Below are 57,671 nucleotides of genomic sequence, written 5' to 3' on the forward strand. Positions count from 1 at the left end.
GGCGTTAATCAGTGCGACGTAGAGACGCTGGCTGCGCTCGTGGATACCGGTCTCGATCCCAACGTAGATGCCAACGAAGACGACGGCAATGACGCCGTGGAGCAGAGTCAGTTCAGTCGGGGCTGTGACCATCGGAAGTCCGAATAGGAGTCCGGATATCGTCTCGTAGACGGCGGCGTAGACGACGATGGCTGGGAAGAAGACCAGGGGGACGGCTCCGTAACGGGCCGACCGCGAAAGTGAGGTGGTCTGGACCGCATTGCGGGCCGCGTGGAGCGTGGTGAACACGACGAAGAAGGTCAGCAGGAGTCCGGCGTCCATGTTCGTCCCTTTTCCGGTCAGCGCCGTGAACAGTATACCGCCGGCTAGTCCGGTCAGCAGCGTCACTGCGAAGGTGACGACGCTCGTCGGGTACCCCACCGTGTGCGGGGGCACCTCGCTCGGACTGGTATGTTCAATCTGCCCACCGGAGGAGAGGAATTGGTATGCCTTGTAGAAGCCGTGCAGGATGAGGTGGGTGATGGCGGCCCCGAAGAACCCGAGGCCAGCCTGCATGATCATGAATCCCATCTGGCCGACCGTTGAACAACCGAGTTTGCGCTTGACGTCCGTCTGGACCGACTTCAGGAGTTTCCCACCGATCGCGCTGGCCGCGCCGACGGCGACCACTGCCAGCATGAAGGTGGTATCGACGGTGACGACCGGGGCAAAGCGGACCAGCAAGATGCCACCCGCATTGACGAACCCGGCGTGCATCAGTGCCGATGCCGGTGTCGGAGCGGTCATCGAGGAGAGGAGCCAGCCGTGGAAGGGAACGAGCGCCGACTGGATTATCGCCGCGAGGACGAGGCTCCCAGCAGCCACGAGCCACATCGCCCCGTCGAGCGAATCAGACGCCGCGGCGATCCCGGAGATCGTCGTCGCACCGGTCGTCCACCACAATACGGTCAGCGCGACCCCGAGTAGCGCGCTGCTGGCGAGGAAGTACCGGCGGGCGACCGTCGCGGCCGCCCGTGACTGGCGCCAACCGTCGACAAGACCGACGAGTTTCGCCATCACAAGCCCCATCGCCAGCCATAGGAGCCAGAACAAGGCGATAAGGTCGGCGGCCACGAGCCCCATCACAGCAGCCGTGAAACCGAACACGGCGAGGAAGAAGTCGGTCTCATGGGCGCTACCAGCCATGTAGCGGCGAGAGTAACTGTGAACAATACCGCTAAAGAAGGTGACGACCACCCACATCAGAACGGTCAGGCCATCGATGACGACCACGCCGGGGATCTCCCACGACCCACCGAACCGGACTCGGGCGATGAGTACGGCGATACTCGCGGCGAACAACGACCACACGAGCCACGTTAGTACAACGGGCACGGACGGCGATTCCACCGTCGTGTCCGGGAGCGCTCCGATCGTCGGTTTCGAGCTACGTCCTGACATCGTTCATCCTATTGTCCGACCATCCCGTCTACCGAGACGAACTCGGAATCCGCTTCTGGTCGTATTCAACACGATAGAGAACAAAATGACTATTAAAACTATCTATATTCACAGAACGTTCGTAAATTGGCCATTATAGAACAGTATGGTTTTGTTGGTTCTGTATGTAAACACCCGGTATAGGAGGGTCAGGTCAGGAGATTTGTGACCTGTACCGACGAGTCATCGGGGAGGCGAGCCCGGATTGTGGTTGGTTCTGTCTCGCCGTCGAGGGAGACCAGATACTGCTTATCAGGAAACGAATTGTACGCCCCATCTTGGTCGTGTACGTAGCCAGCGACCGTGACCGACGACGGGAGTGCCTGCTTGAGAAACACAACCTGGCGACAGACGTTGTACTCGACAAGTCGATTCTGCCTCATCTGAGGTGGCATCGAGTCAGCCAGGAGCCCCTCCTCAAATGCATCTCCGACGAGCGAGCGGAGCGGCTTCAACCGCGCTTCGATACCTGCAGGTGACCCTGAATCGGGTGCAATCCACCGGTCGTACGCGTCTTCGAGAACCTGACACCTCGTGTGTCCGACGATGAGTACTGCTGTAATGTCGTGCTGCGTTTTGAGGAGTTCAATATCGCTGTCCAGTACCACCTGACCTTCGTACTGATCCCATGTCTGATTCCCGAGCGTCTGAACTCCGATGACGTTCCAGGTAGCATCGACCGGCCACAGCGGTTCCCAACTGCAGTCGCTCATCGAGCACGAGACGACGAGGGCCGTCTGGGTGGCCGAACCATCTTCCCGGTTTCTCCGAGAACCGGTCCATTCTTGAACTGACTCGATAGCAGATTTGAGATCGTCCCCGCTCATCGTAAACCAGGCCACCTCTTTTCAGACGCATTAGTGTCGGCCATTGGCTCTCTGTAACGGATTTGAACCTGAAATGAGATAATGTTACCGAAACGTTCGATATATTCGTCACGAAGAACAGTTCGTTATTGATGCGAGGTGGTATGGAAGAACGCTCAGGGACGCCCTCGTTGGGCAGTCGTTCGAACCGATCGGTGGACGTATCGTCGTTGAGGACGATGGGATCGAGAACATCGAGGGGACAGAAACGACATCGATTAACGTCATACTGCTGGCGTTCGACAACGTTCACACGCATCTGGGGATTCCCTTGCAGAGGAAGTGGTTCGACGTCACCATCCGGGGAGTGTTACGGATAGCTACCACGGCTTGAGCCGAAATCGACGAACTCAACTGCGGTGTCAGCTCCCGACCGAGGGGCAGCACTTGCTGTCCTTGCGGGATACTCGGATAATCTAGCTGACCCGATCGGTCCGGTACGGGCCGCCGTCCGTCGCGCGACCGAGCCAGAGGTCAAACACGTCGTCGTTTAGGAATCGTCCTCTGTATGAGTCTCGGAATCGAACTTACCGAAAGGTGTCGTCTCGTGGGTTCGAACGAGAACTTCATCGGCAACGGTGAGCCCCATATCGAGGAGTGCCTGTGCGACGGGTGTGATGTCGCTGTCCGACTCGCCGACAGCAGTCACGAGGAGATTTTGTTCTCCGGTGACCAGCTCCTGAACTGAGACGACACCATCGATTTCTAGAATATCGGGGATAAGGTCACCACGTTCGACTATCGAAGCGGTGCAGTAGAGCAACATTTGGAGCGGATAGCCCGATTTTTGATAATCGACGTTGGCACTGTATCCTTTAATTACCCCATCGGATTCGAGACGCTGGATGCGCTTGCGGACGGTACTGTCCGAGGTATCGGTTCGCTCTGTGATGTCTCCAGAAGACATGTTTCGAGCGTCTTCCTGGAGTGCATACAGAATTGCCCTGTCGACGTCGTCGATCTCTTCTTCAACCATACCCGTGTGTCCGCGACAAAGCCACTTTACCTTTGTATGTTGCTCGAGATCCTCACCGATATCTATATTTTCGTCTCCTCTCCTTGGACTATTTTCGAGGACAGAAAGACAACTACAATGACCAGACAGAGCGTGATCCCAAAAAGAAGCAAGAGCAGATGTGCCAGTTACACCCCATCACACAAACCCGACGTGAAGACGTCCTCACCGCCGACGGTGGTATCAACGAATCGATGCTGACTGACCCGACCGTGTATAAATCGGGTATCCACTTCCAATTCAAATACCATCTCTACCACGTCGGTCTGCTCACAAAGGGTGGAACAGACGACAAAGACGAGGTTCTCACCAATGACTGGGCGTTAGAAAATCCAGTCGGGACCCGCTAGTTCAGCTAATTCGCTGTATAGCCTCACACCCACTCAAGCGTCGCGTTGTGCTGCGCTACGTACTCTGAATTCAGACTCTCATTCGGAAGCGATATTCGCTCTCCTGCCCAGTCAAGAACCGTCCGCTGTAACAATTTACTTTCTGTCTCGAACGACGGATTCACCTGCAACCGGTACTCTCGGTCAATTGTGAATAACCCCGATCAAACGTTGCGTGATGCGTCTTACCCATACAGGATTGGACGAAGACAAAACCGAAGAGTAAGCCACTGAAGTCGTATGGTTATGCCCTGATCGATTTCCTTGATTTAGTCGAATGTACATCAAGCAGTAGGTGTCTACTTCCGGTCAATCAGATCGACTCACACGCAACCCCGTCGTCGTCAGCATCGAGCCGATACGGATCGCTCGGATCCTGGTCAAGGACGGCTTGTGCCTGCTCGTGTGAGTCGAAATCACTGCAATCGTAATCACCATCTGCTGGCGGTGGCGGAACGTTGACTCCATTCGCACTCGTCGGTGTTCCGACCGTCGGCGTCGGTGTTACAGTAGACCCTTCAAATTTCCATACAGCAACGTGGTTGCGTTGTGCTCGGGCTTCAGCCCGCTCGAACGCACCCCTTTTCGAGAACGAACTCTCATACAACCGTGCGTAGCCATCCGTCAACAGTTGTCGATTGAAGTTTGCACCATCCACGTAGACATAGACCAAGAGTCGGCCGAAACTCCCTCGACGATCTGCCTGAGGATCCGTCTCGATGCGAACCGTCTTCCCGTCTAATTTATTAATCGCAAATTGACTCGCACGCTTGCCCCACTCGTAGAGGTGATCTTTACCAGCCGTCGAATCCGGAATCCCTTCGAATTCGGATGGGGAGACTCGACTAAGGGTCGTCTCGGGTGTATCAACTCCCAAAAGGCGTATCGTATCCGTTTCACCGTTCGGGAATCGGACCTCCATCGTATCTCCATCGATTACTCTCGTGACAGTAACTGTCCACTTGGTTCCGCTCGCTGGCCCACGAGCGGATCGCGTACGAGCAGATTGTGTTGATGATTGAGCGGCAGTCGTTGTCATCACACTCGACGTTGCGGCCATCGTTTGAGTGTTCGTCATCTGCTCCGTTGCTGTCGTCATCTGTGTCGTTGCTGCCGATGTCGTGGTTGTTCCCATCGACGGTGTCGCAACCCCCTGATCACTCGTCTTCCCTTGTTGTGGTCCCGATGATTCGGCTTCTGGGAGCATCGCACCCGAGACGATTACCCCACTGAGCACGATGCCGATCACAACGAGAGTGGAAAACTCTCGCCCTGTGAGCGAGCTGACTTTTCGTCGAACGGGCGGGATTGCAAACAGCCCGACGGCAATCACGAGAAGCCCGCTACTAACCGATCGGGGAACGTCTGACTCAGGAACGAGAGTAAAGCCTAGTCCACTGAGAATGAGTAAAATTCCAAACGTCCATGGGATCACTGTCAGATACCGCTTCCAGCGCCCCCCTTGCCTGTCACTCATAGCTGGTAGCGACACTAGTTAGATACAAAACATAATAAAACAGATGGGTGGTTCTCACCTTCATGAAATAGTACAGTATCTCTCGTAAGGCAGGGTGAGAATGCACAATATCGGGACTCCGAGACCCAGAACGTTCGAGACACCCCCTCGAACCGCTGTGATGTCTCGATCAAGATAACTTCGAGTCCCATGCCGGGATAGGAGTAACGGTGGTGTGGCCCCGCCATCGGCCTGTCATGCCGACAGGTCATAAACCAGCAAATATCTCAAACCAGCAGTGCGGTGCCGTGGGAAGCCTCACCGTTTACGGCGAGGAGGAGGTCACCTCTGACGTCTAATCATCATCTGTCGCTGCATCCGTCGCTGGGTCGACATCGTCTTCGAATCCATCCTGATCCGTCTTGGGCGTACCGCGAACGTCCCCTTCACGCCACGTGCCTCTGCGGAACCAGAGCCACGCGATGAGTGCGCCTGCAACGTTCGAGACAAAGAACGCCAGCCAGATACCTCGGACATCAGGCTGCCCGAAGAACCACAGATTCGTGGGGAGAATGCCTTGTGAAGCGATGTACGCGATGGGAAGGCGAATTCCAGCCAGCGTGAGAATGGAAATGGCAGCCGCGACCAGCGTTTTGCCGGCGCCACGGAAGCCTCCTGTGAACGCCCGCATGATCCCGATGAACCCGAACGATAGCGCGACGTAGCGGAGGAATTCCGCGCCCACGTCCAGCACGGCTGCGTCGTCGGTGAACACGCTGACGATGGGCGTCGGCACGAGGAAGATAAGAACTCCAATCACCCGAGGACGAGGAACAACCCCTTGGCCGCGACGTAGTTTGCCTGCTCTGCGCGGTCGTACTTCCCGGCGCCGATGTTCTGGCCCGACATCGTCTCGACACCACGGGCAACCGCAATCGCAGGCAGGAAAATGACCGAAAAGACGCGCGTACCGATACCGAAGGCCGCAACGACAGACGTCGAGAACAGACCGACGATGAGTAACAGCGCATTGATCGACAGGGCACGACCAGTTCCCTCGATGCTCGCAGGCACACCGATTTGGAGGATTTTCCGTAGATATTGGAGATCCGGTTTCATGTCCGTGAGATGAATCTGGATGCCTCTCGTTCCGGACTCCATGATAACGAGTCCAACGAACATCGCCACTCCACGGGAGAAGACCGTCGCGATGGCGGCGCCCTGGATGCCGAGTTCGGGAAATGCGACCGGGCCGATAGCCCAGCCGTTGATGAGGAACGGATCGAGAATCACGTTGAGCACGACCGTCCCGAACATGACGACCATCGGTGTGATGGTGTCGCCCGCGCCGCGCATCAGCGAGATGAACACGAAGAACCCGAACATGAACGGCAGACCGAGAGCGACCACCTGCATATACGCGGTCGCGCCGGGGAGGACCTCCGGCGACGCTCCCAAGAATGCGAGGAACGGTCGCACGACTGGATAGCCGATTGCGCCGAGGAGAGCCGACGCGATCAACGCGAACGTCACGGTCTGTGAGGCCGCGTACTCGGCCTGTTCCGTTTCTTTGGCTCCGGTATGTTGGGCGACGAGAACACTCCCCGCGACCGAGAGGCCCATCCCGAGCGAGATGAGCAGGAACACCATCGGGAAGCCAAAGGAGATTGCCGCCAGAGCCTCTGTCGAGTACTGGCCCAGCCAGAACGTGTCCGCCAGATTGTAGGCGGTCTGCATCAGGTTCGTGATGACGATTGGGAGCGAGAGGAACAAGAGCGGCTTAACGATGCCGCCGTTAGTGAGGTCTAGTTCCTCCTGTCCCTTGAAGAAGCTCACGCGATTACCTCCGTAGCACGATTTATGGTCTCCGCATTCACTTTGCTCATGCGTCCACTCCCGAGTTCGGAGTCCATCCAAGTCGCAATTCGAGGACCCGTTCGACGAGTTGGCGAGTTCTAACAGGGTTCTCACCGAGCGCGACCGTCCGTGTGTGACCACCGTTGGCGAGCGTGGTGACGAGTCGTGCGATCTCCTCTGGATTAGCCTCCTCGAAGTGCTCGGCATCGACTCCATCTCGAACGATCGACGCGACGACAGACTGCATCATTTCGTCGAGTTCGAGGAATCGCTCCCGGACGCGATTGTGGTACGGAGCCTGTGCTTTTAGTTCCATGAGGCCGACGGGGAAGTCATCGTCACCCGTTTCCGACGGTGTGTACACGGCATCGAGAAACGAATCGAGGCGCTCGCGCGGATCGCAAGCCTCACACGCCAACTGCGCCTCGAATCGTTTGATTAGGTCGTCGAGGAACGCGTTCAAGAGGTCTTCTTTGGTATCGAAGTGATAGTGGATAGCAGCGGTCGTTATCGATGACTCTTCGGCGATTCGTTGCATCGTGAGGTTTGCATAGCCGTACTTCTGGAGTGCACGGCCTGTCGCCGTTATAATCTCATCAGTAGTCTCTGTATCCATTCGATACTAAAACTTACTAACCAATCAGTCAAAAGGCTTGTGACTAACTATTCATTGACCTTGACCACGCAGACAGTCTGGCCGCAGTCGTCGACCGTACAGACACGGGCGTGGGTTGATCGGCTTGAGCGGGAAGCGGTCGATCCGTATGAGTTGGTGATGGCGACCGGCAGCAGAAAATGATGTCAAAGCTCTCGGCAAGTTTTCCCTTAATAAGTTCATGTAATATCCCCGGATTCTATTTAGGAATTCATGAGCGACGATCCTACTGATAGTTCATTCGCTACTGACTCACTACACGCCGGTCAAGATCCCGATCCTGTGACTGGGGCACGAGCGCCACCGCTCTATCAAACCACTTCATACGTCTTTGAAGATGCCGACGATGCAGCAACCCAGTTTGCGCTCGAGAAGCCCGGCTATATCTATTCTCGGTTGATGAACCCGACTCTTGAAACACTCCAAGACCGGCTTGCCGCTCTTGAAGGCGGTGTCGGGGGCGTTGTTACTGCATCTGGGATGGCTGCGCTGAATCTCGCAACGTTCCTCTTGGCAGAAGCTGGCGACAATATCGTCACAGCCTCTTCATTATACGGAGGCACCTACACATACTTCTCCCATTCAATCGAACGCCGAGGTGTCACCGCCAAATTCGTTGACACACTCGACTATCAGGCATACGACGAAGCCATCGACGACAATACTGCCTACGTCCATCTTGAGACGATCGGGAATCCAGCCCTCGATACACCCGATATCCAGCAGATTGCCGACATCGCTCACGACCACGGCGTTCCCTTACTCGTCGATAATACCTTTGCGACACCCTACCTCTGTCGTCCACTCGAACATGGCGCGGATCTCGTCTGGAACTCGACCACAAAATGGCTTCACGGCTCCGGAACTACCATTGGTGGCGTGATTGTTGATGGTGGCTCGTTCCCTTGGAGCGATTACCCAGAGAAATATAGTGAGATTGCCCAAGATAATCCCGCCTATCACGGTGTCAACTTCGCGGAAACATTCGGCGACGAGGCGTTCACATACGCTGCGATTGCCCGCGGACTCCGCGATCTTGGAAACCAGCAAGCGCCCTTCGACGCTTGGCAAACCCTCCAGGGACTCGAAACGCTTTCCCTTCGGATGGACCGTCACTGCGAGAATGCAATGGCAGTCGCCGAGTATCTCCAGGACCACGAGGATGTTGCGTGGGTGAACTACCCGGGTCTCTCTTCCCACGAAACCCACGATACGGCTACCGAATACCTCGAAGGTGGCTACGGTGGTATGATCACTTTCGGTCTTGCAGATGGATACGATGCTGCGCGAAAAACTGTTGAATCGACAGAGTTGGCGAGCTTGCTCGCTAATGTTGGTGATGCAAAGACACTCATCATTCACCCAGCTAGTACAACCCATCAACAGCTTACAGACGCTGAGAAGGCTGCTTCCGGCGTCACTGATGATCTTGTTCGCCTTTCTGTGGGTATTGAAGATCCTGGACAGATCATTGCTGATCTTGAGAACGCTATCGACGCCGCCACATAGACGGCTCTTATCGTTCTGATACCGAGCCGGTATTGACCTCCTCCCGCGCCTAAAGTCGTCCCTAGAACGCAAAGCGTTCTGGTGTGCGAACGAGACGCAACGCGTCTCGTCAACGCGGGAATCCCACCCTTGGATTTCTGGCCGTTCGAGACGACCCTAAGGTTTCAAGACGCATACGTTCCAAGCGTCAATTGCTGGGTGTCAGCATCGACTTGGCTGTCTTGTGGAGCGGTCAAATGCTCCCCATCCTCGGCCGAGTCATTGCCATCCGTGTATTCTCTTGAACGGCTCTCTCTGCCGAGGTAGCGATATGCAATAGTGGGCGCGGCGTTAACGTCTGCTTGGTACTCTCCGACCCAACATCCATCGGAGGAACACTTGAACATCGCCTGACGAGGGCGGTAGCCAACTTCGTGGCATACGTGGCACTCCTTCGACGTATTTCGGGGATTCACCATCTCGACACGAATCCCTTTTTCAGCGCCTTTGTAGCAGAGTTGGGTGTGCATCTTCGCAAATCCCCACCCGTGCAACCGTTGATTCATGAACGCGCCGTAATCCATGCTCTCGCGGAGGTATGTTAGGTTTTCAAGAACCAGTACAGGATTCTCGAATTGATCGGCGTAAGCGACGGCCTCCGACGTAACTGTGTGGATGATATCGTCAATTTGTTTCCAGAGTTTGTCGCCGTAGGATTCTGCGATACGTTCGCTTCCACGTTGCTGAAGGCGTCGAGTCGCCGTGAAATACGTCTCTCGGAGTTGTCGAACTTTCCGTCCCTCGTCGTTCCAGAGGCTGGGTGCAGTTGGGGTGCCGCGCTCGTTACGGTGACACACCGTTACCAAAGAGGCTTCCCCGATATCTACCCCAATCGGCGTTTCTGCCGAACTGGATTCTGATTGTTTTTCGATTTCTCGCGTGAGGACGAAAACGATGCCGACCCCGAAGACTGTGACTGCGATGGCCTCAACGGGTTCCCGTGTTGGCCATGCGTGCGAACGGGACGGACAGAACTGCCGAACGAACCACTGCTTCACCCCTTTTTTTCCATATTATATCAAATGACTGCATCGACTGGCATCGAATAACGAGCACCCAGAGATGGTATTAACGTAATGACGAGCGGGATTCATCCGAATTTCTCCATTCACCGAAACTCCTGATTTCACACGCTTCAGTGCCTGAGAGTAGCATTCAGCCTATATTTATATAGTCATAACGCGTATAAATTGTATGGCTGCTATTGAGCTAAACAGTGTGACCAAACAATACGGAGAGGTAACCGCGCTCCACGACGTCGATCTCGTCGTCGAGGAAGGGGAGATATTCGGCTTTCTCGGGCCGAACGGAGCGGGGAAGTCCACGACCATCGACATCCTGCTCGACTTCGTCCGCCCGACCGCCGGGAGTGCCTCAGTGCTCGGATTCGACGTCCAACGCGATAGTCTCGAAGTTCGCGAGCGCGTCGGCGTCCTCCCGGACGCATATCACGTGTACGACCGACTGACCGGTCGCCAGCACATCGAGTTTGCTATCCGTTCGAAGCGTTCGGACGATGACCCGATGGCGATCCTCGAACGCGTCGGCATCGGTGACGCTGCTGACCGAAAAGCCGGTGGCTATTCGAAAGGGATGCGTCAGCGCCTCGTCCTTGGCATGGCGCTTGTCGGTGAGCCCGAATTACTCATCTTGGATGAACCCACGACGGGACTTGATCCGAAAGGAGCACGCGAGATGCGTGAGATAATCACCGAGGAACGCAACCGAGGTGCGACGGTGTTCTTCTCCAGTCACATCCTGGAACAGGTCGAGGTGGTCTGTGACCGTGTCGGTATCCTAATGGGTGGTGAACTAGTCACCGTCGACACCATCGACGGACTTCGGACCTCCGTCGGCACTGAGCAGACGCTCGCGATCACTACCAACCAACCCGTCGACGAAGCGGCGCTCGACGTAATCCGTGCGGTCGACGGCGTCTCGCAAGCCACTGCGAGCGGGACGTCCGTCGCCGTGACACTCGAGCCCCACTCTAAGGCCGCGGTGCTGAACGCACTCGAAGCACGAGACATCGGCGTCGAAGACTTCAGCACGGAAGAAACCTCGCTGGAAGAGCTGTTCATGGCCTACACCGACGGTCGCTCGATCGGCGGGACGACGGAGGTGACGGCATGAGCTTCGCCGTCGTCGCCCGTAAGGACTTCCAGGACGCTCGTCTCTCGAAAACACTCTGGGGGCTGTCGGCACTCTTTATCGTCTTGATGGCCGGGATGGCGTACCTCTACGCTGAACTGCCCGCACTCAGTGGCGACACCAACGAACTCTCGGCCCTCGGACTAATGTTCTTCCTTGCTGCACCCGCTACCCTGTTCGTCTCCATCACGGCGGTCATCATCGCCGCTAAATCAGTTGCTGGTGAACGCGAGAACGGAAGTATGAAGCTCATGCTCTCGTACCCCCACTCGCGCCGTGACGTGGTACTCGGGAAAGTCACCGGCAGAGCCGCGGTGCTTGTACTCCCCCTCGTGATTGGATTCGCCGTCGCAGCGATCGTGGTGCTGGCGAAGTATGCTACCTTCACGCCAATCGACTACGTGTTGTTCGTCCTACTGACGGTGCTCTACGCGTTCGCCTACATCAGCCTCGTCGTCGGTCTCTCGGCCACGACGGGGTCTGGCGCAAGAGCGACGGCGATGGCCATCGGGCTGTTCGTCGTCCTTGAACTCCTCTGGGACGTCGTACCGCTCGGAGTACTCTACCTGCTGGAGGGCCGGCTCGTCCCACCACAGGAGTACCCGAACTGGGCGTTGTTCCTCTCGGGACTCACGCCGAGCGCCGCCTACTCAACCGCGATGGGTGCCGTCCTGCCGGAGTCCCCCAACGCAGTCCTCGGTATCGGCTCAACTGGCGACGTACCGTTCTACCTCGCCGACTGGTTCGGACTCGTTCTTCTCGTCGCGTGGGCCGTCATCCCGGTCAGTTTGGGCTACTTGCGGTTCCAGGTCGCCGACCTCTGAACGCGGATTCGCGTTCTCCGCTTTCGATTCCTTCCTTCGCCGGATCGTAACGCTGGGACCCACCGTAGCCTCTTTTGCAACCATATGGTCACCGTAGAGAACGCGACCGATGACGGGACACTCGACGTCTTCTCATATTCTCGGTGATTTCCGACTAGCATATACTCATAGAGTTTTGGTACAGAGGATGATACTTCTACTGCTCATATTGAAAAATTCTGCTCAAAATCCTATACAAAAAGTAAATTTTATGCCTTTGTTCGTATATTTATGCTCTGACCCGGGGGCTTCATGACGAGTGAACGTCACACATCACAGACGCAGATTGAACCATGCGAGAACTGCAAGTGTGATACCACACATACGGTCTCGGTCGAGATTCGGACGGAAAGTACGAAACAAGAGAATACTGAATTCTCGCGTGAACCATATCGGATTACCACGTGCCAGAAGTGCGGTGAGACAACAAGCCAACGGATGAATAACGCGTAGCGCTCACAGATCTTTCAATCTTTCACGACACTTCATCCACTCTCACTTCTGTGATCGGTTTGGGTGCCCTTCGCTGCTGTCGCACTTGCTACTCTGTCGTGTTCACCAGCGTCGATGAAGAACAGCTCGAATCGTGGTGGCGTGAAACAGGCGACCTTGGAGATGCTGCTGCACATGCCCTCGAAACCCGTCCCTAGACCATGCTCGTTTCGACGACGCTCGAGACCTGCCACGTCTATGAATGATAGCAGCGCGTCCTTTTCGTTGTCATCAATCATACGGACCTTGCGTCGGTAGTGTTCGTAGGTAGATTTCTGCCCATTTGCAGGCCTCTGATGCATCAGTGTCGGTCTAGGTTACCGACCCAGCACTCCCGCGAGTGCCTCCATCGCCACCGGAAGCGCGTCGACGACGTCGGGACTCTCCCCGAACGCGCGGTCCCAGTCGTCGGTCGTCAAGTAGTCGCTGATCAAAAACAGGGACCCGACGTCCAGCCCCCGGTAGTCGCCTACAGCGAACGTCGCGGCCGCCTCCATGTCGACTGCGAGCACGCCGTCCTCGGCGTACCTCTCGATTTCAGGGACGGTCTCGCGGAACAGCGCGTCGGTCGTCCAAGTCGCTCCGACCTCAAACTTCCCGCCTGCCGCCTCGACCGCATGTTCGAGTTCAGCGACCATCGCGCCCGAGGCGTCGATCCGCTCCGAGTGGGGGAGATAATGATGCGAGACGCCTTCGTCCCGGATTGCTTCGTCTACGACGAGGTAGTGCGACTGCGGGACGTCCGGCTGGAGACAGCCCGACCAGCCGACTGAGAGGAACGCCTCTGTCCCGGCTGACTGTAGCAACTCCATCAATATTGCCGTCGTGGGACTGCCGATGCCAAAGTGGCCAAGGACCGCCAGTTCGGCGTCTGTATCGACGTCAGCGTCCGCGTCAAGGCCAGTGAACCGATGGAGCTCGAACTCGAGGAGGTCGCTCTCCCCGTGGAGCGGCTCGGTCTCGCGAACGTCGAGCACGTGGTCGAAGAAGTGAGACTGGTAGCAGACAAGGACACCGTCCGGCGCGTCCTCAAGGAGCGGTGCCCCGGACGCCTGGGCGTCGGAAAGCATCCCATCTGGGGTCAGGATCGAGGGAGCGTCGTACTTCCCCGAGTCGTTTGGAACGGGCATAATCTGCGATTCGACGAGTCACAGGATAGGTATACTGGTGGGCGAATCTCGCTGAACGGTCCTATTCAGACAACTGGTCCGTGGGGAGATTACCGGACTTGCGGGCGGGGAAAGCCTTCCCCAGCAGGGTGGGGTAGGTCATCTCTCTTATTCTGTCGAGTACCCGGTCCGTGTTGAGAAGTTGTCCCCTGTATTCTCGGCATGTTCGACCAAATCAGTCGGTGTCTCTTTGTTTGCTGGAGACATCGATGCTTCATAATACGCGACACGTTTGGTTTCATCCTGTTGCATAGCTGGAGACGGTTTAGTTACATCTGATGAGACATTCTGGCAAAGTTCCTGCAGTCGGTCTGATGAGAGAGCGTGTGTCCGTTTTTCGCCGAGTACAACGCCACTAGTGACGATCGAACGGATTCCCTCTTCAACGGTCATCTCGACATCAAAGACGCGATCTTTTCGGACATGTATAACGAATCCTCCCATGACGGGATTTGGAGCCATCGGTAAAAACAACGTTTCCATCTCGGCGTGATCCATCGCCTGTTTGACGGTGGTAGCCGTGTCCGCGGTTTTGAATGCGACAGCGTACGATCCATCCGTCGGATATTCGACGAGCTTGACTTCTTTGAAGCTCTCTGAATCTGAATCAAGAAGCAGTTCGCTCATCTCATTGAAGCTCGTGTATACCGAGCCAATGCCTGGAACCGACGACATGAAATGGTCGAATTGCACGCCAACGCGACCATATCCTGAGCGGTATTCGGCGACGAATCCCAACATAAAGAGAGACCCACTGAGCAGTCCGATCATGATGAGCTTCACGAGCAACTCATTTGTCCCCGGTGAGACTCCGGGGACGCTTTTCACGATAAACACGACCGGGTTCAGAGTGTTCGAGATGAAGTTGAGCACAAATCCAAGGACGACAACTGTAACGATGAGAGGAATCGCAATAGCCGCGCCACTGATGAGTGATCGGCGGATAATCTCCTTGGCGTTGTGGTGTGTTACGTTCTTATTCATCGAAAGTCCCCCTCGCCACTGAAACTAATATCATACCCTTATAGCAATAGCTACCCTTGAAAGCGTTTAGGCCGAAAGAGGTGTAATGAACAGGCTACAATCAGTCTGGCTTCCCCTACGTATTGAATAGAAAGCGATTACAGATATCTGATGAGAAAACCCACGGTTGAAGCCGAGGAAGGAAACTTCCAGTTCACCCTATTGTTGTTGTGGGGACGATACCGGATACTCCGGAGGAGATTATGTTGTTCAATGGCACGCACCTCCACTGTGACCGGAGTGTCCTGTTCTCATAGTGGCCGAATTGAGGATTCAGGAACCCTCATTTAGCTGAACACAGGCGCTAACCCCCTCCTCGAGGAGCAACGCAGCGAAGCGAGTAGCGCGTAGGGCGAGGTAGTTCACATGGTCCTCTGGCTCGCACTCAGTAAGCGTAAAATTCTGGACATTCATGTTGATTGAATGAATTTTACTGGTTCGGATATCTTCCACTGTATCTGACCCCAACTAGTTTGGAGGTTATTCTTTATTATATCCCCGCATCCTCCGAGATGGAAGTACGATGGAAATAAATAGGCGTGATACATTGAAAACTCTCGGCGCAGCGAGTGTTATAAGTATGGTCGGCGGTGCTGGTGTAGCGAACCTCGTGGGCGCTGACGACCACAAGGGTGACGAGGAGATGGCCGCTGTCCGCGTCGCTCATGCTTCGCCCGACGCCCCGAACGTTGACGTCTGGGTTGACGGCTCCAAAGTCCTCTCCGATGTGCCATTTAAAGCCATCAGTGAGTACTTGATGGTTCCGACTGGGACCCGGAACGTGAAGATAACGGCGGCAGGGGACTCCAGCACGGTCGCTTTCGAGGGCGACCTTCCGGTAGAAGCCGGCACGTATACCGTCGCAGCGATCGGCGAACTCACTAGCGATGACACCGAGGTCACACCGTGGCCGCTGATGGACGACAAAAGCGTCGCCGACGGAATGGCGAAGGTCCGTCTCGCACACGTATCGCCGGATGCCCCCGCGGTCGACGTGACCGTAATGGACGGCGAGACCACGCTGTTCGACGACGTGGGATATGGCGAAGCGAGCGACTACCTCGAAGTCGAGCCTGGAAACTACACGCTCGAAGTCCGCGGAGACACCGACTCGAACGACGGCGACGTGGCCGCGACCTTCGAGGTGAGTCTTGAACCCGGTAACTGTTATACTGCGTTCGCCGCGGGGTACCTGACACCGGAGGACGAACCAGCGAACGAACCGTTCGACCTCGTCGTCGCCATGGATGGTACAGAGCAGTCTCACGAGAAGAACGGAGCGGGAAGTGATTCGCCGAAACAGACGGGGATGGTCCGGGTCGCCCATGCTTCACCCGACGCCCCGAACGTAGACGTGTGGGTCGACGGCACCAAAGTCCTCTCCGATGTGCCATTTAAAGCCATCAGTGAGTACCTCGACGTGCCAGTGGGCAAACGGATGGTTAGGATCACCGCTGCTGGCGATCCAGATACCGTCGCATTCGAGGGGAAGGTTTCAGTCGGTAAGAACGCGTACACCGTCGCAGCGATCGGCGAACTCGCCAGCGATGACACCGAGTTCACACCGTGGGTCCTGAAAGATGACGCGAAGATGATGGAGGACACAGCGCAGGTCCGTCTCGCACACGTATCGCCGGATGCCCCCGCGGTCGACGTAACCGTAATGGACGGCGAGACCACGCTGTTCGACGACGTAGGGTACGGCGAATCGAGTGACTATGTGTCGGTTCCCAGTGGGTCGTATACCCTCCAGGTCTGGTGTGCCGACCCCGTCGCTACGTTCGAGGTTGACGTGACGGCCGGCTGTACCTACACCACGTTTGCGGCAGGCTATCTGACACCCGAGGACGAACCGGCAAACGAACCGTTCGACCTTGTGGTCGCGCGCGACGAGACGTCGTAGTCGAGACTATCATTTACGGGGTGGTGAACCCGTTTATCACCCCCTCGGGGTGTAACACGGCTCTCCAGCAGACGGTGAAGCACAGCTTCTTCCCGCAAAAACACCAGAATAACAAGTTTACTTTCGAGTAGTCGAGTTGGTTTTCTCACCTCTCCACCGAAGGTGCTCACCCGCCAGCCGTGATGCTACTGCTAGTTTAGGTTGTTCGCTGCCGTATAGAGAGTCAAAATGCCCACTAACACCACCGAACGACCGGCTCGGACCGATGCTCGAATGAAAGCCGTCGTGGCCACCGAATACGGAGCCCCGGATGTTCTCCGTGTTACAGAGGTCCCCAAACCGACGCCTAAAGATACTGAGATACTGATCCGGATCACCGCAACGACGGTTGGACCGTCGGATTCCGCCTTTCGGCAAGGCAAACCGTTTGTAGTGCGATTATTTAGCGGGCTCAAGAAACCGAACTCCGTTCTGGGAGACGTGCTAGCCGGGGAGGTTGCGGCAGTGGGTAGCGACGTCACACGATTTGCCGAAGGCGATCGGGTATTTGGAACAGCTGCTCCCGATAGTGGTGCGCATGCTGAGTACATTTGTCTCCCCGAAGATGGTGCGCTGGCGATAGCACCGTCGAATATAAGCGATGGCGAAGCTGCCGCTGTTTGTGATGGTGCACTCACGGCGATGGGATTCCTTCGAGATACGGCATCTATTCAACGTGGCCAATCGCTCCTCATCAACGGAGCATCCGGATCGATTGGGACCTTTGCGGTCCAACTTGCCAAGCACTTCGGAGCAGAGGTAACCGGCGTCAGTAGTACAAGAAACATTGATTTAGTGAAGTCGCTCGGTGCCGATACGGTTATTGACTATACACAAACGGACTTCACTACGGTAGGTGAAAAATATGACATCATATTCGACGCGGTGGGCAAGAGTTCGTATTCGCGGTGCAAAGACTCGCTCACCCGAGACGGGATGTACATGACTACGGTTCCGTCATTGGTAATCCTGTTCCAGATGGGATGGACAACGTTGTTCGGTAGCAAAAGGGCAGTCTTCACCGCCACTGGGTTGAAATCACCGGAAGAAAAGGTCGCTCATCTCCAGTTCCTGAGAAAACGTATCGAGGCCGGAGAGGTTCACTCGATGATCGACAGACGATATTCGCTGGACGAAATCGCTGAAGCTCACCGGTATGTCGATAGAGGGCACAAAAGAGGAAACGTAGTCATAACATTGGGAAAGTAGGGGAGTGCTCCTTTTGCATCTGCAACCGGCCATGCCGCTCCGTTCTTCGGGGGGAGGGGAAACCAGTCGGATATTCCGCCGTGGTAGACAACGAGCGTTCGTCGTTGGGAATGATCGGTTCTCACGGAAACGAGTGTCAGTACGGAAGTGCGAGGAGAAAGCTTCGTCCGTCAGGAAAGGAACAAATCCGACGGCCGATGACACAATTCACGAGTCGGTACCGGTCAGCAGGCCATCTATCACTTCGAGCCGATTGGACTCATCACAGGGAAACGGTGTGGCATCTCTTCTGCGAGCGTGACCGCAGCGTTTCAACACCATTTGTAGAAGCATATATTTATTAAAACCTAAACGTATGGATTACTGATGGTTTTGATGAATATTGGGAATAGTATTCAAATAATAGAACTATTGATTGCTGTCACACCTCATATTACAATATCATATAATAATAATCTAAAATTCATAATAATAGATAACTATATTTCGTTCAACGGCCATCTAATTATGAGTTCAATGAATTCAAACCAACCTTCCGACACTCGACGAACAATACTCAAGAAAGGAATTCTGGCGACAGCAACCGCGGCTATCGGGGTTCCAGTAACTACGGGACTGGCCAGTGCTAGCAGTTGCTCTAAAACTTGCTGGGTGGACGTCAAACCGAACAGTTGCCCCAACTCGATCAATCCAAAGAACAACGGTGTCGTCTCCGTGGCTGTTGGCTGGCCCAACATAAAGATGGAGAGCGCTCGTCTCGTTCCATCGGCCGGAAATTCCGATATTCAATTTCCCGGCTGTCAGGATTATCTGGATCCGGATTGGGAGGATGTGTCCTACGAAGATATTGACCAACTCCTTTCGGAATCCGACGACCGAGCAGCCACTGCGATTCGAATGTCGCGAGAAGACCTCAACAACGATGGGAACAACGATACGATATTGAAATTCGAGACCCGTACGATCGAACTCAACCCCGACGACAAGTATCTCATCCTTGAAGCCGAAACCGGAAGCGGTTGCCGTCTACTCGGCCTCGATAGCGTCAGAGTTGTTGGGAAATCAAACAACTGAAACTGATTTTTTCGAGCGGTGAAATTGCTCTCGATAACCGTGTGAACTCCCCCACCTTATTCGCTCCTTGAGGGTGGGGGCTTACCGCCTGCATTCTGCTAACAGAGTCCGGAAAAGATTTGATGTGACTGTCGCGCCGATCGGGAGGACGTACCGGGCATTGGGTATGGATTTGTGATGAACGTGGGGGATCTGTCGATGTGCTTTGTGAGTATCGGTCGCATCGCGTAAGCATCATCGGTGGTTGTAGTTCGACAGCGACTATCTGTCTATATGGGGTAACGAAACAGAAAGTCGGAGTAGGTTAGATTCAATTCGGTGTCAATCGACCGGAGGTAATTGTGGGGGCTGAAACTCCCGCAGGCCGAAATAGGTGATGAACACGGCACCGATCGCGATAACGGCGACAGCGATCAAGAGTGACTCGCCAACGATAGGGAGGAAGCTCAGCACCCGGCTCGCCATGAAAAATAGAACCGTCCCGGCGGCTGTCGCTACACCCGGCTTATCTGTCGGCATCCATTGCCCAAGCATGGATCCGATGCTGATGTACGCGTATAGATAGACGAAGACACCCCCCAATAGACCGAGGAGGCTTACCGGAAGCAGAATGATAGTAAAGGCCATGAACACAAACAACGCCAATAACGTAACGGTGGTGAGGAGACCGACTGTCCCGCTGACGACGGGGTGGTGCCGAATCGAGTGGCGCACATTGGCGAGGAACTCGGAATATCGTCGCCCGACCACGAAGGAGACGACGCCGAGTATCACTGCCTGGAGCAGGAATATCGTGAGTGACTCGATAGGAGACCGTTCTTGCATCACTGGTTCGGCAACCACATCGGGATCAACAGCCGCGTCGGTGGCGATCTCTCGGTCGCCACCGAACACCTGATACTGATCGGTAACCGTACCCGAAGACCCGACCGTGACGTTCCCCGCGAGCTGGACGAGCCGCCCGTCAAGCGTTCCCTCAATGCGTGCCGTCCCTCCAATCACGTACAGCGATGTGGTCGTGCGCGTATTGTTGGGAATTGTAACTGTTCCGTCTGCGACGACAACTGCACCGGTGTCACCAGGAACGTCCTGCGTGCCATCGAAAACCGTCGTGACCGTATCGACGCCAGGCTGGGCCGAAACCAGAAGCAGCGCGACGAGAAGTAACGGGACTGTTTCCGGTCTCATGTTTTCTGCTCCCGAGAATGAGCGAGCATAACCATCCGCCGAGCGTACACCATGACGAGAAGCAAGAAGAACAACAGCAGGGCGAGCGCATCAACGATGTTGAGATGATTGACGAGCGGCATTGTCGTGCTCTCCATATAGAGGACGACTGCTGTACTCAGGAAGGTTGCAAGGAAGCCGGCGAACCCGACGCCGATCGCCGAGTGGCGACCGATCGTATCGGGCGTCGACATGTCCGGCCAGAGTGCAAAGTTCAACACGGTGTAGAAGCTCACCGCCCCCGAGTAGAAGAGTGGCATGAGCAGGGGTGCCTCCCCGACCCCAGCCCGAATGTCGAAGATATACATGAGGTGGGTGAACCCGAACAGCCCGAAAACGACCAAGAACAGCCACCGTCGTCCGAAATTCGAGTACAGGACACCGGCCATAATGGCTGTCAAGACGTGGATGCCGCCGATTAGAAGGTGGATGCCGAAGTCCGGTGATTGCCACGACGTATAGATGTAGGCTGGAGTCTCGATAATCCGGAGGAAGCCGAGGCTATCGATGAAGTAAACGCCGAACATCAGGAGGATGAACGACCAGAACTCGTAACTCCACGTTCGGACGGCCGTCGGCCGACAAAACCGGCCGACGCCGAAGTCGGGATCTCGATGCTGGCGTTTCAGCGAGTCGAGGAACGCGACGTCCCGAAACGCGAACACACCAAGGAGGACGACGGCAGGGGCCATGGCGGCGCTCATCACGATGCTGAACGACTCGATGCGCCACTGGAGCGGGTAGACGTTCGCCAAGAAGTACGCGCAAGCGGTCGCGGCCGCTGCGACCCAGCCGCGGTCTTCAACGGGAACGAGATCGATGACTAGGCTGAATGTGGTTGGCATCCCCGTTCCGAGCGAGACGGCACAAAGTATAATCCATGCGCCGAAGGCAGTTCCCGTTCGGAGATAAGGTGCAGCCAAGGTCAGGAGCAACTGGAGGACGATCACGCCCCAGAGTATCCGGAGTTTTGCGTTGAAGTTCCGGCTCCAGCCATACATGTCAAGCGCGGTCCCGACGCTGATCGCAGTTAGGAAGGCAACGAGTGCAAGGGCGCTCATGCCAACTGATACCTGAAACCGAGATAATCCGACGATCCGGGTTCCTAAGTCGATGAGCCCGAGCTGGACGAAGGTGAGATTATAGTAGTAACCGGCAGCTAGTACGGAGATAAACAGGAAATATCCGAAGAGCTGGGACCATTTCCGGGCTCGGAGGTATTCGGTGAGCCGCATTTGACTAATCTACTTTCGGATGGATATTAATAGAATGGGTGTAGTATCCAAATGGGGCCTCATTGTCGTCAAGTTTCAGCGGTCGTGCTGATTGCAGGGCGCGCATTCAGTGCCGGGACGACGGATTTATTTGGTCGATGGGATACCCCACGTAACGTGATCCCACATCCGTTCGTAGATGTAGTACGTGCCCGTTTTCAGTAGATTAGTGACTACTCCGATGTTCAATGCAGCCTCGATGTCTCCAACGACAACCCACGCGACCGTGATGGTGATCACTACCATACAAAGACGATAGCAAGCCGTCTTTACGAGTGCCCGTTTTCGCGCTTGAAGAGCAGAGCGGGAAACCCATCCCTTGAACATAATCTCTTCTCATCGTTCAGCCTCATAAGTAATTGGAACTGGTTTCATGACTCTGTATGTGTAACCTAAAATGGTTTCTAACGAGACTGTATCGTCGGTGGTGGAATTTTTGACAACTATGCCCACAAGGATTGCCAGAAGACACACTCTATTTCTGGCGTACCATTCCCAACAGATGCTCGGAAGCTGATATCCACACCTCGATTCTTTCATACGCCGAGATTCTGATCCTCTTCTATGACCACACCGAGGCTGAGTATGAGAACGATGTGCCACAAGCTATCATGATTCTTCTTGAACTCGACGAACAACCGTCGGTGTGGGTTGCAATGCGAAAGAGCGTCACCGGTACTGGTGGGGCACTTCTCGGCAGTGCCGCGACGACCGTGGGCGGGTTCGGTGTTCTCGTGTTCGCCATCCTGCCTCCCCTCCAGCAGTTTGGAATCATTACGGGTCTCACGATCATCTACTCGTTCCTTGCGAGTGTCTTCGTGCTACCCAGCCTACTCGCCCTGTGGACCCGGTACTTGGGACCAGGTGATGCGATGACGACCGAACCGGCAGACAAATCTACCGTGGATAATGTGGGAGCAACGGATGACTGATTCGACGGAAGCCAACGCGATAGCTGCGCTACAGCAACTGGGACTCTCCAAGTACGAAGCACAGGTCTTCTGTGCCCTGCAGCCGATCGATAAGGCGACTGCGAGCGAGATCAGCGAAACCAGTGACGTGCCGCGTTCACAGGTCTACGGGGCTGCCGATGGGTTAGAAGAACTAGGTCTGGTGGATGTTCAACAATCCAACCCCCAACAGTTCCGTGCCGTGGGACTGGACGAAGCGCGTGCCCATCTACAGGCCAAGATCGAACGTGAGCAGGATCGTGCCTTCGAGGCACTCGATTCTCTGCAACAACAGCCGATCGATGAAACGGAAACCCAAGAAGATATTTGGACGCTCAAGGGCCAAGAAACGATCAACGATCGTGTCACCCAACTCATCAGCAACGCGAACAACCGGATTATCTTCGGCGCACGCGATCCGATAATACTGGACGACAATGTGGTCACGGCGCTTTCGAAGGCACAAGCGGACGGTATTGATGTCTTCATCACGAGTGGGAACCCCGCGGTTTGTGAGCTTTTTGAAGAGCGTGGTCTCGAAGCGTGCCAGTTCCCGATGAAGCCTGAGGATAATGATCGGAGTGGTCGTGTTCTGGCGATTGATTCTGATGTTATTCTCATGAGTGTCCTTGTTCTAACCCACGATAGGACTCAAAACGAGGTCGCCTTCTGGAGCGATGGAACTGGGTTTGCCAGTATCCTGATCGGTCTCTTGGAGACCTGGTTTTCAAAATTCATTGAGACGTAGGCCTGTCGGAAAATTGAGGCAGTGAATGCGTTATGAATGTTTAATTCCTGCTCGGACAGGGTATGGCACGCGTTCGAGCAGGAAGGAGGAGGTGGCGGGCGCGGGGGAGTATGGATCGGGAGTGATGGCGCCAGACCCATGTGGGAACCCGTTCAGGGTGTCAGCGGCGACCGCGCCAGAATCAATGGCTTCGTGGGGTTCGGTAAATGCTTTGTGCAACTATTAAAAAATAATACAGTCAGTATGGCGACTATATGCAGGATTTTCGATAGTTGATAGGAGAGCCCACGAATGCGTACTGGTCATTAATTATTAAAATCATACTTTACTTCGATTGACTCTACCATACTGATTGGCAATGGTGATAGATCTTCGTGGAATGCTGTTGCTATCCGTGTGATGAGTACTCTTGTAGCACGCGAGAACCCTACTCCAATACGGGTCGATAAGCCACCTCGGTTTCGACTAAATTCACCATCGTCTAACTAACCCTTCTCCATTCTCTCCGAAATCACAGAACAGGTGATATACAATTTCATGGGTGATTTCTGGATCGATCATAATTGGTTACGGATCACAGTGGTGTTCATCACTAACTCTCTATGCTCTCTAAGACCTACTTCATCGCCTCTTGATTTTGACAACTATATTATATCTAAGAATTTAACTCTATATTAAAGATGGTATCTTCCCTCCTATTTAGCAAGCCCGTTCACAACCTCATATCCTATTCGACGTGGCCACCAAGCTCCTCCGAAATCTCACTCGTCAGATCGGGGTCGAGCGGTTCCATAACCGCAAGCATATCCGCTGGCTTCCGCTCCTGAACAAACTCGTCTCTCTCCACGTACTTCCTCATCTCCGTTTGGCAGAGTACACTCTGACGTCTCTCATTCTACTGGTTTTTGAGCTTGTATGGAGTTAGTATCATATCCTAACCCAAGGTCTCGCCATTTCTGATTGCTCTCCTGAACCCCGTCACTATGAGGGCCACCCATCAATGTCTACTTACTGTGTGTCTCCATGCTTGACGTGGTCGTCGTTGAGGGCCTGTCGTTGCCACCGACTCCAAGAGTACCGAGACAGCCTGCGAAGACGAGATGCAGTATCAAGTCGAAATCGGGGAGGGGGCGATACATACTGGAGATGGTTGCTCTGTTTAATTCAACGCAAATGGGGACGAACGATGTCTGACGACGAATGAAAACACACCGAACCGAATTGTTCCGAACTGTCCTGACTGAATGTTCAACGCCGATCGATTCCGACTGCACCCGATCAACCGGATGTCTGGGTGAAAAACGCTGGACAATTCCTGCAGGAAGATGCGGGTGACCGGATCGCCGGTCACATCGTTGACTTCGTTGATCGAACGCCGTAACGTCCCCTGTGTACGCGGCAGTGTTCGGTGTTACCTTATTACCATGGAACCCAGAACATAGAAGACGATTCCATTAGAAACTGCTAGTTAGGTTCTTTATAGTCCTAAGATGTATCCCCAATCATTGCCCTCTCACCTCAAGAGAAATATTTCGAGAGAATTGTTCATTGAGTATCTCTGGCTAGCTCCGGCTCTTTTCATTGCAACCCTGACGTATTATAGCTATTTAGCTACGCACCAATATCCAGCATTCGGTGGTGGCTTATTCCTTTCAATGGCAGAACAGATTGCAAAGCACGGATACCAATTCCCTCGAATAGTGCCCCAGTACACAGCAAACGGAGTTCCGTTTGCTTATCCACCGTTGATGTTCTACTGTCTTGCCGTTCTTCATGGCATCTTCCATGTAGATCTCTTCACACTGACGCGCTATCTTCCAGGAGTAATTACTATCGCGAGTTTACTCCCATTTTACTTGTTTAGCAAAGAACTGCTTCAATCCCCTCAACGGGCAGGATTAGCGAGTTTTATCCTTGCGACCACACCAGTGTTCATTCGATGGCACTTTTCGGCTGGTGGTGTTGTTCGAGCGCCCGCCTTCCTGTTCTCACTCGCTGGATTATATACAGCATTGCGCCTATGTAAAACGACATCATGGCGATGGATCCCACCAACTATCTTATGGTTTACATTAACCGCACTTACTCATCCAGAGTACACTCTCTTTCTGAGTGTGAGCATTATTGTCTTTACTAGCGTGTATGCTCGGACAATTCGCGGATTCACATATAGCGCTCTCATCGCGGTTTGTGGATTCTTCTTGACTGCTCCCTGGTGGGGGAGGATTATTTCGATCTATAGTATCGATAATATCGTCTCGGCATCGAGCACCCATGGTGGTTTTGGGGCGGAATTAATTTCCTGTCAGACCTCATTCTCACTACGTCTCATTCCACCACAACTATCTCAACACAACCACACCTATACGGTATCGTATTGCCTTCCTTGTGGTACGCGATTCCGATTATCGGTATTGTTTATCTCATCTACTCTCATCGTTTTTTCCTCCCGGGATGGCTCCTTCTTGTCGGTGTAATCACCGGGGAGCTCCGATTTATTTTCACAATCGGATCACTAGTGACCACTGTATTCGTACTTGACGGAGTCATCCCCTGGATCACACAGCAGTTACAATTATCACTGTCTCGTCAACATGCTCTTACCGCGGTATTATTGATCCTCGCTATTCTCGGAGGGAACATCATGACACTGTATGCTTCCGGCGCCGTTACGGATTATGGGGGTAGTAATTCGATGCCATCGTTCGTCGACGAACAAGACTACGCGGCAATGCAATGGACACAACGGAACATCAACCAGTCCTCGGAATTTATTGTCATCGGCGATGCTGCGGAGTGGTTCCCCTATTTGGCAAATCGGACAAACGTCGTTGGACCGTGGGGGTAGAGTGGGAACGGAGTCCGGTAGCCTATCAGTGGCAATATACGGCCTATCAACGGCTTTCAACGACAACATCCGTTACAGACTTTAACCAGAAAATCGCCTTGACTTCTACGGATCCGGACTATATCTATATTCCAAGGGGAGGATACACCGTATACGGACGGAAGTACCATCAACAGCGGTCCTTCATGACGGAATTGTATCGTTCGGACGAATATCGCCGTGTATACCGAAATCGAGGAGTTGTCATCTTTGAACGTGCGACGAACTCATCTACGTAGATAGGACTCCGATTTTTCCGATTCGAGATACGCCATAGTCCACGGTGAGATTCAGGAATAGCTCACTGCTCGATCGGTCAGCGGTGTTAGTCAAATATCCGCATAAGATATTGGGTCGTTCGATCGATATCCCATGTGGAGGTGAACCTTTTAATTGCACTCGTTAGTTTTGCCCACGCTTCTGGAGCGATCGCTAGCCCATGACTCATCGATGGGACGTTCGTTTCGCTACCGCGAAACCGAATGGTTTGCTGACGGAAGAATGGATCTAGTGCTTCTTTTGACACGTCTCTTCTCGCTGGAATGGCACCGCGCAACTGTGTGAATCTCTTTTGGGTGTCGTGAGACCCAATAAATCGAAAAAATTTGGACGCACCCTCGTTTGATCGGCTGACTTTCGGATATGGAAACAGGGTCAGACTTAGTAGGAAGTTGTCCTGGGTACCGGGAAATGCCATATGGCCCCAATCTGTTCCAAAGCGGAACTCATCATTGGTGATGAGTTCCTTGGCGGTCCAGTCTCCCTGATAGAAAAACGCAGTGTCTCCATTTTGAAACCGTTTCGCTGCTTGGTGCCAGCTGAGTGGCATGACTGTATCGAAGGACGGTTTGCAATACTGCTTGACCGATTCGAGCGAACTCCTTACCGCATTCTTGTTGGATTGTATTTTCCCCTTTACGATAGATCGCTGAGTTTGAACTCCGAACTCGCTTACTAGCATTGATTCCCATAGTTCCAAGGTTGACCAGAAAGTTTTCGTCGCGTGCACTATACCGTCTGCTTCGCTATCTTCTTCGACAGTTTCCACAGCGTCCAGCAGCGTTTGTGGGTCGTCTATCGATTTTGGATTAATTCCATTATCTTCCAATATATCAATATTGTAAAATAAGTTGTTGAGCCGGTGAATACTAAATGGGACAGCAACGTACGATCGATCTACCTTCGACAGTTGCCTTACGATCGGTGAAAACGACTCCCAGCCTGTCTTGCCAGACCAAAAATCTTCACGGATCTGTGTAAGCGCCCCTGCATCGACATACGTCTGAAGATTTTTACCACCCCATGTCTGCCACGAGCTGGGAATGTCCTCGTCAATGATTCGCTTTTTAACTGTCGTTTGCAAATCGCCACCTGCTCGTCCATTAATGATCTGATCATCTACTTTCAGGTCTGGGTGACGCTGCTGGAAGTTATCGAAAAGGACGTGAGCAGCATCCTTTTCGAGAGAGGTTGACCATGAATGTAGAATGTCAAGTGACGTCGATTGAGTTTGTTGCTTTTCTGTAGCTGTTGGTACCCGATTTTGTTCCCGAAGACTAGAGCAACCCGCAAGACTACTTACCCCTAAACCGGTAAGAATTGATTTGAGATAGAAACGACGTGATTGCATAGTAGCCATGTTGTCGTAGCCTTTCTTCCGTCTTATATCGTCTGATCTCGGGATTAATATCCTCTTGCACTTGGTTGTTGTCGAGAACGGACTCGGTAGTACTCTCTCACTCACCAGCTTGTGCAGCTCTTTGGGTCATTAATGTGTAATCAACCGCTCACTATTGAATTCTAGTGCCACTAATCCAGTAACATCAAACGAAATTGTGACGTTCGACGTCGATACCCCCGGACGCGTTGAAGTCACCACCGAGAGCCACGAGAACCCTGCAGATCACCAATACGTCGTCTCCATCGACGACGTGACCAACGCACTGATGGCCTGTACGTGTCCGCACCACGTCCACCGTAATGCTGTCTGCAAACACATGCCAGCCGTCGATAATACAACTGACGACGGAACGCTTGACGCCTTCTCATCAGGGGACAACGACGAAGATACCGACCCCGAAGACTGCGACTGTGACGGCCTCGGTGGCTTCCCGTGCTGGCCCTGCGTAAGAACCGGACGTAAGGAACTGCCGAACGAACCACCGCTTCAGTCTTTTTCAGCCATATTCTGCCAATTGATGACCTCAGATGATTCCGATCAACTGAATATGTCACATCTAAATGGAATTGATTTCCCAGTATCTTTTTAATATTGGCGAAGATGATAGAAGCCTGTCTGGTTTCCCGTATCGATTTCCGTTTCCTACAAGGTCCTCAAAGGGCAATGAGTGAACATGGTAGATCTGATTACTGTCGGAGGATTGCTTCTTGCACTCTTCCTCGTTATCATGAACGGGATATTTGTAGCCGCAGAATTCGCTTTCGTCAAAATACGACCAACTCAGGTGAAGACACTTGTAGAACGGGGTAAACCCGGTGCAACCCTCGTGCAAGGCGCCATCCAGAATTTAGACGATTATCTCGCTGTCAGTCAGCTTGGGATTACTCTCTCCTCATTAGGTCTCGGATGGGTCGGAGAACCTGCCGTGGCAGCACTCATTGAACCCATTCTTGGACAAATCCTTCCTGCCGACGTGATTCATTTTGTCGCATTCGCACTCGGATTCGGCTTTATCACTTTCCTTCATGTCGTCTTCGGTGAACTCGCACCAAAGACATTCGCTATTCAAGAGGCTGCACGTATCTCGCTGCTTGTTGCTCCTCTTATGAAATTCTTCTACTACGTGTTTAAGCCTGGGATCATCGTCTTCAACGGTACTGCGAACTATTTTACCCGACTCCTGGGTATCTCCCCAGCCTCTGAAAGTGAGGAAACCCATTCCGAAGAGGAAATCCGGATGATTCTCACTCGATCAGAGGAAACGGGGCACATCGATCTTGACGAAGTCGAGATGATTGAAAGCGTCTTCGAACTTGGGGACACCATCGCTCGCGAGGTCATGATCCCACGCCCTGATGTAGAAACTGTGGTCGCTTCGATGCCCCTTTCAGAACTTCGGTCAGTTGCCGCCAATGGGACCTATACGCGATATCTTGTACTCGATGAAGAGGGCGAACATCCAGTCGGATTCACCCACGCAAAGGACATCCTCCGAGCAATCGAAACGGAAACGAATCAAGATGACTCTCTCACGGCTCGTGACCTCGCACGAGACGTGCTTGTAGTCCCGGAAACGAGGCGGATCGATGAGATCCTTGCGGAGTTTCAGACGCACGGGGGCGGGCAGATGGCAGTTGTGATCGACGAATGGGGAGTTTTTGAGGGAATCGTAACCATTGAGGACATTCTCGAAGAGATTGTGGGTGATATCCGAGACGAATTCGACACAGCACCTCAAGAACCATTCATCGAGACGCGAGATGATGGAACATACATCGTCGATGGGAGTGCCCTTATCCAAGAAGTAAACAGCTGGCTGGATACTGAATTCGAGGCTGAAACTGTGGAGACGATCGGGGGGTTCGTTTTCAGCAATTTAGGGCAAGCACCCAAGGTCGGTGACCAGATTGAACAGGGAGGATATATTTTCAAAGTGGCTGCTATTGATGACGCTCGTATTACCCGTCTTGAAATCCAACAAGTTCAATCAACTGGAGAGATGAATGACGAGTAAGATGTTCACATGAGTAGTATGACTTAATCGTATGATCGTAGAGTTGCCGCGAATCTGCCTCTCTTTGATATCATTCGGACTGGGAGGCCTCCCGCGTCTCACTTTGTGTCTACTGACTCTACGGGTCGTGTCTTGATAGTATTACACACACCGAAAGAAAGCTAATCAAATTATGAGTTACCAGCAACTGTAATCACCGGAACTGGAGCAGAACGCACGGTGGTTTCGGCAACACTGCCGAGCAGTATTCGATCGATTCCCTGTCGTCCAGTCGTCCCCATAATGACAGCGTGAATATCATTTGGTTCGATGGTGCTCTGTATCTCCGTAGCAGGGGATCCTGATCCGATATGACCGATTACGTCTGTAAGACCACGTGTTTTAGCCTCGGTTACGATCTGGTCAACCGCTTTTGTTGCAACTTGTTCTAGTTCCTCCGTCAAAAGTTCCGATCGGATATCGGGGCCTAGCGAAGCGTCATCGACCACCGATAGAACATGGACGGTAGCGTTGAGGGATTTCGCGAGTTCGAGTCCATGATCGGCAGCGGTCGTTGCTTCCGCGCTTCCATCTGTAGGGATGAGGAGGTTTTTATACGGAAATTCCAATTGTTCGTCTGGTTTCATCCGAGCGGTTAGCACGGGAACCGGAGAGAGACGGACGACTTTTTCGCTCACACTTCCGTGAAGATACCGTGACACACCTCCGCGAGCATGGGAAGGAACTACAATTAAATCATGATTATATCGCTCAGCATAGTCTACAATGGTCGGCGCAGGATTCCCTTGGACTACGTCAGTAGTGTACTCGACACCAAGCGAATTCAGGGTCTTCCCTGCCTCCTCAACGACTTTTTCTCCCTCTTGTACCAATGTGTCGACGACCGTATTTTCGACGACAGCGACACTGTCCCGTGTTGTATCGGCCACGAACAGGAGTCGAACGGTCGCGCTTGTCCATGTGGCAATTTCACCAACATGGTGAAGGATTTCCGCTGCGTCGTCATTTCCATCGACCGGTAACAGGATGTTTTCATACATGGTCCTATATGCCAGTATACGAGCGGCCGTTTCTAAGGTATTTCCTCGATATCCCTCCAGCAGTCCGAGCCGTTTCTGAGAGAGTTATTTTACTCATCACGAAACTTATGCCGTGATCAAAACATAACGAATCGTGAGCCGTCGAACTGTCCTAGCCGGGCTTTCTATTGGTCTTACAGGCTGTCTCGGACGAGAAGCAGATAGACTACAACCAGGGAAAGCAGAGAAAACAGAACCAGAGACGACAACGCACTCCAATGTAACACCGTCTACCGTTTCGCCGCCATCAAACGGAGAAGTGAATGGACTCACCACAAAATTGGTCGTGGTTGATGGCCAAATGCCAGCCCCAGACGAGTCAGTCTCGGCTACCACCAACTGTGATACGAAAACGACGGAATTGACCGGGTGGTTTCGTCCACCAACTGGCTGTCACGAGATGGTTCTCAAATCATTAGAGTATGACCAAACCGAGGACAGAGCGACGATTGTCCTTTCGAGTAAGTGGGGAGAATCACGATTACCAGATGAAGTAGACTGCGGTGGAGTTGCGTTCAAATACAAAATAACACTCACTTCAGAGACAGCCATGCCTGGGGCGATACGGGTCGTTTACCAGACTCAAGACGGTGAACAAGCGAATGCATTTCGTCTACAGACGGACCCGTGTTGAAAAATCGACTAGACACACAGTATCTCTCTTAGTCCGATCGCGAACGGAACACAGCAAGATATGACACGATTGACTCCCTGATTCCCGCCTTACTGTCCGAGCCATCCGCAATACGCGCTCGTCGTTGCTGTCGAAATTGCTGCAATGCAGCTCCAGCGAAACAGACTAAGATGAACTGGAGATACAACTCGCCCAACGATCCCACACTCCCAATCAGCTGAGATGTGACTTGTGAATCCCGCTCAAAGGTAGAGTAGAGGGCAAGAGCTGCAATGGCACGGCCAATAAGGAGCCCACTGTCCCCTGTGAACAGAAGCACTTTGAAGAACTCTGGATACTCCTCGGTGAGATCGAAGCCTTGGCCCAGCCAGTATCCAAAAACAAAGATAAGAATGGGCGAGAGGACAAACGAGAGTATTCCTAACAGAATAAAGTGGCTGTGACTTGTTCACCGACTGAATTCCCGATTGTGATGAACCACCACGGAAACAAGTTCCACGAACCTTCGACAACTCAACCAATAGCAAGTCCGCTTCCCACTTGAAGGAACCAAAATGCACCAAGAAGAGCTGTAAAGAACGGTATTGTTTTTGAGCGAGAAGTGACTTTCATAGATTGAAAACTATTGGCAGTGGGTATAGGTTTTGTCCTGTGACTAACAAGAACCTCGGTCGTCTGAGCTCCCTGACGGTTCCACCTCGTTGGTCCGAAGAGAATACTGGTCAAGCAACTCATCAATCTTCACCCGAATCTTCAGCATTCGCTCTTGTGCTGCCAATTCCTCCATCACTGCACTCTGTGACCGCTCGAATGACGCATTTCCAGTTTTGATCTCACGGTAGTACCTCGCTAGTACGCTGCCATCCCATCCGTCTTTGGCCTGAACGCTACAGTCAGGTGTCCACCACTTTTCCCAATCTGGATGGGATTCCCCGGAAACGACCTCTGTTCGTCGTACACTATTCCGAGACTTCGATTGACCCTTCAAGCGTTCGAACCGGATAAGGCATGTCGATTGCCTCGGCGTCAAGCCGCTCTTTCACTGCTTGCACTAACTCTGATCGAATTCGTGTAACGTTCCCTCGCCCCGGCTCACCGATCCAGAACCGAGTTTGCAGGCCGACATACGAATCAGCGAGTTCAGTCACCCGAATATCGGGTTCTGGGTCCGCAAGAATCTCGTCGTGCTGTCGCGCTTCGTCGAGAATTACCTCTTTCGCATGATCGATATCGTCATCGTAGCCGATTCCAAAGACGAATTTCTGCCGAAGTTTATCATAGGCCACTGGATTCTTCACCGCATCATTCGCTAAATCACCATTCGGCACAGTAATCCGCTCATTATCGAACGTTCGAACTCGTGTCACACGCAAATCGATGTCCTCGACCTGTCCCTCGCCGCCACTCCATTCGATCCAATCACCGATCGTGAACGGACGGTCTTTGAGAATGAAAATTCCAGCAACGAAGTTGCCAAGAAGTTCCTGTGCGGCAAACCCGATCGCGAGGACAATCGCACCGGCGAATACACCGAACGCGGCAATGACGCCGCCAAAGCCAGCAACCGTGAACGCAAGAGCGATAGCAAGTACCCAAACAAGGATTCCTGCCACATTCTCGGCCAAACTCCGAACAGCTGGATGGTGCCCTTGTTCTTTCAGTACTCGTGTGAGCAGTGGAATGAGGACGCTCCGCCCGATCAGATATACGACGACGAGTGTTACAAGGAACAGTATAGCGGGGATCACGTAATTGCTGACGATGGATGAGGTCGTGAGTGTGTTACTCGCTTGCAATGGGACCATCGAACCGCTGGCCAGCACAAAATTCAGTACCATAATTCAAATCGGAAATCAGAGGGGCGTCTAATGAACGTTTTGCCCACACTATTTTGCTTTCTCATCGCTGTTTTCGTTCCACCGTACTCGAATTTCGTATCGCTTGCCATCGTCCGTTTTCGATATCTCCTCAATCAACTCGACTGTGGCAGGTCGCTCCGTGATTGAGGTCAAGAACGATTCATCTGCTGGCACTTCTATCGGTTCTATTCGCTCATAGCGTCCGAACACTCGCTCGCGAATGAGGAGAACATACCGAGCAGCTTCATCGCGGTTGAGTGGTCGTTGCCGTGTTTTCGTCTGTTCATTTGCTGTTTCTGTTCGGTGTGAAAGGACTGCATTCAGCACTGCCCCGATAAGCAATACTAGCCCACTGAAATAGAGCCACGTGACCAAGAGAAGTACCGCACCGAGAACACCCGAGGCACTTGACCCAACCACTTGCACATAGATCTGAAACAACCCTTGGAGTGCTGTCCATCCCACTGCCGCAAATACCGTCCCAGGCAAAACCCCGCGTGGTGTGGTCTCGACACTAGGAAAGAGATAATACATCGGGAAAAATGCGATGGCGAGTGCCACTATCAACACGAGTGGATTGAGCAGTTTGATGAATGGGACTGCAGGAAAGAGGGCAAGGAGTGCGCCTGCAACAATTGTTGCAATCACCGCAAACCCAATCGTAAACAGGACGATAAGCCCATCACGTACTTGATCGAGAATGGATTCATCGGTTTCAGCTGCATAAATCTCGGAGAAGGCAGTATGCAATCCACGGAAGATCTTCAGTGCCCCCCATGTGAGCGTTAGAATCCCTACAATGGACGCACTCGCTCGTCCTTGTTCACTTTCGAGAGTAGTTTTAGCGAGATCACCAATCGCGGGAGAAAGGGATTTTGCGAAACTGATCACCTGAGTTTGCACGTTATTGCTGCCGATCGCTGCAAACGCTAGAAATGCAAGAAGCAAGAGGGGTAGAAGAGAGATGAATGCATGGTATGCGATACTCCCTGCAAGAAACGTTACCCGCTTTTCCTGTATTTCAGTTCGAACCGACTGAGCGACTGTGATACCGTTTTGAATAGATGAGAACATAATCAATAGCAGTGGATTACTCTCAAGGTTCTACCGACCACATACAATTCCTCTCCTACTCAGGTTTCCAGTCCAATTTAATCGTCACTGATTCGCGACTCCCACGGAGTACCGATGACGATTCTCGAGTGCCGATTTCGTAGCCTACCGAGTCTGCTGGTGAGAGCGTCACCGTTTTATTGCCGACATCGATATCGGCGTCTCCACCTTTTCGAAGTTCATGTGCAATTGCTTGCAATCGATCAGCGGCTTCTTCTCGCGAGATTTTCTCCTCGTTGAGTATTTTTTCGGACATCGAGAGTAGCTATCTCAAATCGCACGGATAGATGTTTTGGGCAAGGAGTTCGGGTGAAACGGATTATTGTATGCTATGGCTCAACCTCGAACTAGCCTATAGATTCATGCATGAGCAGTCGAACTATTTTTGTTGTGACTCGTGCGCAGCAAATAATCGATTATCTGAGGATTCAGGATTCGCTCCGATACACTCGGGTTTACACGTAAAGTTTCTGCCCAAGAATATGCTGCAGCAGAGTATTTCCATCCATTTATTGATCAGAGGCTTTTTACAAACCTGTTGAATGTCCCGTATACGCCAGAAACAATCGATGCACTGAGCGAGGCAATTGAAAATCGAAAAATCCAGCAGTCGTTCTTGATCTCTTTTGCTGGAGAGACCACCGAGCGAGACGCTCTTCCTCAGGCAGCTGATTTTCTGTTAAACCTACAAGGAATTCATATCGCGGTTGTCTTTGCTGTTATCAACGATGAAATTCAGTTTAGTGCACGACCGACCCAGCGACCCACGTTGATGAATTGCTGGACCACACGTTTGGTTCGATGGGAAGCTTGGGAGGGCATCGTCAAATGGCTGTGGGTGTGTCCCTCTATTCAAAGACGACGAAAATCATGAGCAGATAATCGAGATTGCAACCTCTCTCATCACCAATCGCCTGTTCCACGAACTCACAGAGCCCGAATGATTACTGAGAAAACCCGCACACAGAACCTGATAAGCAAGGTACTCGAAGGCTATCGCGCCCTCGACACCACCGGAACAGCTTAGTAGAACAGACAGCAGGCGAAACACGTTCAAGTGCGTAGTTAACCGAACGCAAGTTCTCCCTGTCTCCAGAATTCGGAAGGTTCTGGTGTGTGAACAAGACGCGAAGCGTCTTCTAAAGGCCGTAAAAGGTAGAGTATCCTCGCTATCACATGTACGACTGATAGCACAAACTCCCGTGAATAAGTGGAAGGCAACTACTGAGACGGGGTACGTACCTCTTGCTCAAAATATGCAGACTTCGGAATAGGGACGAAGAAGTGAAGCATAGGCTAGTGAATAATTGCAGGTTGGTCAGAATCACCTCGGAGCGGGGTTCAAGGATTTTATATAGGTTCCAGCAACGTTGATTTAGAGAGAGACCAATGGTATCAGTGCTAACCGTCGCCGGGGTAGTCGTCGCCGTCTTCGTTGGGTTCAATATCGGTGGCTCATCGACGGGTGTAGCGTTCGGTCCAGCAGTCGGCTCACGTCTCCTTCGAAAGGCGACCGCAGCAGCCTTGTTCGTTGGCTTTGGCTTTCTCGGAGCATGGACCGTCGGTCGGAACGTCATCGCGACGATGAGCAGCAGTATCGTACCGGCAACCCAATTCACGCCTGCCGCGAGCGTCGCTGTCTTGTTCTTCACCGGCGCGTCACTCCTCATTTCAAATCTCTACGGCGTTCCAGCTTCGACTTCAATGACAGCCGTTGGCGCCATCGTTGGACTTGGCCTCGCGTCGAACACACTCAATCAGGCACTGATGTTTACTATCGTCTCAGCATGGATCATCGCACCGCTAATCAGCCTCGGCATCGGAATCGTGGTCGGGCGTTACATCTACCCGTATCTGGATCGCTATGTCGCGTTCACAAAGTTCGATCTCCACTTCATCCAACTCGACCGCTCTGGGACGATTCCTCGACTCTACCTGAATCCGAACGCGACACGACAGGACATCCTCGGATCACTCTCGGTGGTTGTCATTGGGTGTTACATGGCGTTTTCGGCGGGGGCGTCAAACGCGGCGAACGCTGTAGCCCCCCTCGTTGGCGAAGGGGGGTCGCTCGCCGTCAATCAGGGCGTCTTGCTCGCGGTGGGGGCCTTCGGTCTGGGTAGTTTCACCATCGCCCGTCGCACGCTGGAGACGGTCGGAGACGATATTACGGAGCTACCAATCCTCGCTTCACTGATTGTCTCGATAGTTGGTGGCACAGTCATCACGATTCTGTCCTACCTCGGAATCCCGGCGAGCCTCGCAGTAAGTACGACATCGGCGATTATTGGACTCGGATGGGGTCGAGCAAGCCGAGCGGCGACACTCGTAGAGTTTGCGACGCCGGAACGTGAACATCCGGATTTAGAGGTCTCGACAGGAGCACTGGTCACCTCCCGTGCTGAAGATATGCCTGCAAGTCCAACGATCGGCGATATTGCCCGTCACGAGGAACCGGCAGAAAAGCCGGAGGAACTGCCAGACGTGCCTGACGTGGGTACGGAAGGGCCGGCGGATCTCGATCAGCGGAGTCTGTTCGACTCAACGGCGGCCAAACGTATCGTTACAATGTGGGTGTTGACGCCCTCGCTAGCGGTTGTTGCCTCCTATCCGGTATTTGTATTTCTGCTGTGAACGTCGCTTAACTAATATCGTGTAAAATATATAGTATATTCATTATCCCTCTGGAATCCATTAGATAACCACCTGCGGATTCAACTTCCCCGTCCTAGCTCACCTTGCTCCTGAAACTCCTGGAGTCGCTGCTGTACTGGCCGCTGGTTCATCCCAATCGTTTCTGCAACCCACCGAGCGGTCACAGCCGAAAACTCGGACGCACGAATCACTCGAAGAACATCGTCATCAGTAATCCGAGCTAGTAGCTCCTTTTCAACTATTCTGCCACTGTTATTTTGTAGTATTATTCCATCTAATCACATGTGCACCATAAACAATTATGTATAGTACATATGGGAATATCGGGGACAAATCTACACCGCTGGACGCCATACAGACTGTATGAGTATTATCGCCGAGTTCACCATCGATTCCAACGAGTTCATGTTCGGTGCGTCAATGGGGAAAAATCCCAAACACGACAATTGAACTTGAGCGTATCGTCCCGACGTCAGACGCTGTCATGCCGTTCTTCTGGGTTGAAAGCGATGACTTTCCTCGATTCGAGACACAAGTTCGTGAGAACCACCATATCGATGAGCTCGTCGAACTCGATCGCATCAACGGGAGTCGACTGTACCGAGCAATGTGGTCTGAGGAAGTCGATTCACCTCGGGGATTTCCTGAAGGCTCTAATAGTGCTACCTGATCGAGACAAACTGCACCCAACGGTTGTCGCTGCTACACATGGCTTGGATTTACTAGTCACGGCTTTTGAGTAGGAGTTTTGAAACGCCTTCAGCGACACCCCTTGAGGCAGGAGGTTCGACGCTTGCATAGGCAGGCAGATAATCCTTTGATGTTCATCCGTTTATCACACACGGAATTACGAATGTCCTCGTACGCTCGTGCTCCCATTTGGGGGACGTTAGAACTAAAGAACGGCCGTGTAGAGTCTCCTTTGTCGCGTTGGTAGTGCGTGCAATATTTCACATTGGACATGTCCTTCCGAATAAAATTTAGGGATAGTATGAAACGGTCTTCCACCAATTCGACTCAGCAGGATGTAACGCTTGATCTGATATTTGACGCACTGTCACAGCAGAGGCGGCGTCAAATACTCTCAAAGGTCGCTAGAAACAATCCACGCGACGAGGACGAATTCAATGGTGAGGATGAGGATCCAGAACAATCGCTTGCCAGTAACTTCCACACCCATCTCCCAAAACTGGACGATGCTGGATTTATCGAGTGGGATCAAGAAGATGGGACTGTTATGCGTGGCCCCCGTTTTGAGGCGATTGAACCCCTTCTTGAACTGATGGACGAACATGAAGATGAATTGCCTGACGATTGGCCATAGTATCGGTCAGTACACTAATTAATTCGCTAGATCAATCGAAATTGTCTGAGAGTGGCATTTCTTTCATCAAACCACGACGAGTGTGAGAGCGGGACAAACAGAACTACCGTACAACCACTGCTTCAGCCCTTCTTATCCATGGCTCGCCAACTGACGGTCTTGGATAGCACCGACCAGCGAACGCTCACAGAATGTGCGGATGCACCGACTGACGGTCCTCCTGAAACACCAACCGCCCTACTTGACCGGGTACAACTGCACGTAGCCGATGTCTCTGCCGAACACTTACCCCATTTGTCGATTGAAACGATTGAGCGGTAAATCTCGAAGCGTGAGCTGTGACTGGCAGCGGTCACGAAGTACGATATAGAAACGGACGAAAATGTGTGGACAAGCCATCAGAGGGGCTACTCGAGTGAAATTCACTGATGGACTTCAGCTGTGATATTGATACTCTCTTAATACAGCTACATAGTGAACATTCGTGTTTTTCATCAACCGCCAGAGAATGTTTATAACTACCGTCCGTAGCACTGATGGAGCTCTCACGAGGGGGTTGACTGTGGGGCTTCAGAAAGAGAAACACAATGGGAGAGAGCAATGCCAATACTTCAGGTGACGACCAGAGTAGAGCAACAGGGCCATCCATCACTGTCCGCATTCAGGAAGCGATTGCGGCACGAAAACATTCTGAATGGAGTGACTGCCCGCCGCTGTACGACGTTATCGACCCAGATGCACTCGATAGATTATTTGCACCTACACAGACAGGAACCGAACGCCATGGAACTGTGACCTTTTACTACTGTGATTATCAAGTAACGGTCAACGGCGATAGAACGGTTGATCTCGATCCAATCAACTCAGACGAGAGCTGATCTTATATCGCTATTTCTTAGCCTAAGGGTGGTTCTTAGTCTACCCTGAAAGTAGATGGTGGAATTCGCGATTACTCCTTCTCTGGAGTGATGGTTAAATAATCTCCTAACTGATGATTGCGTAACTGAGTCGGATCGACGGTATGGCTATCAGGGTCGTAGTCCACCAGGCCAGCATCGTCGAGACGAGGTAGATGATTGTGGTGAAGTCCGATCACCACCCGCTCCATGACATCCTGATCGGCGGCGTCAATCCCGTCTTCTCGCTCTACAACCCTCCTGGCTAGTTCCTCGAGTTCGACAGTGGTGATGATCCCAGTGAGTATATCGAGAACTAGACGGCGTCGCTCCACCGCAAGCAAGCTATGAAGATCGCTTGCAGTCAATTCATCTGTACTCGAATTTTCAGCCGTCATGTTGTTTGAGTTGTGGGACATTGAGATCACTCCGATTCGGGCAGCATCAGTTAGCGTGTATTTGATGAATGAACTTGGTCACCGTAAGGAGACGCTAGAATCAATTAGGTTCTTCTCACCGGGATGGTGGAATGGCCTCTGAATTAGTACGGCAATTTTTGTTGATGATTTTGTTCGGGATGCACATCCGTCCATATTGGTACTCTCGACAGAATGACTCCATCGACGGAACCTTGATAGACGAGAAGCCCAGTATACAGGATAATGAAATCGGGATCGCTAACCGACAGTCTTCGAGAAACACTCGCAATCTTCGACGAGTCTAAGGAACCATGGACGACGCCTGAGGTAGCTGAGTCCCTTGGCCTCGGTCGGCGGAGCACCTACGCCCGACTGGAGCGGCTTGCCGAGCAGAACAGGATCGAAACGAAGAAAGTCGGTGCGAACGCCCGTGTCTGGTGGCAACCACCGGCAAATACCGATAAAGCGGCTCCTGACTGGTCGGGTGCTGCGGAGTCTCTTATCGACGACGTCCTCGGAGACGTTGAAGTCGGAATCTTCGTTCTCGATGAGAACTTTGACATCGCCTGGATCAATGGTGCGACGGAACGATACTTTGGGCTCGACCGCAAGCAGGTCGTTGGCAGGGACAAACGCCAACTCATCGACGAACACATCGCATGGGCCATTGAGGATTCGGAGGTGTTTACGGAGACGGTTCTGGCGACGTACGACGACAACACGTATACTGAACACTTCGAGTGTCACGTGATGGCGGGCGACGAGCACGAAGAGCGCTGGCTCGAACACCGAAGTAAACCAATCGAGTCTGGAGAGTACGCGGGCGGCCGGGTCGAACTCTACTACGACGTTACCGACCGGAAGCAATCGGCGAAAGCTCGTCGTGAAGATCATGAGCAGCTAAAATCGCTGGTCGGAGCAGTCGAGGAATACGCTATTTTTACCCTCGACACCCAAGGCTACGTCCAAACCTGGAACCCCGGTGCCGAGCAGATCATGGGCTACGAGACTGACGAGGTTCTGGGTAACCACTTCTCAAAGTTTTATCCTGACGACGACTCCAGGGTCGGTATCCCTAAACAGAATCTGAACGCCGCCGCCGAGCGGGGCTCGATACAGGACGAGGGCTGGCGAATCCGGGAAGACGGCTCACGCTTCTGGGCAAAAGTCACTATCACGGCCATCCACGACGAAGATGGTGACCTCCAGGGCTATGCGAAGGTGACCCATGACATAACTGAGCGCCATGAATATGAACGCAAACTACGTCGCGAGCGCGATCTCACCGAGAGGCTCCTGGAGACCGCGCCGATCTCTGTGAGCATCTTCCGAGCCAATGGCTCACTCGAGCGGATCAACTCTCGGGCGAGACAGCAACTCGGGATCAGCGAACCGATGGCTTCGGAGTTCGACATCGGGGATTACGACATCTATGACGCCGACGGGAACTCGATCTCGACACCGAATCATCCGGTCTCTCAGGTGATCAAAACCGAGGAAGAGGTCTCTGACTGGCTGGTCCAGCACGATGGACCAAACGACGATCGCCGGTGGGTGTCGCTCAGGGCAGCACCCCTGTTCGATAATGACGAGGACCTAGATCGGATCGTAGTCGCAGGTAAAGACGTGACAGACCCCAAACAAAAGGAACAGCAGCTCGAACACCAGCGGACCAAATTACGATCAGAACTCAACGAGGTGTTCGATCGCATTAACGACGCCGTTTGTGGACTGGATACGGACTGGCGGTTTACGTACATTAACGATCATGCCGAGGAACTTATGGAGAAGACGGAAAAAGAACTTCTGGGCACGTATGCCTGGGACGCTTTCTCTAGCGACCTTTATAGTTCATTTAGAGATCATTACGAACGGGCAATGGAAACTCAGAACCCTGTCACCTTCGAGGAGTATGCCGATGCAGCTGAGGCGTGGCTGGAGGTCACGGCTTATCCCTCCGAGAGCGGCCTCTCGATCTACTTCCGAGACATCACTAAACGCAAAGAGCGTGAACGGGCACTCGAAGAATCTGAGCAGCGCTACCGCACGCTTGTAGAGAACTTCCCAAACGGAGCAGTCACTTTCCTAAACCACGATTTACAGCATACAATTGTCGGAGGACAGGGCTTTAACAAACTGGATTTCAACGCTAACGACCTTCAAGACAAACGGATGCAAGAGGTGTATTCTGAGGACGTCTTGGAGCTCATCGAACCAAACTACCGTGCTGCACTCAATGGTACGGCGAACTCGTTCGAGGTGGAGATCCAGGGTCGAACGTTCAAGTTTCGAACGGTCCCGTTGACCACCGACGATGATGACGTGTTCGCTGCCATGGTGATGTCACAGGATGTGACTGAGCGTAGGCAATACCAAGAACGGCTCCAGGCGCTCTACACCTCGTCACGCGGATTCCTCACGGCGGACACGATACCAGAAATCAGCCGAATTCTTGTCGAAACGGCGAGCGATGTCCTCGATCTCCCTGGTGTTGTGTTCTATGACTACGATGCCGAACATGACCGTCTCATTCCCGACGCTACGTCGCGTGAGGCTGACTTCATGCGTGAGGAGTTTCCAGAAGTCCCAGCCGACGACAATAGCATCACGGGCTGCGTGTTCAGCGGTGGCGACATCCGGTATTATGAGAACGTGCTTAAGTCACCAAACCTTCAGATGCCTCCAGATGCGACCGAAATGCGTGCCGGGCTATTCGTTCCACTGGGTACTGAAGGGATTCTCGTCGCCGGGTCACGCGACGTCGATGGATTCGACGCGAATACCCGCCGATTGGTAAAATTGTTGGCGACCAACGCTGAGACCGCATACGAACGCGTAGGTAGCAAGCAGGAACTGATTCACCAGAACGAACAACTCACGGCGCTGAATAGTCTCAACGAGGTAATTCAGGAGATCATGGACGCCGCTATCAACCAATCCACGCGCGAGGAGATTGAGGCGACTGTCTGTGAGCACCTTGCCGACTCCGATTCGTATCTATTTGCCTGGGTTGGCGATGTCGATGCCGCTACCCAAACAGTGAACATGCGGGCTAAAGCTGGCGTTGAGGGAGATCTCGACGGAATCACGATCTCTGTCGATCCCGACGATGACCAGAGCAAGGGCCCCATCGGCAGAGCCTTCCGAACAGGCGAGATACAAACGACACAGGATTTCGATTCTGACTCCCGGTATGACCCCTGGCGGGACGAAATCGAATCGTATGGTTTCCAATCGTCTGTAGCAATTCCAATTATTCACGAGAATGCCGTTTATGGCGTACTCAGCGTCTACGCGGAGCGGCCATTTGCATTCGACGGTCACGAAGGCGAGGTAATCGCTCAACTCGGAGAGATCATTGGCCATACCATCGCTGCTGCTGAGCGAAAACAGGCGCTGCTGAGCGATGAAATTGTCGAACTAGAGTTCCAGTTACAGGACGTCTTCGCGGACCTTGGTATCCCGGCCGAAATGGAGGGGACCATCACACTCGATAACGCGGTTCCTGTCGGCGATGACGAGTTTCTCGTCTATGGCACCGCAACATCGGATGCTATCGATACCGTGACCAGCCTCGTCGAAACGCTCCCTCACTGGGAGGCGGTTACCGTACACTCGGAGGGGACTCCCACTAGCTTCGAACTCAAGCTAACTGAGCCACCCATACTGTCGGTCGTCGCGTCCATCGGTGGAAACATCGAGGAGGTCATCATCGATGACGGTGACTACCAGATGACAATCCACCTTGCACCGAGTGTCGACGTTCACCAGGTCATCGACGCCGTTGAAAAGGAATATCCACAGGCCGAGATGGTCCGCCGCCGGCAGATTACGCGATCACACGACGATTCCCAACGCATCCTGCGGCACCTTGTATCGGATCTCACCGATCGACAGCACGCCACCTTGGATGCCGCCTATCACGCGGGGTTTTTCGAGTGGCCTCGTGAGACGTCCGGCGAGGATGTCGCCGAATCGATGGGTGTGGCCCCACCGACCTTCCACCAGCATCTCCGGAAGGCTGAACGGAAAGTGTTTGACATAGTGTTTTCATCTTCGACACACAGTACCGGATAAAAACGAGAGAATCTGTATGATGCATAGTTTCTATACGCTCAAGGGATACACTTGGGGGAGATATACAACAGCACACGGACGATATCAACGCCGACTACTACCTGGGACACTTAGGACTTTCTCCTTGGAGGGTGGTGAATGGCGAACCTACGGAGTGCGACTCTGTGGGTTTCAGCGGCATCTCATAACCGGTGAGCCAACTTCGGTGACAATATTCTGTACAGTGATAGTGGTGATTATTATGGTAGTTTGGTGATAAAACCTATGTATGTAGAGCAAGTGTCTATGCATTGCTATGGAGATACTACATCGGTTACGCGGTGTCTTTAGTTCAGAAACGCCCTCTCGGCATACGGAACAGCAGGTACGGGCGACTGGTGATATTTTTGAATGCGAAGAATGCGGTACCACCTTTATTTCGAAACCATCCAGTTGTTCAAAGTGTGACCAGAGCGACTTCCGGAATCTCGGCAGTTGTTAATCCGATATCTCTCGCCGTCCTCTTTCTACTGATACAGTTTCTAACGGTTGGTGTCGTATACGAGCCGTGGCTTTCCCTTTTGCACGTGCTGGCGGTTCACTGCGCCGAAGCGGTAACTTATGTGTGAACTGTGGCGGTCGGATTCCGCGCTATCGACAGTCGAAGACAGTGCGCAACCCGGAGCAGTCCTGCTGTGGTGAGTTCGGAGGATCATTTCACGCTAAAAGGCAACCGGAGATAACAGACAGACGAAGAGTAACGGACGGTGATTCTCTATACCCTATCGAAATTCATGTCCTCACCACGAAGCACTATTGCAGGCGGGACAGAGCCTCGGTGACGGTGGTAATGGATCGGATGTGAACAACTCCAACTCGTAGCACTCTACAGATCTATGTCAGCAACGGAAACCGTGCGATCAGAATCAATCGTAACGTGAAACCCGACATACTCGAAGCTCACTTCCGGTGAACCATGCTGATAGAGCGCTTCGAGGGCATCTGGGTCAATCACCTCGTAGAGGGGCGTCGCAGGCTCCGTCCCATTCGCTTCCGTCACCGCCGTCACCACGGCAGTGGTGATCGACTCGGTGTCTGGACGTGTCGTTCGTATCGATGGCCCTGGCTGTGTCGATGACGTGTTCTCCATACGCTCTGCTCAAGCAAGGTGTGCTAATAGGTTTTAGGGGGTGCTCGGTAGCATACCACACGCTTTCTGAACAATCTCGAGCGTCTCACAGCCTTGCAGTATCGTACGTTTTGTCGAGGTCGATTTTGATCACGAGATCCCACTTTCCCCACACAGTCACGATAGCTCTCCCAGTCGCTGGTTGTACCAGTAGCAATCAGCCTAACAGGAATTACGAGAGGAGGGGAAACGAAAAGCAACTCGGTTAAGCAGCGACGAAATATTTGACAAATCTACTCTCTACAAAGCGCCCAACTGCGAGTGTTGTGAAGGGCTCAAAAAGTACCCGGAGTCAACGACAGGCGTGGATATAACGGTTAACGACGTGGACGACATGATGAAAGTAAAGTCTAGGTTAGGTGGTTCAAAAAACTTGTAAGCTGCCACACTTTGGACACCGGGAAATATCTCGTGGAAGGTCATGTCCCTCGAGAAGCAATCGGAAATCTTACACTTGAGAAACCGGACATTCTCGGCATTGCACTCCAAAAAATGCCGGCGGGGTCGTCCGGAATGGGAGGCGAAAACCGAAGACTTCGAGATTCATACGGTGAATAGAGATGGCACCTCCCAAAAGCTCAAGGCTATCTGACACCATTTTTGTATTATGTGTCATATGATAGTCTGATTGTAAGAGGCATTCGGACTAATAACCGCCAAATGCTATGAAACGCCGCACATTCATCAAATGGGTAACAGTTACAGTTTTTCTCGCAGGGTGCTCCTCCAGCGGGAAGGATACAGCTTCGACCGCAACCAAGACAGAGGAATCGACCACGAGCGAATGAAAGTGCCGAGCGTTCGTTCACGCCATTAATGAAGGCAGTTCCCCGAACTCGTCATCGACTGTCCCACTCACTCGACCATCTTTTCTCTATAGTCGGAATCGTCATCCATACTGTCGGGAGCGGAAAGGCTCCTGAACGTCCCAACGAGCATCAACAAGAACCCAAGCACTATCGCGGCAAAACTGACGGTGGTGGTGCCAGCGGTGAGCCCAGCATAGACGAGGACTCCTAGGCAAATTAGCAGCACTGGAAGAATTGCTTTTTTCTGGTAGTAGATTGGCGCTTCGTTCGTTGTATCGTCGTCCGGTCGTTCAGTCACTGTTAATCAACCTATATCGCCGCTGCCTCCCCCATCGTGTTAAGTATTACCATACACCCGCATAAATATCAGAGTTTACTTTAGAAATAATAGAACAGAATAAGTTTAATATTGGGAATTTGTCTGCTATATTTGGCTGGTTAACGACATCTTCGGGCAGATAGAAACATTCTCATATTATATTCTAATAGAACGAAAGAAAATAGCACTGGAAATTGAGTTCGATGAACGTTGTTCGGCTCCTGGGCTAAATTATATAATAAAATCAAGCTATGTCTGACGAACTTATTTCCTCTATCGAATCATTGGTGGCGATACGCTCTCACAGAGACCAGCACGACGCCATCGTCTGGCGCCATCACCCGACAATGTCGTCGTGCCTGGTTGTGAGAGTTCTCTCTTTCCCTTTGTCTCATTCACGACGGGGTAAATACGGTTCGTTGGCCAGTATTTTCTCTCCCGAGGGGTAGTGTTTCGAAAATCCGAATCGGAAATGGATGGAATCTATCGAGTCCTACTGGCGCTGCCAGACATATTTAGCGACGATCGACTGTCGTTGATTCGTGTATAGCTGCGTCAATTCGGGACGTCCAAAATTCGGGTTTCTTTGGCCGTTCGTGTTAGACTCCCCTGTCGCTCAGCCCCATCGACCCACTACGGTCGGAGGATAGACTCGTTGTGCATCAATACTAATTGCTCCCACGAATTACCTTTTTCAGAGATGATATTTAAATGACACTAGGTATTTTTTACTCTTAGGAAAAATGATGACGAAAATACCGTTTATACCGTTCATAACGTTCTAAACTCACGAAAATCGAGAGAAACGGAAATAAGCACCAGATAATTAATATAGGGTAGTGAGACTGCACTTTTGATGGTGTCAGACAGGCAAAATCGAAGTATCGCAAGTCGTAGAACCTATCTTAAACTAACCGGATCAATCATAGCATCGTCTGCAATCATGGGGACTGCCTCTTCATCCCTATCAGATTACAATGATCAGTACGACAACGTAATTGATGTGACGGAGGCCGGAGCGGACAACGGTGGGAACGAATCTATCACACCAGTACTCGAAAACAATGCGGACGACAATACGCTCCTTTACTTCCCAGAAGGGGAGTATTATATGGATTCGCAGTTCCGCTTTACTGGCTTTACAAACTTCGGGGTGGTCGGCAACAACGCGACACTCGTCCCGGCGAACTACCACGACTTCGACGACGGCGGCGACGGAAACTACCGACTCTTCCGAATGGGCGTCGACTACGATCCCGGAACAGATCTGCGAATCGAGGGGTTCACCGTCGACCAAACGGCGGACAACACGGGAATCCGTGTCATTGAGGCCGAGGTAACCGACGGGTTGACCATCCGCGATATCGAGATCGAGGGCAAACACGACAGTGGAACGTGGGGCCCGCTCCGAGCCGTCGTGCACAACTCGGACGGTAGCGGTCTCGTCGAACGGTTCGAGGCACCTGACGGCGGCGCGTGGGAAGGGAACACACCGAGCGATTCCCTGTGGCGTGGACCGACCGGTATCCTCTGCAACGAAGCGAACAAGGGAAAGATAACGTTTCGCGACTGTGTACTCGGAGGCTTCCCGGACAACGGGTTGTACGCCGCCAACGGGTCCGGTGCTATCCATGTCGAAGGTGGTCACTTCCAGAACAGTCTGAGTTCGAACGTCCGTATCGGTGGCAAGGACAGTTACATCGAGGACGCCACTATCATCATTGACAAAGAGAGCGACAGCGGTATCGCCCAGCGTGGTCTCCGCGTGGAGGGAGGCGCCAACATCGTCGCACGGAACGTCGACATACGGACGAGCATCGATAATAGTCCCGCAATTTGGGTCACGAGCGATGCGGACGACGTAACGGTTGTCGACTCCACTATCACGGCTCGAACCGATGGCACAACGAATGCAATTTTCATTCAGGAATCTTCGGGTCGAACGAGTATCAAGCGAACGACCGTCGATCACGAGGCGGGGGGTTCGGAGGCTATCAAAATCAAGGAGGGTGAACAGCCAGTTTCCCTCGAAAACGTCACCGTCAGCGGGAACGCAGCGACCAAGGGTACCCGGAGTGCTATCCAGAACAACCGTGACGATAGCGAGTTCCGCAATCTGAAAGTCCACCACGGCGGTGAAGCGGGCCGACGGGCGCTGACGAACACAGGGAACAACGTCGTGATCTACGAAGGCGATTACGTCTCCGAAGAAAACGCGCTTGTGGAGGCCGGTAGCGGAACGATGATAGAAAGCGTCTCCGCACTCGCACGTAGCGGGAACGAGGCACTTCGCATCACGAGTGACGCCGAAGGAGTCACCGTCACGGACTCCCACATAGAGAACGGCATCGACGACAGCAGTCCGGACGGGTACGAAGGCAGCAACAACAGCTGGGAGTACGACGGCGGCGACGAGGACGACGGCAACTCCGGCGGAGACTCTGGCGGAGATTCCGGTGGAGACTCTGGCGGAGATTCCGGTGGAGATTCCGGCGGTGACTCTGGCGGAGATTCCGGTGGAGATTCCGGCGGTGACTCTGGCGGAGATTCCGGTGGAGATTCCGGCGGTGACTCTGGCGGAGATTCCGGTGGAGATTCCGGCGGAGATTCCGGTGGTGACTCTGGCGGAGATTCCGGTGGAGATTCCGGCGGTGACTCCGGTGGTGACACTGGGGACGACCAGGACGACCGCTGTTGATCCCTGTAATCCTGGTCTGACGCTTCAAACTCTCTGTTCTTCTCTGCTGTTTCAGCCGTTCACTTCGTGAGCGAAAACCACGGATATATTACTCGTTCGAACGTTCGCTTAACCGTTCGATGTCGAACCCATGGTCGCAGAGGTACGCCTCTATCCCCTCCGTTGAATTCCGTCTCTCACGTTCGATTCCGTACGGATTTGAAGAATAAATTCGGGTGAATTACTCGTAGTAGGCTTTATGTTCGACGACCTCGGCGAAGGCGACGTTAGGAGTGACGTTGGTGATTTCGACGGTGACTCGGTCGCGTTTCTCTGTGTCGGGTACGATGATCACGTAGCCATTATCGATGCGGGCGATGCCATCGCCTTTCTCGCCGACACCATCGATATCGACTGTTCGGTGGTCGCCCTCTTCGACTGGGGCCGCCGAATGGCTCGACTGTCGATTGTGATTCTGTTCCTGGTGTGTCGAGGGTGCTGTCTCTGGTTCTGTACTATCCGCTGATGACGGATGTTTCAGAATACCCACGCGGTATGCGGCATCTGGTTGGATGTCTCCATCCACAACTTCACGGGTCGGCACAGTAAGCGTGTATGACCCATCCTCTGCTTCAATTTTGCCGCTGAAAACACAGCGTAGTTCGTCGGGTATCTCCATCTGTCCGTTTCATTATCCCGAGAATATAAGAATCTGTGTTTGTGTCTATCGCTAGAGACGACAATACGAGTCGATAAGCCACCTCGGTTTGACTAAATCCGGTATCGTCCAATTAGCTCTTCTTTATTCTCTCTCAAGTCCCTGGACCGGTGATAACCAGTTTGGTCGGTGTTCTGCAGGTTATGATTGGTTACTGATCACAGTGACGTTTATCACTACATCCCGACATATGTGGTGAGTCCACAAGGCCACCATGAACTACAGTCAAAAAAGGTGCGCATCGAATCCGCCTTCCGAAACTGTGGGGACGCTCGCCGAGATGAGAATGTCAATCAATCCGCTGACGTGAACTATTTCATTTATCGATAGCGCCAATTTCTGCTTGTTCAATCGATTCGTCATTCGATAATTACTGTTGATTAGTTGGTCGGATGATCATCTCGTTGAAGCTACCGTGGTGGGGTCGGGTAACGGCAAAGATAATCGTGCGGGGAATGTCTCGATTTACCGGTGAGTTGGAGACGTATCTACTAACGATCTTTCATCGCGCTCGCAGACGGGAGAAATCAAGATCGAACGACGGAGCCGTCACATGGCTGCAGTTTAGCTTGCTTTGCGTCCCGAAAAGATGCAATCCGCCATCGATAGGCCACTTATATGACTACTTGAATATATTCCCGCGGCGTTCCAACACGCCGCGTACAGTCCGGGAACATACGTATCCCGTCTGTTTCGTACATGTCGTCCTTCAATCGGCGGATCATCCGATTGTCAAGCCCGTCGGGGTGGATTTGCGACTCATGGCCGAAGCGATACGGGTTGAGTAGACTCACGAGGAAGTAGGGCTGGCCGGACTTCCCCTTGTGGGGCGTCCTTGTGAGTAGCAGTAGTGCGTCGGAGTTCTCCGCCACCGCTTCTGTGACCGTGTAGCGCTGCGTGCGTTCGATAGAGTCGTCGCTTCCGCGGCGGTCAGCCAGGTGGTGAGCCTCATCGAACACAGCAAGGTCCCACTCCACGTCGAGATTGTCGAGTGCATCGAGGACTGAAACTCTGTCCGACTCAGGATCGTCGTTCGTCTGTTTGGCACAGTCGATGGAAGTGATGATGGAGTCTTCTTGCTCCCAGAGTTCTGATTCGGATGGGACCGACGATAGGTTTCGACAGTCTCACGGTCGTAGATGACAAAATTCCGGTCGTACATCTCACACGGCTCTTGCTGCCACTGGACGGTGAGCGGCGCTGGTGCGACGATGAGAACCCGCTGGGCACGACCGCGGGCGATGTAGTTCTTCGGTGACGATACCGGCCTCGATGGTCTTCCCAAGCCCGATCTCGTCGCCGATTATGTAGCGATGATTATAGGAGTTCAGGATCTCATAGGCGGCATGAACCTAGTCGGGATCGATCTCAATACAGTTGTTCGTCAGCGACAGGAACCGGTCGTACTTTCTTGCTCGTTCAGCCGCTTTTCATGCTCGCGATACTCAGCCAGTTCCTCGGCATACTGGGCGACGTGACGGAGCAATTCCAGTGAGAAATCACCGAGCGAGTTGAGAAATCTCTGTTACTACTCGGTCAGTAGCGAGGCGATCGACGAGCAATTCGCGGTTAGGACCGTATGCCCAAAAATGGGAAAGAGTTCAGCAGAGGGCTCGCTGAGAGTGACGAATTCGAGATATGAATCCGACTCACGGAGATAGGGACTGATGAGGGCGATCTCCTCGGCAGGGAATGTGAGCCGATACACCAGACGCATTTATAAACTGCTGACGGGTTCCTATCTGAAATATTTTAGACCACATTCTGAAAATAAGTGACAAACGAGTCCCCTTAACTGAATTGCAGGCGCTAAGCCCTCTTTCGCAGGGAGCGCTGAATGACGCGAACAGGAGAGGGATACAGCGCCTGCGATTCAGCTAAACACGCTCACCGGCCGCGAGTTGCACCGCGAAAAACTCGAGCTACATGAGGAAGGCAACCTTCGACCGGTCTCTGTGGAAACACACCTTCGCTTGCACTCCAACCGCCATACATTCGACTGTGGTTCCATTCTCCGGTACGGAACTACACTGAGACACTGTATGTTTGGTCCCTCTGACACAGGGGCTGCTTGAACCGCGCGCGTGACGCTTCGCGGGACTCACGACGGCGAGTTCATGGGAATCGAATCAACTGACAAGTCATTCGAGGTTCCAAATATGGTGTTCACTCGAATCGAAAATGGAGAAATTGTTGAGCGATGGGTGCAACCCTAGATGTCAGGAATGCTTCAACAACTCGGCGTCACAGAGTCACCAATGTCCTGATTTATTGTTAGAACAGGTGAGATCCCCGAGTAACATACAAAGGCAACCTTTGTCGCGGATACACGAATATGGCTGAAGAGGAGATCGACGATATCGACAGAGCAATTCTGTATGCATTACAAGAAGATGTCCGAAACATGCCTTTTGGAGGCATCACAGAGCGAACCGGTACCTCAGAGAGTACCGTCCGCAAGCGCGTCCAGCGTCTCGAATCCAATGGCGTAATCAAAGGATACAGTGCTAGCGTCGATCATCAGAAATTGGGGTATCCGCTCCAAATGTTGCTCTACTGTACTGCTTCGATAGCCGAGCGTGGTGACCTTATCTCCAATATTAAATGAACGAGCCGTCCTCTCACCCGTGCACGAGGAGCATCGGTGGGGTGAGGGAGCGCAGTCTCCACAGGCGTTGAGAACAAACGATTGAAGAGAGAAACTCTGTTGTCGACCGATGACCGTTATTGACCACCATCGGTCGCGCGCAGATACTCGTCGAGCTTTTCGGCGATTGTCGTCGCGAACTCCTCGTCGTTGATCGCGGCATCGACTTCGACCAACTCCACGTTCTCGTCGAGGTGTTCCCGCAGGGCGTTGAACAACTTCGAATCCGCCTCCGAGTCGTGGAAATCTTCTCCCTCAACGTCGATGAGCGAAACACCACCAAGCGGGAGAAACAGCGCAGTCGGCCCCGTGGACGCGTTCAGTTTCTTCGCGATGATTTCGCCGAGCTCGGCGTTCTCCTCGGGTGTCGTTCGCATCAACGTCACCTGTGGATTGTGAATGTGGAACGTCCGCCCCTCGAACGTCTCCGGCACGGAATCCCGCGGACCGAAGTTGACCATATCGAGCGCACCCGGCGAGACGACTTGTGGAATTTCCATCTCCGCGGCCGCATCAAGCCGTGTTTCCCCAGCACTCAGAACACCGCCGACGAGTTCGTCGGCCCATTCGGTTGTCGTAACGTCGAGCACGCCGTCGACGACGCCCTGTCTGACGAGCTGCTCCATCGCGCGGCCACCGGTTCCGGTCGCGTGGAAGACTATCGTCTCGTACCCCTTCGATTCCAGATACTCGCGTGCCGCATGCACGCAAGGAGTCGTCACCCCGAACATCGTGATGGCGACTGTCGGTTTTTCACTGACCGTGATGTCCGGCTCGTTGGCGACCATACCGACCATCGCGAGCGCTGCGTTGGAGATGACGCGGCGGGAGAGCTGATTGAGCCCTTCGATGTCGGCGACCGAGTACAGCATCATCACGTCTTTCGCGCCGACGTACGGTTCCGTGTCGCCGGAGGCCATCGTCGAGACCATCAGTTTCGGAACCCCGACGGGCAGTGCGCGCATCGCTGTGGTTGCGATAGAGGTGTTGCCTGACCCGCCGAGTCCCACGATACCTTCGAGAACGCCCTCGTCGTGAAGCCGAGATGCGATGGTAGCAGCGCCGTCGCCCATCGTCTCGATGGCGTCCCCACGGTCGGCCCCCTCCCGAAGTCGTTCGAGACTGGTACCACCCGCCTCGGCAACATCGTGTGCCGACGTCTCCGGTTCGATGTCGGGGTCGTTCATCACCCCAGCGTCGATCAGGTGAACGTCGATATCGTGGGCTTCGATGATTTCTCGGGCGAACTCCAGTTCCTCCCCTTTCGTGTCCAGCGTCCCGATGAGTACGACTGCCATGCTAGAACTCGATCTCTTTGAAGTCTCGGGCTTGGTTCTGAATCGCTTCTTCTGTCGGCAAGCGTTCGAGACTCGATGCACCGAAGAAGCCGACGACGCCTTCCGTATTGTTGAGCACGTACTCGGCGTCGTCCGGCCACGCTATCGGACCGCCGTGACAGATGACCATGACATCGTCGTTGACCGCTTTTGCAGCATCGTGATGGGCTTGAACACGTTCCGCGGCATCGTCCAGATCCAGCGCCGTCTCCGCGCCGATATCGCCGGAGGTGGTGAGTCCCATGTGCGACACGATGACGTCGGCACCCACCTCGGTCATCTCGCGAGCTTGCTCTTCGGTGAACACGTACGGACAGGTCAGTATGTCCTGTTCGGCCGCCTCCTGGATCATGTCTACCTCCTTGTCGTAGCCCATCCCCGTTTCCTCTATGTTCTGCCGGAATTGACTTCCCTCGTCGATAAGCCCGACCGTCGGGAAGTTTTGGACGCCCGAGAACCCACGACGCTTCAGATCTTCAATAAAGACGTCCATTTGACGGAACGGGTCGGTTCCGTTGACTCCTGCAAGGACTGGTGTGTCCTCGACGACCGGCAGGACCTCGTGGCCCATCTCCACGACGATTTTATTGGCGTCGCCGTACGGAAGCAGTCCAGCGAGGGAGCCTCGGCCGTTCATCCGATACCGTCCCGAGTTGTAGATGATGAGCATATCGACGCCGCCTCGCTCAGCGAACTTCGCCGAAATACCGGTTCCCGCACCGGCTCCGATGATAGGTTCGCCGTTGGCTATCGTTTTTTCGAGCCGCGCGAGCGACTCCTCACGTGTGAATTTCATATGCCGCGCGCATCTACAGCGAGAAGCCTAATCAATATTCACAACCGAGTGATACTGATTCGGTAAGAGTTACTCCGCAGTCGCAGTTCTTCCCGACTCGTCGCGCCGGTGGGTCCGTCAGCCTGCTTTCCGTCCGGTCCCACGATACAATTATGATTGTGTACGCCGAGAGGTTCGTGGGACAATGACAGACGAGAACTTCGTTAGCAGCAAAGACGTACCGACACAGTTGTTCGATTGGGGAACGCTCAAATGGATGGCCACACCCGACATCAACGGCTCCGAGCGATTCAGCGCCGGTGCCGTCCAACTCGCGCCCGGAAAAGGCCACGAGTTACATACGCATCCAGATAGCGATGAAATACTATACGTCATCAGCGGGGAAGGAGAACAGACGATCGAGGACGAAACGCGCGAGGTCGGACCTGGCGAAATGATATTCATTCCTGCTGGAACCGAGCACGGAACGATTAACACCGGTTGGCAACCGCTCCAATTACTGGCAGTATACTCACCACCCGGTCCAGAAGATGTCTTAGCTGCTCTCCCGGAATGCGAAATCGTGCCTGCTGGAGAGATACCAAGTCGGGACAGCTAACACTCTCGTTTGCCCGCTGCCGTTTTCACCCCTCAAACGGGAGCATCGAGAACGGTCGCTTGGGCACCACTACTTAGGGAATCGATTAACAACCGTCGGGTCGAGGATGTACGCCAACGTTTCGCGGGACATGCGCTTCTCGTCGGCGATGTTCTTTAGCGAACTGCCGACAATGACGTTGTTGGCGTAGTCGAAGTTCCAGAGGATGCCGAGCAACTACCCCGCGACGCCGACTTTTCGATAGGAGTCGATTCGCCGGGTAGCGAACCACGTAATGGCCAGTGTGCTACCCAACCGCCAGATGAGCGCGATTCCAGCTCCCAACAGGAGCGTAAAGAAGAGGGTTTTCGCGCTGAATGTACTCTTGCCGGTGGAGGAGACTATCCAATCGAACGTCTGCGCGATGGCGATGTTCCCGCTTTAGATGATTCCACCCGTCCAAACGCCGATGAACAACGACAATATTGCCCGGCGCATGAGCCAGCAATTCTCGATACGATGCCAGGCCGTTCGTGAGTAGTGGTTTTCCTGGTCTACCGACCTCATTCCTACTTTGTGAAAAACATCGACCCAACTATTGTGTATGCCAATCACAGTCACAGAGAGGCCGAAGATGCGAAAGGACTCGTACAATGGAACAACGAACACGATCCCCTGACCCGCAAACTGAACCGGATCACGTAACTCGTGGAAAACAGAGCGTCGATATCGGCACTCACGAATGCCCTGAATGTGAAGCACAGATCTCGGTCTCGGACGATGCGGTCGAGATAGTCTGTGATGACTGTGGACTGGTCGTCTCCGATAGCCGCATCGACCGCGGTCCTGAGTGGCGTTCGTTTTCTACCGAGGAGAACCAGCAACGCAGTCGCGTTGGTGCGCCCATGACGCATCAACTCCACGATAAGGGATTGAGTGCAACGATTAGCCGGCAGAACGTGGATGCGTACGGGAATACTCTCGCGAGTCGAAAGCGGCGGAAAATGGAGCGGCTTCGTACATGGGACGAACGGTACCGCTCAAAATCGAATCAAGAACGGAATCTCAAGCACGCACTGGGGGAGATATCCCGAATGGCAGCAGCCCTCGATATCGCGAAAGCAGATACCGAAACTGCTAGCGTGATTTATCGACGTGCGCTCGAAGACGACTTGCTCCCTGGACGATCGATCGAGGGGATGGCAACCGCGAGCCTCTATGCCGCGGCCCGACAGGGGGGTGTCCCACTAAGTCTCGATGATTTTGCAGGCGTTAGTCGAGTTGAGCGCCGCCGAATTCAACGAGCGTATCGCTATCTCACCAGCGAGCTAAAGATCGGAATCGCACCGACCGATCCGACGCAATTCGTTCCACGTTTCGCCTCCGAACTCGATTTGAGCGACGAATCAGAGCGGCAGGCTCGTGGCCTACTTGCTGCCGCAAAGTGTCACAACATACATTGCGGAAAGAGTCCAGTCGCACTCGCGGCTGCAGCAGTGTACGCGGCCGCAACGCTCAGCAACGAATCGGTAACACAGGAGGCGGTCGGGACGGTTGCCCACGTTGCCCCGGTGACCATCAGGAAACGATATACCGAGCTTTTGGACGTGTACGAGGACGGAGCACGGTAGAGCATTTTCTGCTCGCGTCCCGATTCGTTGGTCCGATAGCAAAGCAATGTCGTGGACGATCTGTTTGAGTCGAGAAGGTTCGAACCGTTTGGAGCCCTACCACCGTTTCGACGCCTGTTTGTGTGGCGATTTTTTGCATGAAATGCTCGAAAATCACGCCCTACGCGACACAATATATTTCCGGCGATGCGTTCTGCCCAGCATATGGAAACGGTCGGCGACGACGAGACGAGACTGGAATTCAACAGCCGTTGCTGGTGGACACTAGCGATTTTCGCATTTATCGCGCTCGAAGGGGCCACGTTGCAGATGCGAGGGGCCATTATCCCCATCTTACGGAACGACTTCGGTACCTCTCAATGGCAACTGGGCCTCGTCGCACCGGCGGGAACGATCGGATTTTTGGTTTTCGTCGCCGCCGTCGGTGCGGTCGCTGGCCGGTACGATACACGAACGCTCCTGTTGCTCGGAATCGCCGGTACTGGCGTTGGCGTCTTTGTGATGGGGCTCATCCCGTCGTTTGGGTTCTTTCTGGTCGCCTTAGTCCTTCGTGGGTCGTTCAGAGGTATCGGACGTGGTAGTGATAGACCACTATTGAGCCACTTGTACCCCCACCGACGCGGTCAGCTGTTCGGTTACTACGATATGATGTGGGCCATCGGAGCGACGCTTGGACCACTTGCCGTGACTGCCGCGGTCTGGGTCGGCAACTGGCGATTCGCGTACTATGCGCTCGGTGCGTCGTTTCTCCCGGTCGTCATACTCATTTGGAACCTCCCGAAGCCATCCGTCGACGGTGGCGATGACCCACTGACGATGGCAGGGTTGCGTCGAATCAGTCGCAATCCTGCGGTGCTGGTGATGGCAGCCGGTATCCTGTTCTCGACTGGTGTCGAAGGGGGATTATTCACGTGGCTCACGACGTACGCCGAAGGGAGGCTCCCCGCGTCGCTGGTAACCGTCTCAC

43 protein-coding genes and 7 pseudogenes (1 of these 50 running past the window's edge) are annotated in these 57,671 nt (G+C 53.3%); 23 read left to right on the top strand and 27 right to left on the bottom strand.

What is annotated here, in order from left to right; all coding sequences use genetic code 11:
- The 3 genes from BG842_RS15600 to BG842_RS15610 form a co-directional block, all read right to left on the bottom strand.
- On the bottom strand, nucleotides 1–1,440 hold a 1,440-nt coding region (locus tag BG842_RS15600; RefSeq protein WP_069451460.1), incomplete at its 3' end, for a proton-conducting transporter membrane subunit.
- A gap of 188 nt (nucleotides 1,441–1,628) precedes the next feature.
- Nucleotides 1,629–2,306, bottom strand: coding sequence for a PadR family transcriptional regulator (locus BG842_RS15605; protein WP_254663226.1), 678 nt, complete (start codon nucleotides 2,304–2,306; stop codon nucleotides 1,629–1,631).
- 529 nt (nucleotides 2,307–2,835) lie between these two features.
- Nucleotides 2,836–3,321, bottom strand: a complete 486-nt coding sequence (locus tag BG842_RS15610; protein ID WP_069451462.1) for an Lrp/AsnC family transcriptional regulator — start codon at nucleotides 3,319–3,321, stop codon at nucleotides 2,836–2,838.
- Between the two features lie 83 nt (nucleotides 3,322–3,404).
- On the opposite strand from BG842_RS15610, the gene BG842_RS15615 reads away from it, so the two are divergent.
- The gene (locus BG842_RS15615; RefSeq protein WP_069451463.1) at nucleotides 3,405–3,710 is read left to right on the top strand and encodes a hypothetical protein; all 306 of its coding nucleotides are present in this window, start codon (nucleotides 3,405–3,407) and stop codon (nucleotides 3,708–3,710) included.
- Between the two features lie 352 nt (nucleotides 3,711–4,062).
- Here the strand turns inward: BG842_RS15615 and BG842_RS15620 are convergent, their stop codons facing one another.
- From BG842_RS15620 to BG842_RS15630, 3 genes and pseudogenes are all read right to left on the bottom strand, one after another.
- On the bottom strand, nucleotides 4,063–4,671 hold the full coding sequence (locus BG842_RS15620; protein ID WP_069451464.1) for a thermonuclease family protein: 609 nt from the start codon (nucleotides 4,669–4,671) through the stop codon (nucleotides 4,063–4,065).
- Nucleotides 4,672–5,560: 889 nt separating this feature from the next.
- Nucleotides 5,561–7,041: pseudogene (locus BG842_RS15625) on the bottom strand (MATE family efflux transporter).
- A 46-nt stretch (nucleotides 7,042–7,087) separates the two neighbouring features.
- Complete coding sequence (locus BG842_RS15630; RefSeq protein ID WP_083252561.1) at nucleotides 7,088–7,678, bottom strand: TetR/AcrR family transcriptional regulator; 591 nt, start codon at nucleotides 7,676–7,678, stop codon at nucleotides 7,088–7,090.
- Between the two features lie 252 nt (nucleotides 7,679–7,930).
- On the opposite strand from BG842_RS15630, the gene BG842_RS15635 reads away from it, so the two are divergent.
- Entirely contained in the window at nucleotides 7,931–9,226 is a 1,296-nt protein-coding gene (locus BG842_RS15635) for an O-acetylhomoserine aminocarboxypropyltransferase/cysteine synthase family protein (protein ID WP_069451466.1), read from the top strand.
- Nucleotides 9,227–9,390: 164 nt separating this feature from the next.
- Here the strand turns inward: BG842_RS15635 and BG842_RS15640 are convergent.
- Nucleotides 9,391–10,119 (bottom strand): annotated as a pseudogene (locus tag BG842_RS15640) (IS200/IS605 family accessory protein TnpB-related protein); the annotation flags it as partial.
- Nucleotides 10,120–10,459: 340 nt separating this feature from the next.
- Between BG842_RS15640 and BG842_RS15645 the strand changes: the two are divergent.
- The 3 genes from BG842_RS15645 to BG842_RS31790 all read left to right on the top strand — a co-directional run bounded on the left by BG842_RS15645 (nucleotide 10,460) and on the right by BG842_RS31790 (nucleotide 12,732).
- Nucleotides 10,460–11,398, top strand: coding sequence for an ABC transporter ATP-binding protein (locus tag BG842_RS15645; RefSeq protein ID WP_069451467.1), 939 nt, complete (start codon nucleotides 10,460–10,462; stop codon nucleotides 11,396–11,398).
- A complete protein-coding gene (locus tag BG842_RS15650) occupies nucleotides 11,395–12,240 on the top strand; it encodes an ABC transporter permease (protein WP_069451468.1) in 846 nt (281 codons plus the stop codon). The genes BG842_RS15645 and BG842_RS15650 overlap by 4 nt, the downstream gene beginning before the upstream one ends.
- 291 nt (nucleotides 12,241–12,531) lie before the next feature.
- The gene (locus tag BG842_RS31790; RefSeq protein ID WP_083252562.1) at nucleotides 12,532–12,732 is read left to right on the top strand and encodes a hypothetical protein; all 201 of its coding nucleotides are present in this window, start codon (nucleotides 12,532–12,534) and stop codon (nucleotides 12,730–12,732) included.
- A gap of 32 nt (nucleotides 12,733–12,764) precedes the next feature.
- On the opposite strand, the gene BG842_RS15655 is transcribed toward BG842_RS31790, so the two are convergent.
- The 3 genes from BG842_RS15655 to BG842_RS15665 all read right to left on the bottom strand — a co-directional run bounded on the left by BG842_RS15655 (nucleotide 12,765) and on the right by BG842_RS15665 (nucleotide 14,924).
- On the bottom strand, nucleotides 12,765–13,010 hold the full coding sequence (locus tag BG842_RS15655) for a hypothetical protein (RefSeq protein ID WP_069451469.1): 246 nt from the start codon (nucleotides 13,008–13,010) through the stop codon (nucleotides 12,765–12,767).
- Between the two features lie 78 nt (nucleotides 13,011–13,088).
- On the bottom strand, nucleotides 13,089–13,901 hold the full coding sequence (locus BG842_RS15660) for a nucleoside phosphorylase (protein ID WP_254663227.1): 813 nt from the start codon (nucleotides 13,899–13,901) through the stop codon (nucleotides 13,089–13,091).
- A 147-nt stretch (nucleotides 13,902–14,048) separates the two neighbouring features.
- The gene (locus BG842_RS15665; RefSeq protein ID WP_069451470.1) at nucleotides 14,049–14,924 is read right to left on the bottom strand and encodes a DUF502 domain-containing protein; all 876 of its coding nucleotides are present in this window, start codon (nucleotides 14,922–14,924) and stop codon (nucleotides 14,049–14,051) included.
- Nucleotides 14,925–15,543: 619 nt separating this feature from the next.
- Here BG842_RS15665 and BG842_RS15670 point away from each other — a divergent pair.
- The 3 genes from BG842_RS15670 (at nucleotide 15,544) to BG842_RS15680 (ending at nucleotide 19,188) form a co-directional block, all read left to right on the top strand.
- Nucleotides 15,544–16,866, top strand: coding sequence for a DUF4397 domain-containing protein (locus tag BG842_RS15670; RefSeq protein ID WP_254663228.1), 1,323 nt, complete (start codon nucleotides 15,544–15,546; stop codon nucleotides 16,864–16,866).
- Between the two features lie 273 nt (nucleotides 16,867–17,139).
- Nucleotides 17,140–18,114, top strand: coding sequence for an NAD(P)-dependent alcohol dehydrogenase (locus BG842_RS15675; RefSeq protein ID WP_069451472.1), 975 nt, complete (start codon nucleotides 17,140–17,142; stop codon nucleotides 18,112–18,114).
- A 366-nt stretch (nucleotides 18,115–18,480) separates the two neighbouring features.
- A complete protein-coding gene (locus BG842_RS15680; protein ID WP_254663229.1) occupies nucleotides 18,481–19,188 on the top strand; it encodes a hypothetical protein in 708 nt (235 codons plus the stop codon).
- Nucleotides 19,189–19,509: 321 nt separating this feature from the next.
- Here the strand turns inward: BG842_RS15680 and BG842_RS15685 are convergent, their stop codons facing one another.
- The 3 genes from BG842_RS15685 to BG842_RS27695 all read right to left on the bottom strand — a co-directional run bounded on the left by BG842_RS15685 (nucleotide 19,510) and on the right by BG842_RS27695 (nucleotide 22,016).
- Nucleotides 19,510–20,376 carry a hypothetical protein gene (locus tag BG842_RS15685; protein WP_069451473.1) on the bottom strand — a complete coding sequence of 289 codons (867 nt, stop codon included), beginning with the start codon at nucleotides 20,374–20,376 and terminating at the stop codon, nucleotides 19,510–19,512.
- Nucleotides 20,373–21,650, bottom strand: a complete 1,278-nt coding sequence (locus BG842_RS15690; RefSeq protein ID WP_069451474.1) for an MFS transporter — start codon at nucleotides 21,648–21,650, stop codon at nucleotides 20,373–20,375. Before BG842_RS15690 ends, BG842_RS15685 begins: the two co-directional genes overlap by 4 nt.
- A gap of 126 nt (nucleotides 21,651–21,776) precedes the next feature.
- Nucleotides 21,777–22,016: a DUF2061 domain-containing protein gene (locus BG842_RS27695; protein ID WP_083252563.1), complete on the bottom strand. Its 240-nt coding sequence runs from the start codon at nucleotides 22,014–22,016 to the stop codon at nucleotides 21,777–21,779.
- Nucleotides 22,017–22,309: 293 nt separating this feature from the next.
- Here BG842_RS27695 and BG842_RS15695 point away from each other — a divergent pair.
- A pseudogene (locus BG842_RS15695) lies at nucleotides 22,310–22,621 on the top strand (MMPL family transporter); the annotation flags it as partial.
- Nucleotides 22,614–23,387 carry a TrmB family transcriptional regulator gene (locus BG842_RS15700; RefSeq protein ID WP_254663231.1) on the top strand — a complete coding sequence of 258 codons (774 nt, stop codon included), beginning with the start codon at nucleotides 22,614–22,616 and terminating at the stop codon, nucleotides 23,385–23,387. The pseudogene BG842_RS15695 and the gene BG842_RS15700, both read left to right, overlap by 8 nt.
- 727 nt (nucleotides 23,388–24,114) lie before the next feature.
- Here the strand turns inward: BG842_RS15700 and BG842_RS32565 are convergent.
- The gene (locus BG842_RS32565; protein WP_256388538.1) at nucleotides 24,115–24,246 is read right to left on the bottom strand and encodes a hypothetical protein; all 132 of its coding nucleotides are present in this window, start codon (nucleotides 24,244–24,246) and stop codon (nucleotides 24,115–24,117) included.
- Nucleotides 24,247–26,599: 2,353 nt separating this feature from the next.
- The gene (locus BG842_RS15710; RefSeq protein WP_083252566.1) at nucleotides 26,600–27,913 is read right to left on the bottom strand and encodes an ABC transporter substrate-binding protein; all 1,314 of its coding nucleotides are present in this window, start codon (nucleotides 27,911–27,913) and stop codon (nucleotides 26,600–26,602) included.
- Nucleotides 27,914–28,109: 196 nt separating this feature from the next.
- Here BG842_RS15710 and BG842_RS31795 point away from each other — a divergent pair, with 196 nt between their 5' ends.
- Together BG842_RS31795 and BG842_RS15715 are read left to right on the top strand one after the other, a co-directional pair.
- The gene (locus BG842_RS31795; protein WP_083252567.1) at nucleotides 28,110–28,544 is read left to right on the top strand and encodes a hypothetical protein; all 435 of its coding nucleotides are present in this window, start codon (nucleotides 28,110–28,112) and stop codon (nucleotides 28,542–28,544) included.
- 84 nt (nucleotides 28,545–28,628) lie between these two features.
- Entirely contained in the window at nucleotides 28,629–29,969 is a 1,341-nt protein-coding gene (locus BG842_RS15715) for a hemolysin family protein (RefSeq protein WP_069451530.1), read from the top strand.
- A 170-nt stretch (nucleotides 29,970–30,139) separates the two neighbouring features.
- Here BG842_RS15715 and BG842_RS15720 read toward each other — a convergent pair whose 3' ends face one another.
- The 4 genes from BG842_RS15720 to BG842_RS27710 form a co-directional block, all read right to left on the bottom strand.
- Entirely contained in the window at nucleotides 30,140–31,009 is an 870-nt protein-coding gene (locus BG842_RS15720) for a universal stress protein (RefSeq protein ID WP_069451479.1), read from the bottom strand.
- Nucleotides 31,010–32,641: 1,632 nt separating this feature from the next.
- A complete protein-coding gene (locus tag BG842_RS15730; RefSeq protein ID WP_069451531.1) occupies nucleotides 32,642–33,487 on the bottom strand; it encodes a mechanosensitive ion channel family protein in 846 nt (281 codons plus the stop codon).
- An 81-nt stretch (nucleotides 33,488–33,568) separates the two neighbouring features.
- The gene (locus tag BG842_RS31800) at nucleotides 33,569–34,615 is read right to left on the bottom strand and encodes a YihY/virulence factor BrkB family protein (protein ID WP_069451481.1); all 1,047 of its coding nucleotides are present in this window, start codon (nucleotides 34,613–34,615) and stop codon (nucleotides 33,569–33,571) included.
- A 55-nt stretch (nucleotides 34,616–34,670) separates the two neighbouring features.
- A complete protein-coding gene (locus tag BG842_RS27710) occupies nucleotides 34,671–34,910 on the bottom strand; it encodes an amphi-Trp domain-containing protein (RefSeq protein ID WP_083252568.1) in 240 nt (79 codons plus the stop codon).
- Nucleotides 34,911–36,043: 1,133 nt separating this feature from the next.
- Here BG842_RS27710 and BG842_RS15740 point away from each other — a divergent pair.
- From BG842_RS15740 to BG842_RS28965, 3 genes are all read left to right on the top strand, one after another.
- Entirely contained in the window at nucleotides 36,044–37,288 is a 1,245-nt protein-coding gene (locus BG842_RS15740) for an inorganic phosphate transporter (protein WP_069451482.1), read from the top strand.
- Between the two features lie 1,012 nt (nucleotides 37,289–38,300).
- A complete protein-coding gene (locus BG842_RS27715; RefSeq protein ID WP_254663233.1) occupies nucleotides 38,301–38,633 on the top strand; it encodes an ArsR family transcriptional regulator in 333 nt (110 codons plus the stop codon).
- A gap of 587 nt (nucleotides 38,634–39,220) precedes the next feature.
- Nucleotides 39,221–39,511 carry a HalOD1 output domain-containing protein gene (locus BG842_RS28965; RefSeq protein ID WP_139136143.1) on the top strand — a complete coding sequence of 97 codons (291 nt, stop codon included), beginning with the start codon at nucleotides 39,221–39,223 and terminating at the stop codon, nucleotides 39,509–39,511.
- Between the two features lie 71 nt (nucleotides 39,512–39,582).
- On the opposite strand, the gene BG842_RS15750 is transcribed toward BG842_RS28965, so the two are convergent.
- On the bottom strand, nucleotides 39,583–39,927 hold the full coding sequence (locus BG842_RS15750; protein WP_139136144.1) for a hypothetical protein: 345 nt from the start codon (nucleotides 39,925–39,927) through the stop codon (nucleotides 39,583–39,585).
- A gap of 264 nt (nucleotides 39,928–40,191) precedes the next feature.
- On the opposite strand from BG842_RS15750, the gene BG842_RS15755 reads away from it, so the two are divergent.
- Nucleotides 40,192–44,025, top strand: a complete 3,834-nt coding sequence (locus BG842_RS15755) for a PAS domain-containing protein (RefSeq protein ID WP_069451485.1) — start codon at nucleotides 40,192–40,194, stop codon at nucleotides 44,023–44,025.
- Between the two features lie 865 nt (nucleotides 44,026–44,890).
- On the opposite strand, the gene BG842_RS15760 is transcribed toward BG842_RS15755, so the two are convergent.
- Nucleotides 44,891–45,154: a HalOD1 output domain-containing protein gene (locus BG842_RS15760; protein ID WP_254663234.1), complete on the bottom strand. Its 264-nt coding sequence runs from the start codon at nucleotides 45,152–45,154 to the stop codon at nucleotides 44,891–44,893.
- A gap of 423 nt (nucleotides 45,155–45,577) precedes the next feature.
- Between BG842_RS15760 and BG842_RS33175 the strand changes: the two are divergent.
- A pseudogene (locus BG842_RS33175) lies at nucleotides 45,578–45,751 on the top strand (DUF411 domain-containing protein); the annotation flags it as partial.
- 297 nt (nucleotides 45,752–46,048) lie between these two features.
- On the opposite strand, the gene BG842_RS15765 reads toward BG842_RS33175, so the two are convergent.
- Nucleotides 46,049–46,300, bottom strand: coding sequence for a hypothetical protein (locus tag BG842_RS15765; protein WP_069451487.1), 252 nt, complete (start codon nucleotides 46,298–46,300; stop codon nucleotides 46,049–46,051).
- A gap of 1,132 nt (nucleotides 46,301–47,432) precedes the next feature.
- On the opposite strand from BG842_RS15765, the gene BG842_RS15770 reads away from it, so the two are divergent.
- Nucleotides 47,433–49,019 carry a hypothetical protein gene (locus BG842_RS15770; RefSeq protein WP_254663235.1) on the top strand — a complete coding sequence of 529 codons (1,587 nt, stop codon included), beginning with the start codon at nucleotides 47,433–47,435 and terminating at the stop codon, nucleotides 49,017–49,019.
- Nucleotides 49,020–49,239: 220 nt separating this feature from the next.
- Here the strand turns inward: BG842_RS15770 and BG842_RS27725 are convergent, their stop codons facing one another.
- Together BG842_RS27725 and BG842_RS33180 are read right to left on the bottom strand one after the other, a co-directional pair.
- Nucleotides 49,240–49,677 (bottom strand): TRAM domain-containing protein, encoded by a 438-nt coding sequence (locus BG842_RS27725; protein WP_083252570.1) that lies wholly within the window; start codon nucleotides 49,675–49,677, stop codon nucleotides 49,240–49,242.
- A gap of 704 nt (nucleotides 49,678–50,381) precedes the next feature.
- Nucleotides 50,382–51,131, bottom strand: a pseudogene (locus BG842_RS33180) (DEAD/DEAH box helicase); the annotation flags it as partial.
- Nucleotides 51,132–51,797: 666 nt separating this feature from the next.
- Between BG842_RS33180 and BG842_RS33185 the strand changes: the two are divergent.
- Together BG842_RS33185 and BG842_RS15790 are read left to right on the top strand one after the other, a co-directional pair.
- Nucleotides 51,798–51,932 (top strand): annotated as a pseudogene (locus BG842_RS33185) (ester cyclase); the annotation flags it as partial.
- Between the two features lie 119 nt (nucleotides 51,933–52,051).
- A pseudogene (locus BG842_RS15790) lies at nucleotides 52,052–52,318 on the top strand (Lrp/AsnC family transcriptional regulator); the annotation flags it as partial.
- Between the two features lie 122 nt (nucleotides 52,319–52,440).
- Here BG842_RS15790 and BG842_RS15795 read toward each other — a convergent pair.
- Both BG842_RS15795 and BG842_RS15800 read right to left on the bottom strand, forming a co-directional pair.
- Complete coding sequence (locus BG842_RS15795) at nucleotides 52,441–53,661, bottom strand: Tm-1-like ATP-binding domain-containing protein (protein WP_069451491.1); 1,221 nt, start codon at nucleotides 53,659–53,661, stop codon at nucleotides 52,441–52,443.
- A 1-nt stretch (nucleotide 53,662) separates the two neighbouring features.
- Nucleotides 53,663–54,496, bottom strand: a complete 834-nt coding sequence (locus BG842_RS15800; protein ID WP_069451492.1) for a phosphoenolpyruvate hydrolase family protein — start codon at nucleotides 54,494–54,496, stop codon at nucleotides 53,663–53,665.
- A gap of 184 nt (nucleotides 54,497–54,680) precedes the next feature.
- On the opposite strand from BG842_RS15800, the gene BG842_RS15805 reads away from it, so the two are divergent.
- Nucleotides 54,681–55,094, top strand: coding sequence for a cupin domain-containing protein (locus BG842_RS15805; RefSeq protein ID WP_069451493.1), 414 nt, complete (start codon nucleotides 54,681–54,683; stop codon nucleotides 55,092–55,094).
- A gap of 69 nt (nucleotides 55,095–55,163) precedes the next feature.
- On the opposite strand, the gene BG842_RS29955 is transcribed toward BG842_RS15805, so the two are convergent.
- Entirely contained in the window at nucleotides 55,164–55,310 is a 147-nt protein-coding gene (locus tag BG842_RS29955) for a hypothetical protein (protein WP_175424175.1), read from the bottom strand.
- A gap of 416 nt (nucleotides 55,311–55,726) precedes the next feature.
- Here BG842_RS29955 and BG842_RS15815 point away from each other — a divergent pair, with 416 nt between their 5' ends.
- Nucleotides 55,727–56,704 carry a transcription initiation factor IIB family protein gene (locus tag BG842_RS15815; protein WP_069451495.1) on the top strand — a complete coding sequence of 326 codons (978 nt, stop codon included), beginning with the start codon at nucleotides 55,727–55,729 and terminating at the stop codon, nucleotides 56,702–56,704.
- A 204-nt stretch (nucleotides 56,705–56,908) separates the two neighbouring features.
- Nucleotides 56,909–57,671 carry the 5' portion of a sugar MFS transporter gene (locus tag BG842_RS15820; protein WP_069451496.1) on the top strand. It continues 437 nt past the right edge of the window, so 763 of the gene's 1,200 nt are visible here — the first part of the coding sequence; its start codon is at nucleotides 56,909–56,911; the stop codon falls past the right edge of the window.

Origin of the sequence: Haladaptatus sp. W1 (genome assembly GCF_001723155.1) — an archaeon.
GTDB lineage: Archaea > Halobacteriota > Halobacteria > Halobacteriales > Haladaptataceae > Haladaptatus > Haladaptatus paucihalophilus.

Bases quoted from the DNA above. Each gene is read 5' to 3' on its own strand.
- BG842_RS15605 (WP_254663226.1), bottom strand. From the start codon at position 2,306: ATGAGCGGGGACGATCTCAAATCTGCTATCGAGTCAGTTCAAGAATGG.
- BG842_RS15610 (WP_069451462.1), bottom strand. From the start codon at position 3,321: ATGGTTGAAGAAGAGATCGACGACGTCGACAGGGCAATTCTGTATGCA.
- BG842_RS15620 (WP_069451464.1), bottom strand. From the start codon at position 4,671: ATGGAGGTCCGATTCCCGAACGGTGAAACGGATACGATACGCCTTTTG.
- BG842_RS15630 (WP_083252561.1), bottom strand. From the start codon at position 7,678: ATGGATACAGAGACTACTGATGAGATTATAACGGCGACAGGCCGTGCA.
- BG842_RS15635 (WP_069451466.1), top strand. From the start codon at position 7,931: ATGAGCGACGATCCTACTGATAGTTCATTCGCTACTGACTCACTACAC.
- BG842_RS15645 (WP_069451467.1), top strand. From the start codon at position 10,460: ATGGCTGCTATTGAGCTAAACAGTGTGACCAAACAATACGGAGAGGTA.
- BG842_RS15650 (WP_069451468.1), top strand. From the start codon at position 11,395: ATGAGCTTCGCCGTCGTCGCCCGTAAGGACTTCCAGGACGCTCGTCTC.
- BG842_RS31790 (WP_083252562.1), top strand. From the start codon at position 12,532: ATGACGAGTGAACGTCACACATCACAGACGCAGATTGAACCATGCGAG.
- BG842_RS15655 (WP_069451469.1), bottom strand. From the start codon at position 13,010: ATGATTGATGACAACGAAAAGGACGCGCTGCTATCATTCATAGACGTG.
- BG842_RS15660 (WP_254663227.1), bottom strand. From the start codon at position 13,901: ATGCCCGTTCCAAACGACTCGGGGAAGTACGACGCTCCCTCGATCCTG.
- BG842_RS15665 (WP_069451470.1), bottom strand. From the start codon at position 14,924: ATGAATAAGAACGTAACACACCACAACGCCAAGGAGATTATCCGCCGA.
- BG842_RS15670 (WP_254663228.1), top strand. From the start codon at position 15,544: ATGGTCGGCGGTGCTGGTGTAGCGAACCTCGTGGGCGCTGACGACCAC.
- BG842_RS15675 (WP_069451472.1), top strand. From the start codon at position 17,140: ATGAAAGCCGTCGTGGCCACCGAATACGGAGCCCCGGATGTTCTCCGT.
- BG842_RS15680 (WP_254663229.1), top strand. From the start codon at position 18,481: ATGGTTTTGATGAATATTGGGAATAGTATTCAAATAATAGAACTATTG.
- BG842_RS15685 (WP_069451473.1), bottom strand. From the start codon at position 20,376: ATGAGACCGGAAACAGTCCCGTTACTTCTCGTCGCGCTGCTTCTGGTT.
- BG842_RS15690 (WP_069451474.1), bottom strand. From the start codon at position 21,650: ATGCGGCTCACCGAATACCTCCGAGCCCGGAAATGGTCCCAGCTCTTC.
- BG842_RS27695 (WP_083252563.1), bottom strand. From the start codon at position 22,016: ATGTTCAAGGGATGGGTTTCCCGCTCTGCTCTTCAAGCGCGAAAACGG.
- BG842_RS15700 (WP_254663231.1), top strand. From the start codon at position 22,614: ATGACTGATTCGACGGAAGCCAACGCGATAGCTGCGCTACAGCAACTG.
- BG842_RS32565 (WP_256388538.1), bottom strand. From the start codon at position 24,246: ATGAGGAAGTACGTGGAGAGAGACGAGTTTGTTCAGGAGCGGAAGCCA.
- BG842_RS15710 (WP_083252566.1), bottom strand. From the start codon at position 27,913: ATGGCTACTATGCAATCACGTCGTTTCTATCTCAAATCAATTCTTACC.
- BG842_RS15715 (WP_069451530.1), top strand. From the start codon at position 28,629: ATGGTAGATCTGATTACTGTCGGAGGATTGCTTCTTGCACTCTTCCTC.
- BG842_RS15720 (WP_069451479.1), bottom strand. From the start codon at position 31,009: ATGTATGAAAACATCCTGTTACCGGTCGATGGAAATGACGACGCAGCG.
- BG842_RS15730 (WP_069451531.1), bottom strand. From the start codon at position 33,487: ATGGTCCCATTGCAAGCGAGTAACACACTCACGACCTCATCCATCGTC.
- BG842_RS31800 (WP_069451481.1), bottom strand. From the start codon at position 34,615: ATGTTCTCATCTATTCAAAACGGTATCACAGTCGCTCAGTCGGTTCGA.
- BG842_RS27710 (WP_083252568.1), bottom strand. From the start codon at position 34,910: ATGTCCGAAAAAATACTCAACGAGGAGAAAATCTCGCGAGAAGAAGCC.
- BG842_RS15740 (WP_069451482.1), top strand. From the start codon at position 36,044: ATGGTATCAGTGCTAACCGTCGCCGGGGTAGTCGTCGCCGTCTTCGTT.
- BG842_RS27715 (WP_254663233.1), top strand. From the start codon at position 38,301: ATGAAACGGTCTTCCACCAATTCGACTCAGCAGGATGTAACGCTTGAT.
- BG842_RS28965 (WP_139136143.1), top strand. From the start codon at position 39,221: ATGGGAGAGAGCAATGCCAATACTTCAGGTGACGACCAGAGTAGAGCA.
- BG842_RS15750 (WP_139136144.1), bottom strand. From the start codon at position 39,927: ATGACGGCTGAAAATTCGAGTACAGATGAATTGACTGCAAGCGATCTT.
- BG842_RS15755 (WP_069451485.1), top strand. From the start codon at position 40,192: ATGAAATCGGGATCGCTAACCGACAGTCTTCGAGAAACACTCGCAATC.
- BG842_RS15760 (WP_254663234.1), bottom strand. From the start codon at position 45,154: ATGGAGAACACGTCATCGACACAGCCAGGGCCATCGATACGAACGACA.
- BG842_RS15770 (WP_254663235.1), top strand. From the start codon at position 47,433: ATGGATTCGCAGTTCCGCTTTACTGGCTTTACAAACTTCGGGGTGGTC.
- BG842_RS27725 (WP_083252570.1), bottom strand. From the start codon at position 49,677: ATGGAGATACCCGACGAACTACGCTGTGTTTTCAGCGGCAAAATTGAA.
- BG842_RS15795 (WP_069451491.1), bottom strand. From the start codon at position 53,661: ATGGCAGTCGTACTCATCGGGACGCTGGACACGAAAGGGGAGGAACTG.
- BG842_RS15800 (WP_069451492.1), bottom strand. From the start codon at position 54,496: ATGAAATTCACACGTGAGGAGTCGCTCGCGCGGCTCGAAAAAACGATA.
- BG842_RS15805 (WP_069451493.1), top strand. From the start codon at position 54,681: ATGACAGACGAGAACTTCGTTAGCAGCAAAGACGTACCGACACAGTTG.
- BG842_RS15815 (WP_069451495.1), top strand. From the start codon at position 55,727: ATGGAACAACGAACACGATCCCCTGACCCGCAAACTGAACCGGATCAC.